General features: G+C 66.9%; 52 protein-coding genes (2 of these 52 cut by a window edge). 45 read left to right on the forward strand and 7 right to left on the reverse strand.

What is annotated here, in order from left to right; translation table 11 throughout:
- Positions 1–1,246: the 5' portion of an AMP-dependent synthetase/ligase gene (locus EJL01_RS00270; protein WP_125105739.1), read on the reverse strand. The gene continues 611 nt to the left of window position 1, outside the view; the window shows 1,246 of its 1,857 coding nt (coding positions 1–1,246); the start codon lies at positions 1,244–1,246; its stop codon lies off the left edge, out of view.
- Between the two features lie 155 nt (positions 1,247–1,401).
- On the opposite strand from EJL01_RS00270, the gene EJL01_RS00275 reads away from it, so the two are divergent.
- Together EJL01_RS00275 and EJL01_RS00280 are read left to right on the forward strand one after the other, a co-directional pair.
- A complete protein-coding gene (locus EJL01_RS00275; RefSeq protein ID WP_125105740.1) occupies positions 1,402–2,097 on the forward strand; it encodes a lysophospholipid acyltransferase family protein in 696 nt (231 codons plus the stop codon).
- Positions 2,098–2,189: 92 nt separating this feature from the next.
- The gene (locus EJL01_RS00280; RefSeq protein WP_125105741.1) at positions 2,190–3,560 is read left to right on the forward strand and encodes a class II 3-deoxy-7-phosphoheptulonate synthase; all 1,371 of its coding nucleotides are present in this window, start codon (positions 2,190–2,192) and stop codon (positions 3,558–3,560) included.
- A gap of 61 nt (positions 3,561–3,621) precedes the next feature.
- Here EJL01_RS00280 and pknB read toward each other — a convergent pair whose 3' ends face one another.
- Positions 3,622–5,586: a Stk1 family PASTA domain-containing Ser/Thr kinase gene (pknB, locus tag EJL01_RS00285; protein ID WP_241209059.1), complete on the reverse strand. Its 1,965-nt coding sequence runs from the start codon at positions 5,584–5,586 to the stop codon at positions 3,622–3,624.
- A 107-nt stretch (positions 5,587–5,693) separates the two neighbouring features.
- On the opposite strand from pknB, the gene EJL01_RS00290 reads away from it, so the two are divergent.
- Positions 5,694–6,053, forward strand: a complete 360-nt coding sequence (locus tag EJL01_RS00290; RefSeq protein WP_125105742.1) for an Rv2175c family DNA-binding protein — start codon at positions 5,694–5,696, stop codon at positions 6,051–6,053.
- A gap of 3 nt (positions 6,054–6,056) precedes the next feature.
- Here EJL01_RS00290 and EJL01_RS00295 read toward each other — a convergent pair whose 3' ends face one another.
- On the reverse strand, positions 6,057–7,145 hold the full coding sequence (locus EJL01_RS00295; protein WP_241209060.1) for a polyprenyl synthetase family protein: 1,089 nt from the start codon (positions 7,143–7,145) through the stop codon (positions 6,057–6,059).
- A gap of 88 nt (positions 7,146–7,233) precedes the next feature.
- Between EJL01_RS00295 and EJL01_RS00300 the strand changes: the two genes are divergently transcribed.
- The 24 genes from EJL01_RS00300 to EJL01_RS00415 all read left to right on the forward strand — a co-directional run bounded on the left by EJL01_RS00300 (position 7,234) and on the right by EJL01_RS00415 (position 34,087).
- Positions 7,234–7,635: an SCO2097 family morphological protein gene (locus EJL01_RS00300; protein ID WP_164509670.1), complete on the forward strand. Its 402-nt coding sequence runs from the start codon at positions 7,234–7,236 to the stop codon at positions 7,633–7,635.
- 306 nt (positions 7,636–7,941) lie between these two features.
- Entirely contained in the window at positions 7,942–8,373 is a 432-nt protein-coding gene (gene mraZ / locus EJL01_RS00305; protein WP_125105745.1) for a division/cell wall cluster transcriptional repressor MraZ, read from the forward strand.
- A gap of 101 nt (positions 8,374–8,474) precedes the next feature.
- Complete coding sequence (gene rsmH, locus EJL01_RS00310; protein ID WP_125105746.1) at positions 8,475–9,437, forward strand: 16S rRNA (cytosine(1402)-N(4))-methyltransferase RsmH; 963 nt, start codon at positions 8,475–8,477, stop codon at positions 9,435–9,437.
- Positions 9,434–9,982 carry a cell division protein FtsL gene (locus tag EJL01_RS00315; protein WP_125105747.1) on the forward strand — a complete coding sequence of 183 codons (549 nt, stop codon included), beginning with the start codon at positions 9,434–9,436 and terminating at the stop codon, positions 9,980–9,982. The genes rsmH and EJL01_RS00315 overlap by 4 nt, the downstream gene beginning before the upstream one ends.
- 48 nt (positions 9,983–10,030) lie before the next feature.
- Complete coding sequence (locus tag EJL01_RS00320) at positions 10,031–11,818, forward strand: peptidoglycan D,D-transpeptidase FtsI family protein (RefSeq protein WP_125105748.1); 1,788 nt, start codon at positions 10,031–10,033, stop codon at positions 11,816–11,818.
- A gap of 13 nt (positions 11,819–11,831) precedes the next feature.
- Positions 11,832–13,295, forward strand: a complete 1,464-nt coding sequence (locus tag EJL01_RS00325; protein ID WP_164509671.1) for a Mur ligase family protein — start codon at positions 11,832–11,834, stop codon at positions 13,293–13,295.
- A gap of 56 nt (positions 13,296–13,351) precedes the next feature.
- Complete coding sequence (locus tag EJL01_RS00330) at positions 13,352–14,770, forward strand: UDP-N-acetylmuramoyl-tripeptide--D-alanyl-D-alanine ligase (RefSeq protein WP_125105750.1); 1,419 nt, start codon at positions 13,352–13,354, stop codon at positions 14,768–14,770.
- Entirely contained in the window at positions 14,767–15,876 is a 1,110-nt protein-coding gene (gene mraY / locus EJL01_RS00335) for a phospho-N-acetylmuramoyl-pentapeptide-transferase (RefSeq protein WP_125105751.1), read from the forward strand. The genes EJL01_RS00330 and mraY overlap by 4 nt, the downstream gene beginning before the upstream one ends.
- Positions 15,876–17,381 carry a UDP-N-acetylmuramoyl-L-alanine--D-glutamate ligase gene (gene murD, locus EJL01_RS00340; protein ID WP_125105752.1) on the forward strand — a complete coding sequence of 502 codons (1,506 nt, stop codon included), beginning with the start codon at positions 15,876–15,878 and terminating at the stop codon, positions 17,379–17,381. The genes mraY and murD overlap by 1 nt, the downstream gene beginning before the upstream one ends.
- Positions 17,353–18,612: a putative lipid II flippase FtsW gene (gene ftsW / locus EJL01_RS00345; protein ID WP_125105753.1), complete on the forward strand. Its 1,260-nt coding sequence runs from the start codon at positions 17,353–17,355 to the stop codon at positions 18,610–18,612. The genes murD and ftsW overlap by 29 nt, the downstream gene beginning before the upstream one ends.
- On the forward strand, positions 18,609–19,715 hold the full coding sequence (locus EJL01_RS00350; RefSeq protein WP_125105754.1) for a UDP-N-acetylglucosamine--N-acetylmuramyl-(pentapeptide) pyrophosphoryl-undecaprenol N-acetylglucosamine transferase: 1,107 nt from the start codon (positions 18,609–18,611) through the stop codon (positions 19,713–19,715). Before ftsW ends, EJL01_RS00350 begins: the two co-directional genes overlap by 4 nt.
- A gap of 71 nt (positions 19,716–19,786) precedes the next feature.
- Positions 19,787–21,208: a UDP-N-acetylmuramate--L-alanine ligase gene (gene murC / locus EJL01_RS00355; protein WP_125105755.1), complete on the forward strand. Its 1,422-nt coding sequence runs from the start codon at positions 19,787–19,789 to the stop codon at positions 21,206–21,208.
- Positions 21,201–22,016 carry a cell division protein FtsQ/DivIB gene (locus EJL01_RS00360; protein ID WP_164509672.1) on the forward strand — a complete coding sequence of 272 codons (816 nt, stop codon included), beginning with the start codon at positions 21,201–21,203 and terminating at the stop codon, positions 22,014–22,016. Before murC ends, EJL01_RS00360 begins: the two co-directional genes overlap by 8 nt.
- Positions 22,017–22,159: 143 nt before the next feature.
- Complete coding sequence (ftsZ, locus tag EJL01_RS00365; RefSeq protein WP_125105757.1) at positions 22,160–23,473, forward strand: cell division protein FtsZ; 1,314 nt, start codon at positions 22,160–22,162, stop codon at positions 23,471–23,473.
- Positions 23,474–23,479: 6 nt separating this feature from the next.
- Positions 23,480–24,193 carry a YggS family pyridoxal phosphate-dependent enzyme gene (locus tag EJL01_RS00370; RefSeq protein WP_125105758.1) on the forward strand — a complete coding sequence of 238 codons (714 nt, stop codon included), beginning with the start codon at positions 23,480–23,482 and terminating at the stop codon, positions 24,191–24,193.
- 31 nt (positions 24,194–24,224) lie between these two features.
- Positions 24,225–24,731: a cell division protein SepF gene (locus EJL01_RS00375; protein WP_125105759.1), complete on the forward strand. Its 507-nt coding sequence runs from the start codon at positions 24,225–24,227 to the stop codon at positions 24,729–24,731.
- Between the two features lie 147 nt (positions 24,732–24,878).
- Positions 24,879–25,169, forward strand: a complete 291-nt coding sequence (locus tag EJL01_RS00380) for a YggT family protein (RefSeq protein ID WP_125105760.1) — start codon at positions 24,879–24,881, stop codon at positions 25,167–25,169.
- 110 nt (positions 25,170–25,279) lie between these two features.
- Positions 25,280–26,101, forward strand: coding sequence for a DivIVA domain-containing protein (locus EJL01_RS00385; RefSeq protein ID WP_125105761.1), 822 nt, complete (start codon positions 25,280–25,282; stop codon positions 26,099–26,101).
- Between the two features lie 6 nt (positions 26,102–26,107).
- Positions 26,108–26,686, forward strand: coding sequence for a signal peptidase II (lspA, locus tag EJL01_RS00390; protein WP_241209061.1), 579 nt, complete (start codon positions 26,108–26,110; stop codon positions 26,684–26,686).
- Between the two features lie 2 nt (positions 26,687–26,688).
- Positions 26,689–27,618: an RluA family pseudouridine synthase gene (locus tag EJL01_RS00395; protein WP_125105762.1), complete on the forward strand. Its 930-nt coding sequence runs from the start codon at positions 26,689–26,691 to the stop codon at positions 27,616–27,618.
- A gap of 33 nt (positions 27,619–27,651) precedes the next feature.
- Positions 27,652–31,158 carry a DNA polymerase III subunit alpha gene (gene dnaE / locus EJL01_RS00400; RefSeq protein WP_125105763.1) on the forward strand — a complete coding sequence of 1,169 codons (3,507 nt, stop codon included), beginning with the start codon at positions 27,652–27,654 and terminating at the stop codon, positions 31,156–31,158.
- A gap of 53 nt (positions 31,159–31,211) precedes the next feature.
- The gene (hisD, locus tag EJL01_RS00405; RefSeq protein ID WP_125105764.1) at positions 31,212–32,525 is read left to right on the forward strand and encodes a histidinol dehydrogenase; all 1,314 of its coding nucleotides are present in this window, start codon (positions 31,212–31,214) and stop codon (positions 32,523–32,525) included.
- Positions 32,526–32,529: 4 nt separating this feature from the next.
- On the forward strand, positions 32,530–33,033 hold the full coding sequence (gene nrdR / locus EJL01_RS00410; RefSeq protein ID WP_125105765.1) for a transcriptional regulator NrdR: 504 nt from the start codon (positions 32,530–32,532) through the stop codon (positions 33,031–33,033).
- Positions 33,034–33,046: 13 nt separating this feature from the next.
- Positions 33,047–34,087, forward strand: coding sequence for a quinone-dependent dihydroorotate dehydrogenase (locus tag EJL01_RS00415; RefSeq protein WP_125105766.1), 1,041 nt, complete (start codon positions 33,047–33,049; stop codon positions 34,085–34,087).
- On the opposite strand, the gene EJL01_RS00420 is transcribed toward EJL01_RS00415, so the two are convergent.
- A complete protein-coding gene (locus EJL01_RS00420) occupies positions 34,084–34,674 on the reverse strand; it encodes a DUF3043 domain-containing protein (RefSeq protein ID WP_125105767.1) in 591 nt (196 codons plus the stop codon). The two genes, EJL01_RS00415 and EJL01_RS00420, sit on opposite strands and share 4 nt — an antisense overlap.
- Positions 34,675–34,960: 286 nt before the next feature.
- Between EJL01_RS00420 and EJL01_RS00425 the strand changes: the two genes are divergently transcribed.
- The 13 genes from EJL01_RS00425 to EJL01_RS00485 all read left to right on the forward strand — a co-directional run bounded on the left by EJL01_RS00425 (position 34,961) and on the right by EJL01_RS00485 (position 50,886).
- A complete protein-coding gene (locus tag EJL01_RS00425; RefSeq protein ID WP_125105768.1) occupies positions 34,961–36,553 on the forward strand; it encodes an ABC transporter substrate-binding protein in 1,593 nt (530 codons plus the stop codon).
- 2 nt (positions 36,554–36,555) lie between these two features.
- Positions 36,556–37,491 carry an ABC transporter permease gene (locus EJL01_RS00430; protein ID WP_125105769.1) on the forward strand — a complete coding sequence of 312 codons (936 nt, stop codon included), beginning with the start codon at positions 36,556–36,558 and terminating at the stop codon, positions 37,489–37,491.
- Positions 37,491–38,339: an ABC transporter permease gene (locus tag EJL01_RS00435; RefSeq protein WP_125105770.1), complete on the forward strand. Its 849-nt coding sequence runs from the start codon at positions 37,491–37,493 to the stop codon at positions 38,337–38,339. Before EJL01_RS00430 ends, EJL01_RS00435 begins: the two co-directional genes overlap by 1 nt.
- Positions 38,339–40,000 carry a dipeptide ABC transporter ATP-binding protein gene (locus EJL01_RS00440; RefSeq protein WP_125105771.1) on the forward strand — a complete coding sequence of 554 codons (1,662 nt, stop codon included), beginning with the start codon at positions 38,339–38,341 and terminating at the stop codon, positions 39,998–40,000. The genes EJL01_RS00435 and EJL01_RS00440 overlap by 1 nt, the downstream gene beginning before the upstream one ends.
- A 227-nt stretch (positions 40,001–40,227) precedes the next feature.
- Complete coding sequence (locus EJL01_RS00445; RefSeq protein ID WP_125105772.1) at positions 40,228–41,208, forward strand: LLM class flavin-dependent oxidoreductase; 981 nt, start codon at positions 40,228–40,230, stop codon at positions 41,206–41,208.
- Positions 41,205–42,527, forward strand: coding sequence for an LLM class flavin-dependent oxidoreductase (locus EJL01_RS00450; protein ID WP_125105773.1), 1,323 nt, complete (start codon positions 41,205–41,207; stop codon positions 42,525–42,527). Before EJL01_RS00445 ends, EJL01_RS00450 begins: the two co-directional genes overlap by 4 nt.
- Entirely contained in the window at positions 42,524–44,563 is a 2,040-nt protein-coding gene (locus EJL01_RS00455; RefSeq protein WP_125105774.1) for an FAD/NAD(P)-binding protein, read from the forward strand. The genes EJL01_RS00450 and EJL01_RS00455 overlap by 4 nt, the downstream gene beginning before the upstream one ends.
- Before the next feature lie 22 nt (positions 44,564–44,585).
- A complete protein-coding gene (locus tag EJL01_RS00460; protein ID WP_125105775.1) occupies positions 44,586–46,016 on the forward strand; it encodes a dipeptidase in 1,431 nt (476 codons plus the stop codon).
- 71 nt (positions 46,017–46,087) lie between these two features.
- Positions 46,088–46,453, forward strand: a complete 366-nt coding sequence (gene erpA / locus EJL01_RS00465; protein ID WP_125105776.1) for an iron-sulfur cluster insertion protein ErpA — start codon at positions 46,088–46,090, stop codon at positions 46,451–46,453.
- Positions 46,454–46,602: 149 nt separating this feature from the next.
- Positions 46,603–47,520: an aa3-type cytochrome oxidase subunit II gene (ctaC, locus tag EJL01_RS00470; protein ID WP_241209062.1), complete on the forward strand. Its 918-nt coding sequence runs from the start codon at positions 46,603–46,605 to the stop codon at positions 47,518–47,520.
- An 18-nt stretch (positions 47,521–47,538) separates the two neighbouring features.
- Positions 47,539–49,263: an aa3-type cytochrome oxidase subunit I gene (gene ctaD / locus EJL01_RS00475; protein ID WP_125105778.1), complete on the forward strand. Its 1,725-nt coding sequence runs from the start codon at positions 47,539–47,541 to the stop codon at positions 49,261–49,263.
- A gap of 6 nt (positions 49,264–49,269) precedes the next feature.
- The gene (gene ctaF, locus EJL01_RS00480) at positions 49,270–49,689 is read left to right on the forward strand and encodes an aa3-type cytochrome oxidase subunit IV (protein WP_125105779.1); all 420 of its coding nucleotides are present in this window, start codon (positions 49,270–49,272) and stop codon (positions 49,687–49,689) included.
- Positions 49,690–49,767: 78 nt separating this feature from the next.
- On the forward strand, positions 49,768–50,886 hold the full coding sequence (locus EJL01_RS00485) for a winged helix DNA-binding domain-containing protein (RefSeq protein ID WP_125105780.1): 1,119 nt from the start codon (positions 49,768–49,770) through the stop codon (positions 50,884–50,886).
- Positions 50,887–50,898: 12 nt separating this feature from the next.
- Here the strand turns inward: EJL01_RS00485 and EJL01_RS00490 are convergent, their stop codons facing one another.
- Genes EJL01_RS00490 through trpD form a run of 3 tightly spaced genes read right to left on the reverse strand, consistent with a single transcriptional unit; the run spans position 50,899 to position 52,822 of the window.
- Positions 50,899–51,435, reverse strand: a complete 537-nt coding sequence (locus EJL01_RS00490) for a hypothetical protein (RefSeq protein WP_125105781.1) — start codon at positions 51,433–51,435, stop codon at positions 50,899–50,901.
- Positions 51,436–51,438: 3 nt separating this feature from the next.
- Positions 51,439–51,699, reverse strand: a complete 261-nt coding sequence (locus EJL01_RS00495; protein ID WP_193127766.1) for an HPr family phosphocarrier protein — start codon at positions 51,697–51,699, stop codon at positions 51,439–51,441.
- A 52-nt stretch (positions 51,700–51,751) separates the two neighbouring features.
- Positions 51,752–52,822 carry an anthranilate phosphoribosyltransferase gene (gene trpD / locus EJL01_RS00500; protein WP_125105782.1) on the reverse strand — a complete coding sequence of 357 codons (1,071 nt, stop codon included), beginning with the start codon at positions 52,820–52,822 and terminating at the stop codon, positions 51,752–51,754.
- Positions 52,823–52,847: 25 nt separating this feature from the next.
- Between trpD and ctaE the strand changes: the two genes are divergently transcribed.
- From ctaE to EJL01_RS00525, 5 genes are all read left to right on the forward strand, one after another.
- Positions 52,848–53,531: an aa3-type cytochrome oxidase subunit III gene (gene ctaE, locus EJL01_RS00505; protein ID WP_125105783.1), complete on the forward strand. Its 684-nt coding sequence runs from the start codon at positions 52,848–52,850 to the stop codon at positions 53,529–53,531.
- A gap of 24 nt (positions 53,532–53,555) precedes the next feature.
- Positions 53,556–54,395 carry a cytochrome bc1 complex diheme cytochrome c subunit gene (gene qcrC / locus EJL01_RS00510; RefSeq protein ID WP_125105784.1) on the forward strand — a complete coding sequence of 280 codons (840 nt, stop codon included), beginning with the start codon at positions 53,556–53,558 and terminating at the stop codon, positions 54,393–54,395.
- 51 nt (positions 54,396–54,446) lie between these two features.
- Positions 54,447–55,526 carry a cytochrome bc1 complex Rieske iron-sulfur subunit gene (gene qcrA / locus EJL01_RS00515; RefSeq protein ID WP_125105785.1) on the forward strand — a complete coding sequence of 360 codons (1,080 nt, stop codon included), beginning with the start codon at positions 54,447–54,449 and terminating at the stop codon, positions 55,524–55,526.
- Positions 55,510–57,117: a cytochrome bc1 complex cytochrome b subunit gene (qcrB, locus tag EJL01_RS00520; RefSeq protein WP_125105786.1), complete on the forward strand. Its 1,608-nt coding sequence runs from the start codon at positions 55,510–55,512 to the stop codon at positions 57,115–57,117. The genes qcrA and qcrB overlap by 17 nt, the downstream gene beginning before the upstream one ends.
- Positions 57,118–57,264: 147 nt before the next feature.
- Positions 57,265–57,671, forward strand: partial view of a thiolase family protein gene (locus EJL01_RS00525; RefSeq protein ID WP_125105787.1) — the 5' portion only. Its footprint extends 808 nt past the window's final position; 407 of the gene's 1,215 nt are visible here — the first part of the coding sequence; its start codon is at positions 57,265–57,267; its stop codon lies off the right edge, out of view.

The following is a 57,671-nucleotide window of genomic DNA, read 5'->3' on the forward strand; positions in this document are numbered from 1 at the left end:
CGACACCCGGCAGGGGCGGGCCGACGGTGCCGACCTTGAACGCACCGGGCAGGTTCACTGACACCGGCGCCGTCGTCTCGGTGAGGCCGTAGCCCTCGAGCACCTGCACGCCGAGCGCGCGGTAGAAGTGGCCGAGGAACAGGCCGAGCGGCGCCGAACCCGAGACGGCGTGCTCGACGCGGCCGCCGAGAGTCTCGCGCAGCTTCTTGAACACGAGTCGGTCATAGAGCTTGAACTGCAGCTTGAGGCCGAGCGGCACCTTCGCCTCGTCGAGGGCGCGCGAGTACGCCACGCCGATCTTCACGGCGCGCTCGAAGATCTTGCGCTTGCCACCCTCGGTCGCCTTCTGCAGGGCCGAGTTGTAGACCTTCTCAAAGACGCGGGGCACCGCGAGCAGGAACGTCGGGCGGAACGAGCCGAGCGCCGGCACGAGCTGCGAGGTGTCGTGCTGGTGGCCCACCTTGACGCCCGTCGAGACGCAGAGAATCGAGATGAGCCGGGCGAACACGTGCGCGAGCGTGATGAACAGCAGGGTGGATGAGCCAGGCTTACGCACGAACGGCGACAGCGGCTCCTCGATGTTGCGCACGAGTTCGACGAAGTTCGCGTGCGTGAGCACGGTGCCCTTCGGGCGGCCGGTCGAGCCAGAGGTGTAGATGATGGTCGCGACGTCATCGGCCTTCGCCTGCGTGCGCGCCTGCTCGAGCTGCGCATCCGTGACCGACGTACCGGCCTCACGCAGTTGGTCGAGCGCGCCTTCGCTCATCGTCCAGCGCCACTGGACCTCGGGCCGGCCCTCGCCGATTTCGTCGTAGCGGCCGGCGAGCTTCTCGTCTTCGGCCAGAATGCCCTTGGCGCCCGAGTCACTGAGCATCCAGGCGAGCTGCGAGGCCGAGCTCGTCTCGTAGACCGGGACCATCACCGCGCCGGCCGTCATGAGCGCGTAGTCGACGAGCGTCCACTCATAGCTCGTGACGCAGAGGAATGCGATGCGGTCGCCGGGCTGAACGCCAGCGGCGATGAAGCCCTTGGCGATCGAGTTCACGTCGTCGACGAACTCGCGGGTGGAGATATCGCGCCAAACGTCACCCTTCGGCACTGAGAACAGTGCGGCTTGGGGTCGCAGATCGAGCTGCTTGTGCAGCAGATCGGTGATGTTGAGTTCTGGGTCAGCGGGCACGACCGGAGGAGTGATGCGTTCTCGCACCCCGCCTCCCTGTGCTCCCGACTTCGGGGTACCGGACATATGGGGTGGCTCCTCGTCGAGTGGTGGATTGATTGCGCGACATCTTTGGCGGTTGCGTCATTGCATCTGCCTCGTTGGGATCCTATGAGGATTCTCCGAGCGGGGCGCCCAGGTGGGTATGATTGCAGTCGCGCAATTGGAGGTTATGGTCCCGCATGATTTATTGGCTGCTCAAGCACATTGTGGCTGGCCCCATCCTTCGGAGTCTTTTTGGACCAGAAGTTGTTGGCGCTGAACACCTCCCGCGGAAAAAGGGGGCAGTCATCTTTGCCTCGAATCACCTCTCGGTGATCGACTCCTTTTTGCTGCCGCTCGTGCTCCGTCGCCGCATCTACTTCCTCGCCAAATCCGAGTACTTCACGGGCAAAGGCATCAAGGGTGCCTTCGTGCGATGGTTCTTTACGTCGACCGGCATGCTCTCGATCGACCGCTCAGGTGGCAAGGCCTCCGAGGCGTCGCTGCGCACGGGCCTTGAGGTGCTCAACCGCGGCGACTGGCTCGGCATTTACCCCGAGGGCACTCGTAGCCCCGACGCCCGCCTGTATCGCGGTCGCACCGGCATCGCGCGCATGATCCTCGAGTGCAAGCGCCCCGTGCAGGTGGTGCCCGTGGTGATGGTGGATGCCGAGAAGATCATGCCCCCTGGTGCGAAGCGCCCGCGGCCCGGCAAGGTCGGTATCCGCTTCGGCAAGCCTATCGAGTTCTCGCGGTATCAGGGCATGGAACCCAACCGGTTCATCCTGCGCTCGATCACCGACGAGGTCATGAGCGAGATCGCCGCGCTGAGCGATCAGGAATACGTCGACGGCTACGCGTCGTCGTATAAGAACCGCGAAATCGCCGCCGCCTAGCTGTCGGGAATTCCGCCCGAACCCCACGCGTTGCCCGAGACAGACGGCACCCCCACACGTCCCCGAGCCCCATTGAAGAAAGACACTTCCGCATGACCAACACGCCCACTCTGCAGCCGACTTCCTCCCCGTTGCCCGGACTTGAGGCGTGGCGAGAGCTGCCGATCAAGCAGCAGCCGACCTGGCCCGACCCTGCCGAGGCGACGCGCGTGTTCGACGACCTGTCGAAGCGTCCGCCGCTCGTGTTTGCGGGCGAGGTTGACCGCCTGCGCACCCGCCTCGCCGATGCCGCGGCCGGCAACGCCTTCGTGCTGCAGGGTGGCGACTGCGCCGAGACCTTCGTCGGCGCGACCGCCGACAAAATCCGTGCGCGCGTCTCGACGATCCTGCAGATGGCGCTCGTGCTCACGTACGGTGCCTCGATGCCGGTCGTGAAGATGGGCCGCATGGCCGGCCAGTTCGCGAAGCCACGCTCGAGCGACACCGAGACGCGCGAGAACGTGACGCTGCCCGCCTACCGCGGCGACATCGTCAACGACTTCGCCTTCACAGAGGCGTCGCGCACGCCGAACCCGCAGCGGATGCTCGAGGGCTACCACGTTTCGTCGTCGACGCTCAATCTCATTCGTGCCTTCACGACCGGTGGCTTTGCCGACATGCGCGAGGTGCACTCGTGGAACCGCGGGTTCGCGCAGAACCCCGCCAACGCGAAGTACGACGCGATGGCGCGCGACATCGACCGCGCCCTGAAGTTCATGGCCGCCACGGGGACCGACTTCGACACGATGAAGGAGGTCGAGTTCTACGTCGGCCACGAGGGCCTGCTGCTCGAGTACGAGCGCGCCCTGACCCGCATCGACTCGCGCACCGGCTTGCCGTACGACACCTCGGCGCATTTCATCTGGATCGGCGAGCGCACACGCGATCTCGACGAGGCCCACATGGACTACTTCTCGCGGGTGCGCAACCCGATCGGTGTGAAGCTCGGCCCGTCGACGACGCCCGAGACGATGCACCGCATCATAGAGAAGCTCGACCCGAACCGCGAGCCCGGCCGCCTCACCTTCATCACTCGGATGGGCGCGGGCAAGATCCGCGACGTGCTGCCAGGCCTCCTCGAGGCGTCGAAGCAGGAGGAGTCGACCCCGCTGTGGATCACCGACCCGATGCACGGCAACGGCTTCACGAGCGAGCGCGGCTTCAAGACCCGCAACTTCGACGACATCGTCGATGAGGTCAAGGGCTTCTTCGAGTCGCACCAGCAGGCCGGCACCCACCCGGGCGGCATCCACGTTGAGCTCACCGGCGACGACGTGACCGAGTGCCTCGGCGGCTCGGAGCACATCGATGAGGACGCCCTGGCGACCCGCTACGAGTCGCTTTGCGACCCGCGTCTCAACCACATGCAGTCGCTCGAGCTCGCGTTCCTTGTGGCCGAGCTGCTGCAGCAGCGCCCGGCCTAACGACCGCAACGAAGAATCCCGCCCACGGAGCGACTCCGCGGGCGGGATTTCTCGTTGGTCGCTAGAACTCGTAGGTGGCGGTGATCTTCACCGTCGAGCCTCGCTCGACTTCCTCGCCGCCGCTTGGGTTCTGCGACGAGACCTTCGCGTCGTCGAGCAGCACCGATGGAATGCTGTGGTCGACGTCAAAGCCCGCGGCCTCGAGCTCGGCAATCGCATCCTTCGCCGGCTTGCCGGTGACGTCGGGCACCTCGACGAGGTCGGGCCCGAGCGACACGACGAGGTTCACCGTCGAGCCGGGCACCATCGGGTCGGACGTGTTCTCTTGCGAGAGCACGACCCCCGCGGGCACCGACGAACTGTACTGCGAGTCGACGACCGCCGGCGTGAGGCCGGCGTCGGTGAGTGCCTGCTCGGCCTCGCCCTGGCTCATGCCGCTGACCTCGGGCACCGAGCCGGCCGAAACGACGAGCCGAATGGTCTGCTGCTCCGCCATCTCCTGCGGCAGGGTCTCGCCGGTCTCGGTCGTGCCGCGGATGACGTGGTCGGCCTCGATCGAACCGCTGAACTCGGTCACGTGCGTCTCGGCGTCGACGACGAAGCCGGCGTCGGTGATCGCCTGCTCGGCGTCGGCGGTCGACAGGCCCTCGAGGGCGGGCACGGTGAGGATGCGCGGCCCGGCAGAGACGACGAGGTCGATCGGGGAGTCGGGTGCGAGCTTCGTGTTGGGGTCAGGGCTCATGCTGATGACGGTGCCCTCCGGCACTTCGAGCGAGTTGTCCTCGGTCACCTCACCCACGGTGAAGCCCGAGGCGACGATGGTCGCTTCGGCGTCGGACTGCGCCTGCGCGACGACATTGGGCGTCGAGCCGTAGGACCCCGGGCCGATGCCCTCGTACCAGCCGAGGCCCGCAGCCAAGAACGCCATGACCAAGACGACAAAGAAGGCGAGCACACCCGCACGACGCTTCTGCCCGTTGAGTCGCTGTAGGCGTCTAGCCGCGGGCGCGCCGCCCTCGACTGCCGGCGCAATCGTGGCCACATCGACCGACTCGACAGGACCCGTCGGCTGCATCACCGAGTTCGGCATGGAGTCGTTGTCGGAGACGGCGAGCAGGTGGGTGTCGTTGTCAGCAAAGTTCTGGATCGCCGTTTCGAGGGGCACAGTTGCCACGCCGCCGTTGGCAATGTCGCGCTCGGCCTGCCGCAGCGCGGCGAGCATGGCGTCGGCGTCAGCCGGGCGGTCCTCGGCGTCGCGCTCGGTCGCCCAGACGACCAGGTCGTCGAGCACTCCGGGCACGCTCGGCTGGGCCTCGCTCGGCGGCGGCACCGAGTCGTTCGCGTGCCGGTAGGCGATGTTGACCGGCTCATCGCCGCGGTAGGGCTGCTCGCCGACGAGCATCTCGTACATCATGATGCCGGCCGAGTAGATGTCGCTGCGCACATCCGCGAGGCCCTTGGTGACGAGCTCGGGCGCGAGGTAGGCAATCGTGCCAAGCAGCACCGAACCGGACGCGGTGTTGTTGGTCACCGCACGGGCGAGGCCGAAGTCCGAGAGCTTGATGCGGCCATCGTCGGCGAGTAGCACGTTCTCGGGCTTGATGTCGCGGTGGATGATGCCCTGGCGGTGCGCCACCTGCAGGCCTGCCAGCACCGCATCCATGATGTCGATGGTCTGCTCGACCGTGAGCCGGTGGTGGTCGTGCAGCAGGTCGCGCAGGGTGATACCCGGCACGTACTCCATGACGATGTAGGCGAGCCCCTCGTCGTCGCCCTGGTCATAGACATTGACGAGGTTCGGATGCGCGAGTCGTGCGGCTGACCGGGCTTCGCGAATGAAGCGGTCGCGGAACGATTCGTCGGCCGCGAGATGCGCGTGCATGATCTTGATCGCGACCCGGCGGTCGAGCCGGAGGTCGGTCGCGACGTACACCGTGGCCATGCCGCCTCGCGCGATGAGCGACCGAACCTGGTAGCGGCCGTCGACGAGACGGCCGATCACGGTGTCGGGATTCACAGGGCTCACGCTGGCAGGGTAGTCGGCCGCGACAAATCAGCGCGTGTGAAACTCCGCGGGCGATGCATTTTGCCGCGCGGTGGCAGGCGAGACGGAAAATCTGCAACCATGGAGGTGTGACCGATGTCAACACCGAATCCGTATACGCCGACCACGAGTGGATCTCGCTCAAAGACGCCGCCGGGCAGCTCGGAGTCTCCTCCGGCCGCCTCCACCGCCTGCTCCAGGAGCGCTACCTGCTCTCCGTCAAGTACGACGGCGAGAAGCAACTGCCGCAGGCCTTTATCCAGAATGGTGAACCGCTCGCCGGTCTGCGTGGCACGCTCACGCTGCTCGCCGACCAGGGCATCGATGGCGACGAGGCCATGGCCTGGCTGCTCAGTGAGGACGACAGTCTCGGCATGACGCCGGTGGCGGCGCTCACCGAAGGGCGCAAGTCCTCGGTGCGTCGCTCCGTGCAGCTGTTCGCCGTCTAAGGGCTACGAGTTGCGCTTCGCTGTCTGCTCGGCGAGCGCGGTCAACGACGACTGGGTCTCGGAGCTGAGCGGCGTCGCATCGATTGCCGCGACGGCCTCGTCGAGCCAGGCTTGGATGCGCGCCTCGACGGCCTCGAGCGCGCCGCTGTCGGTCAACGCCGCCTGCATCCGGCCGATTTCGTCGAGTGAGAGGTCGGGCCGCCCGAGGCGGGTGGCGAAGAACTCGCGCGTCGCCGCGTCGCCGCGGGCCGCCACCTCGGCGACGAGCAGCGTGCGCTTGCCCTCGCGCAGGTCGTCGCCCGCCGGCTTGCCGGTGACCTCGGGGTCGCCGAAGACGCCGAGCACGTCATCGCGGAGCTGGAAGGCGAGGCCGAGGGGTAGGCCGATGGCGCTGGCCGAGTTGAGCTCGGCCATGGATGCGCCGGCGAAGCTCGCGCCGAGGCGCAGCGGCGACTCGACCGAGTAGCGCGCTGACTTGGACGTCGCGATGGCGATGGCTCGGTCGGCCCAGCGCTCGACCGGAACGACCGGCCACGCGAGTTCCTCGACGACGTCAAGGTATTGGCCGGCCGTGACCTCGGTGCGCATGCGGCGGAACTCGGACGCCGCGGTCTTGGCGCGATCGCGACCGACGAGCCCGCGGGCCAGGTCGAGGGCGTCGTTGCTCCACATGAGCAGGAGGTCGCCCGCGAGGATGGCGGCTGAGGCGCCGAAGTGTTCGCGGTCGCCGGTCCAGCCGCGCTCGCGGTGGAGCGTCTCAAAGACCCGGTGGGTCGACGGGCGGCCGCGGCGGGTGTCGGAACGGTCGAGCAGGTCGTCGTGCACGAGGGCGGCGGCGTGAAAGAGCTCGACGGCGACACCGGCGTGTACGAGCGCCTCGTCAGTGCCAGATTCAGCGGAGGCCGCGGTGAGGCCCCCGCCGGCCGCGACGAACTGGGCCCGCGTGCGCTTGCCGCCACTCGAAAAGGCGATGAGCTGCTCGAGTAGGGGAGCGAGGTCGTCGCTCAGCGCAACAAGGTCTGGGCGGTGCTGGTCGAAAACCGTGGCAAGCGCCTGGTTGACGCGGTCCACGAAGAGCAAGCTTTCAGTCACTGTCTCATTCTATTCAGGGGACGGCAGCGTAGAATCAAAGTTCAATCCGCCAGCAGGTGGGCGCCTGCCCAGGGACAGCGAGGGAATCATGGCACTCTCAGAGCAAGAACAACGGTTGCTTGACGAGATGGAGCGCAGCCTCTATCAGCACGATGCCGATGTTGTGTCGACCGGTCGTCCCGCTGGTGCTGCCCTCACCGCACGCTCGATCACCATCTCGGTGCTCGCACTCGCGGTCGGGCTTGCCGTCATCGTCGGCGCGATGGCAATCCAGCAGCCTTGGGCCGGCCTCATCGGCTTCGCAATCATGATCGGCGGCGTCTATTGGGCGTTCGCTTCGTCGGGTTCTTCGTCCACGGGCGAGTCGACGAAGCTTCCCGGTACGCCGGGTCGACCGACCACCGACGATGGCGTGAAGTCGCCCGACGGCCGCGGCTTCATGGATCGCATGGAGGACCGCTGGGACCGCCGGCAGGATAACCAAGGCTAACCACCTCCCACCACCCCACTTCGCTCCCCGCGGGAGCAAAACGGGGCCAACCCACTCGGGTTGGCCCCGTTTTTGTTTCCTGCGCTCCCCACTGCCCCCAAAACGGCGGCAAAGCCGGCTTTCTCCCTCCACTGCGCTCCACCTGGCGACTGCCCAGTAGTTTCCACGGTTCTCTCAGGAATAAACCCCGCAAATCGCCCCACTTACCGTGAATCGTGGGGTGATGTGGAGTAAAGTGGTGCGAGATGGCATGAGGTGGTCTGAAGGTGGTGAACACCACCGCGAGCAGGAGGGGAGGGCGCACCGATGTTTCTCGGCACGTACTCACCGAAGCTCGACGAGAAGGGCCGTCTGATCTTGCCCGCGAAGTTTCGCGACCAGCTCACTGAGGGGGTCGTGCTCACCCGCGGGCAGGAACGCTGCATCTACGTGTTCTCGAATGCCGAGTTCGAGGGCTTTCACGACCGCATCCGCCAGGCACCTGTGACGAGCAAGCAGGCGCGCGACTACCTACGACTGCTGCTCTCCGGCGCCCACGCCGAAACCCCCGACAAGCAGGGGCGCATCACGATCCCGCAGCAGCTGCGGCAGTACGCAGGACTAGACCGCGAACTCGCCGTTATCGGCGCGGGCAGTCGCGCCGAAATCTGGGGCGCTGAGTCGTGGAACACCTACGTCGCCGCGAACGAAGCGGCATTCTCTGAGACCGCCGAGGAGGTGATCCCGGGCTTGTTCTAGCCCTGCCGCGTGGCCCCAGGTCGGTCACCCTGACGCACCTTCCCCGGCGCCAGGTTGAGTGACTCGGGACCACGAGGCAGGGAGGAACCCTCCGGAACGATATGGACCGTGACCTCAGCTCCATCCACATCCCCGTCATGCGTGAACGGGTCGTCGAGATGGTCTCGCCCTCGCTCACCAAACCCGGCCCGATCTACGTCGACTGCACCCTCGGCATGGGCGGCCACGCCGAGGCGGTGCTGCGGGCGAACCCGAATGCGCGCCTCGTTGGCATCGACCGTGACACGGCGGCGCTCGACGTGGCGCGGGCCCGTCTCGCCGACTTCGGCGACCGCACGCACTTCGCGCACGCCGTCTACGACGAGTTCGATGAGGTGCTCGATGACGCCGGCATCGACGAGGTTGACGCAGTGTTCTTCGACCTCGGCGTCTCGTCGCTGCAGCTTGACGAGGCCGAGCGAGGCTTCTCGTACATGCAAGACGCCGCGCTCGACATGCGCATGGACCAAACCCGCGGCGTCACCGCGGCCGACCTCATCGCCGAGCTCAGCGAGGCCGAGCTGCGCGAACTCTTCTACCGCTACGGCGACGAAAAGCTCGCGCCCCGCTATGCCGGGGCGATCGTTCGTGCCCGCGCCGAGTCGCCGATCACGACGACGGGTCAACTCGTCGGCCTCCTCCAGCAGGCAACCCCGGCCGCGCGCAAGAACGCCGGGCACCCCGCCAAGCGCGTCTTTCAGGCGCTTCGGGTCGAGGTGAACGGCGAGCTCGACGCCCTTGAGTCGGCGCTGCCGCAGGCGCTTGGGCGTGTACGGGTCGGCGGCCGAGTCGCCGTCGAGTCCTACCAGTCGCTCGAGGACCGCCTCGTGAAGCGGCTGTTTCAGCTGCGCAGCACTTCAGATGCGCCGCGCGGCCTGCCCATGACTCCCGAACAGATGCAGCCGGAGTTTCGACTGCTCACCAGGGGCGCCGAACAAGTTCACGACGAAGAAGCCCGCGAGAACCCGAGAGCCAAGCCTGTGCGCCTGCGCGCCGTCGAGCGAATTCGGAGCCACACCGCATGACCGCAGCAACGTCACCCAGCAAGCAGCCGCAGTCGACCCCGCGGCCGGCGCTCCGCCTGATTCCGGGACTGCGCCGCCGCCCCAACATTTCGGGCCGCATGATTGTCATCGCGGTAGTCGTGCTGCTCGGCGCCTTCGCGATTCAGCTCGCGCTGTCGATGGCGATCATCCAGGACGCCTACCGGGCCGACGACCTCGAAAGCCAGCAGCTCGAGCTCGAGCGCGAACACACGGCCGCGCTCGAGGCGTCCGACGCCGCATCCTCGCCCCAGCAGCTCGCGCAGCAGGCGACCGACCTCGGCATGGTGCCGAGCACGGGCAACTCCTACCTTGACCTCGCGACGAGCCAGATCGTTGACTCCGGCAACGGTGCGCCCGCGCAGGCGAGCCCAATTGACCCCTCGCTCGTGCCGAACCAGGTACTCGAACCCGAGGAGTCCGCGAAGGATGCTGAGAACGCCGACGGCTCCGGAGCGTCAAACACGAAGGCCGACGAACCTGCCGTACCGTCGGAGTTCGAACTCAGCTCGCCCTCGACGCACTAGCCAGTGCGGCCTCGGGCCGCTGGCCCACCGCATGGAAGGAGCGTACGGATGGCCAAGACGCGTCGGCGTCGAACGGGCAGTCGTGCGACTCCCATTCTCGTGGTGATCGCGCTCGTCGTGATCGTGTTTGCGGGGCGACTCGTGAGCCTGCAGGTCATCGACGCGAACGCGATCAGCGCTGAGGCTGACGGCCGACGCGGGCAAACCTCCACGCTCTACGGCACCCGCGGTTCGATCACTGCCGCAAACGGCACCATGCTCGCCTCGAGCGTCGACCGCTTCGACATCACCCTCGCCCCGGTGAACATGCGCGACTTCAAGCGGCTCGACCCCGAGACGAACAAGTATGTCGACGTGACGGTCAAGGAGTCGCTCGAGAAGATTGCCGAGCTGACTAACCAGGACGCCTCCGACCTCGCCTCGTCGGTGGATGCGGTGCTGGCGGCGAACCCGGACGCCGCGTTCGGCTACCTCGCGCAGGGCGTCACGCTCGAGCAGTACCAGGCCGTGCGCGACCTCGGCATTCCGTGGGTCTACTTCGAGCGGCACCCCGAGCGCACTTACCCGAATGGCGCCGTGGCCGGTAACCTCACGGGCTTCGTGGGCTCGGACGGCACCCCGCTGTCCGGTCTCGAGCTGCAGTACGACCAGTGCCTCGCCGGGCATAACGGCAAGGAGAGCTTCGAGCGTTCGGCCGACGGCGTCTCGATTCCCGGTTCGGTCGTCACGCTGAGCGAACCGGTGCAGGGTGGCACGCTCGAACTCAGTATCGACAGCGACACCCAATGGCGTACGCAGCAGATCATCGCCGAGCAGGTCGAGAAAACCAACGCGCTCTACGGCACCATCACGGTCGTTAACGTGAAGACCGGCGAGCTCGTGGCGGCGGCCGAGTACCCGACCGTCGACCCGAACGAGCCGGGCGAGAGCGACACCGATGACCGCGGTGCCAGAACCTTCACGGCGCCATACGAGCCGGGTTCGATCATGAAGCCGCTGACGGCGTCGATGCTTTACGACCAGGGCCTCGTTGACCCCGACGAGACCATCACGGTGCCCGACACCTGGGACCAAAAAGGTGCGAAGTTCGGTGACGATGCACCGCACGATCCCGTCGAAATGAATACGAACGGCGTGCTGACCGAGTCGTCAAATGTCGGCACGGCCACGTTCGCCGACCGGCTCTCGCCCGAGGCGCGACACGACTACCTGCTGAGCTACGGCCTCAATGAGCAGACCGGCGTCAACTTCCTCGGTGAGGAGTCTGGCATCGTCCGCCCCGCCGACGAATGGGATCCACAGACGAACTACGCGACGACCTTTGGCCACGGCCTCACCGCTACCGTCGCGCAGATGGCGAGCGCCTACCAGGCCCTCGCGAACGGCGGTTCGCACATTCCGCTGCAGCTCGTGCTCGGCTGCACGCAGGAGGATGGCACAGTTACCGACCAGCCCGACACCACACCGACGCAGGTGGTGTCGTCAGAGGCGGCGGAGCTCGCGCTCGAGGGCATGGAATCGGTTGCCCGCGAGGGCTGGCTCGCCGACCAGGTCGAGGTCCCCGGCTACCGCGTCGGCATCAAGACGGGTACCTCCGAGCGCGTCGATGCCGACACCGGCACGTACATCGTGGGCTCGAACAACGTGTCGATGGCCGGGGTAGCCCCAATGGATGATCCACAGTACGTGGTGCTGGTCACGCTGGCCGACCCGACTACCATCACTACCAGCGCTGCCACTGCGCCCGCATGGCAGTCGACCATGTCGTACGTGCTGTCGTCGAACAATGTGTCGCCATCGCCACAGCCGTACCCCGATATCAATATCGTCCACTAGCAGCAGGAAGACCTTGCCCACAGACAGTATTCGCCCCCACCATGCCGCGGCGCGCATCCTCTCCGAGATGTGCGCCGAGTTCGGGCTGAATGAACCCGAAGGATCCGATCTCGAGGCCATCGAGGTGACCGGCGTCAGCAGTGATCACCGCAGTGTTGAGGCGGGCGACGTCTTCGTCGCGATTCCCGGCGTGCGTACCCACGGCGCCGAATTTCTCGACGAGGTCGTCGAGGCAGGTGTCGTCGCCGTGTTGACCGACCCCGCGGGTGCTGAACGCGCGACCCACCTCGAGGTGCCCGTCATCGTCATCGACGAGCCGCGGCTGGCCCTCGGTCATGTCGCGAAGTGGGTCTACCGCACCGACCCCGAGCAGCCGCGGCTCTTCGGCGTCGCCGGCACGATCGGCAAGACGAGCGTGAGCTACCTCATCGCCGACCTGTTCGGCCGCATCGGTGTCGCGAGCGGCCTGTCGACCTCGATCGCCCGTCGCGTCGACGAGCAGCACGTCATCGCCACCCTGACGACGCCGGAGGCCGACGACCTGCACGCCCTCGTCGCGCGGATGCGTGAGGTCGCCGACCGCGTCGCCGCCATCGAGATCTCGGGTCACGCGCTCAGCGGCCAGCGCCTTGCGGGCCTCGAGTTCGCCGTGGTGGGCCCCTTCACCTTCAGTGCCAGTGATGACGCGGCGGCCGACTTCTTTGCGCTGCACCGCCTGCTGCTCGACCCAGAGGTCGCCTCGGCGGCGGTCATCAACATTGACAGCCAAGTTGGGCGCGACCTCGTCGAGGCAGCCCGCATTCCGGTCGCCACACTCAGCGCCGACCCCGAATCCGGCGCCGACTGGCTGGTCCAGTGGAACAGCATCGACGGCGGCACCGAGTTCACCGTGCGCGGCCACGACGACCGCGTTGTCGCGAGCCACATCACCAAGCCCGGTCGCCTCGCAGCGTTGAACGCAGCTGCGGCCATCGTCATGATCGCCGAGGGCGGCTGGGCCACCGAGCAGATTCAGGACGCGCTCGATCGCACGGGAGGCTTCGACGTACCGATTCCCGGCCGCCTTGAGCGCATCCGCGCCACTGGCGACGGGCCCGAGGTGTTCGTCGACGGGGATGAGCGCACCGACGCGATTCGCGGCTCACTTGAGGCCCTCCGCGGGGAGGGCGCCGACGCGCCGCACCTCGTGGTGCATCCGAGCGATGCCGCCGCCATCGAGGAGTTCGCTCAGCTGCGTGACCTGACAGCCAAGAAACCAATCGTGATTACCCAGGCCTCGGCCGACTCCGTGCCCGGGCTCCTGCTCGAGACGGATGCGGCGGCAGCCCTCCAGCGCGCGTCGCGTGACGCTGGCCGCGGCGGGCGCATCCTGTTCGTCGAACCCCGCGCCGACGCGCTGCGCGTCATCGACGAGGGCAAGGTCGTCGACCCGACCGTCGAACTCGTGCGCGACGCGCTCGCCGACGCCGGCTGGTAGCCGCGCTTCACCCATCCGCGCGCACCCGTGCGCATCCGACTACAAAGGCCCAAACCATGATTGCAATGACCCTCGCGGAAATCGCGTCCGCGACCGCGGGCACGCTGGTGCTGCGCGGCGACGCGACCGAGGCGACGACCGTGCGCGGCCTCAGCGACACCGACTCGCGCAAGATCACCCCAGGCGACATCTTCTTCGCGAAGCCGGGCGAGGTCACCGACGGCCACCTGTTTGCGCCCGCCGCGGTCGAGAACGGCGCGGCCCTGCTCATCGTCGAACACGAACTCGACCTTGACGTGCCGCAGGTTGTCGTCGCCGATACGGTGCTCGCGCTCGGTGCCCTCGCCACCGAGGTGGTCGCGCGGGTGCGGGCCCTCGGCCGCCTGCGCGTCGTCGCGGTGACCGGCTCGAACGGCAAAACCACGACGAAGAACCTGCTGCGCGAGACGTTCGCGCGCCGGGGCAACGTCGTTGCGCCGATCGGCTCGTTCAACAACGAGGTCGGGGCACCCACCACCTTCCTCGAGGTGACGGAAGAGACCGACTGGCTCGTCGCCGAGATGGGCGCGAGCGGCCTCGGCCACATCGAACGGCTCGCGAAGATGGCGCGACCCGACGTGGGCATCGTGCTCATGGTGGGCCTAGCCCACGCCGGCGAGTTTGGCGGCATCGACAACGTCGAGCGGGCGAAGTCGGAAATGGTCGAGGCGCTCGGCGCCGACGGTGTCGCGGTTCTCAACGCCGATGACCCCCGCGTTGCGCGGATGGCCGCGAAGGCACCGGGCCGCGTCGTCTGGTTCGGCCGGGGCGCGAACGCTGAGGTGCGCGCTGATGACGTGAGCGTTTCCGGCGACGGCACCCGCTTCACGCTGCGCGTGCCGGGGGAAGAGCCTGAGCAGATTCACTTCCCGGTCATCGGCGAACACCACGTCATGAACGCGCTCGCCGCCGCAGCGGCCGCGCACGTCGAAGGCGTGTCGGCGGCCGAGGTCGCCGCGGTGCTTCGCGAGGTGACGCGCGCGGAGCGGGGACGCATGGAGGTGCTCACGCGTGAGCCGCTCACGGTCATCAACGACGCCTATAACGCGAACCCGAACTCGATGTCGGCGGCCCTGCGCACGCTCGCGCAGATTGCGGCCGAGGGGCAGCGCACGGTCGCCGTGCTTGGACCGATGTCGGAGCTCGGCGAGTATGCCGTGACTGAGCACGACAAGCTCGGCGAACTCGCGGTTCGACTCAACATTGACCGAATCGTTGTAGTTGGGCGTGACGCCAGGCCGCTCTACCTCGCCGCGATCGCGCAGGGGAGCTGGAATAATGAGGCGTCATTCACCGAAGATGCCGATGCCGCATACGAGCTGCTTACGAGTGAGCTGCGCGACGGCGACCTCGTGCTGGTGAAGTCATCGAACTCCGCGGGGCTCATGAAGCTCGCTGACCGACTCGGAGAATATGTGAAGGGACGTATCTCGTGATTGCAATCCTCATCGCCGGCGCGGTCGGGATGCTGTTTACGCTGACGCTCACGCCGGTGTTTATCCGGCTATTTAACAAGCTTCGGTGGGGTCAGTACGTTCGCGAGGATGGTCCGAAGGAGCATTACGCGAAGCGCGGTACCCCGACCATGGGTGGCATCGTCTTCGTGCTCGCCACCCTGGTGGCCTACTTCTTCGCGGTGCTCGTCACACAGACGCAGCCGACCGCCGCGGGCCTGCTCGTGCTGTTCATGATGGTCGGCCACGGGCTCGTCGGTTTCATCGACGACTTCCTCAAGGTGCGCAAGCATCAATCGCTCGGCCTCGGCGGTTGGCAGAAGATCGCCGGTCAGGTCATCGTCGCGGCGCTGTTCGCCCTCATCGGCCTGCAGGTGACGAACGAGCTCGGCGTCCCCCTCATCTCGAGCGAGGTGTCGGTGATCCGCGACACCGGCATCGACTTCATGGCGCTCGGCGTCGTTGCGGGCACGATCCTCGTCGTCATCTGGATTGTCGCCATCACCACGTCGGCCTCGAACGCGGTCAACGTCACCGACGGCCTCGACGGGCTCGCGACCGGCGCGTCGATCTGCGCGATCGGCACCTACGGCATCATCGGCTACTGGCAGTTCAACCAGCTGTGCGGCAGCGACCGCCTCTCGAATCAGGTCGCGGGCGCGTGCTACGAGGTCTACGCGCCGCTCGACATGACCATCGTCGCGGCCGCCATTGTCGGTGCCCTCATCGGGTTCCTCTGGTGGAACACCTCGCCGGCGAAGCTCTTCATGGGCGACACCGGTTCGCTGGCTCTCGGCGGCGCGCTCGCCGCGTTCGCGATCATTACCCGCACCGAGCTCCTGCTCGTCATCATCGGCGGCCTCTTCGTCATCGACACCGGCTCGGTCATCGTGCAGCGTCTCTACTTCAAGGCCACGGGCGGCAAGCGCATTTTCTTGATGAGCCCGATCCACCACCACTACGAGCTCAAGGGCTGGGCAGAGCAGACCGTCGTCGTGCGGTTCTGGATCGTCGCCGGGCTCTTCGCCGTTGCGGGCCTCGCGATCTTCTACGCCGAGTGGTCGCTCGCGAGCGGGATGGTCGAATAATGAGCGCGCGCACCGACGCACTGACCAGCTGGCATCACGACTGGAGCGGCCTCAAGGTTGCTGTGTTTGGCCTCGGGATGACCGGGTTCGCCGTGGCCGACACGCTCGCCGAACTCGGCGCCGACGTGCTCGTCATCGCAGGCAAGCCCGACGACGATCGCGAGCGCATCCTTCAGGTGCTGAACGTTCCGCTCGTGCTCGCTCCGCAGCAGGATGCGGTGCCGAGCGAACTCGTCGACTTCGCCCCCGAGCTGGTGGTCACCTCGCCCGGCTACGCGCCGCACCACGCGCTGCTGCGCTGGGCTGAAGCGCAGGGACTGCCGGTGTGGGGCGACATTGAGCTCGCCTGGCGCCTGCGCGACAAGACCGGTACGCCCTCGCAGTGGCTGCTCGTCACCGGTACGAACGGGAAGACCACGACAACGCAACTCACCGCACACATGGTGGCTCGCGGCGGTGTGCGCGTCGCGCCGGCCGGCAACATCGGCATCCCTGTGCTCGACGCGGTGCGCGACCCCGAGGGCTTCGAGGTCCTCGTCGTCGAAATCTCGAGCTACCAACTGCACTACACCCACACCGTTTCGCCATGGTCGAGCGTTGTGCTCAACATCGCCGAAGACCACCTCGATTGGCACGGCAGCTTCGACGCGTATCGGGCGGCGAAGGGTCGGGCCTACGACCGCACGCAGCAGGCGTGTGTGTACAACCTCGGCGACCCAGAGACCGAGCGGCTCGTCGAGCAGGCCGACGTGATCGACGGGGCTCGCGCCATCGGCTTTGGCGTCGACGTACCAGCGCCGAGCAACTTCGGTGTGGTTGACGGGCTCCTCGTCGACCGGGCTTTCCTCGACGACCGCCGCAACTCGGCGCTCGAGCTCGCAACCCTCGACGACCTCCGGGCCCGCAACCTCGGCGCGCGTCACCTCGTCGAGGACGTGCTCGCGGCGGCCGCGCTCGCGCGCTCCTACGGCATCGAGCCGGCGGCGATTCGCGAGGCGATCATCACGTTCACGCCCGACCAGCACCGCAACGAGCTCGTGCTCCACGAGGCCGGCGTCATGTGGGTCGACGACTCGAAGGCGACGAACACGCACGCGGCTGAGGCCTCACTGTCGGCCTATCGCTCGGTGATCTGGGTGGTCGGCGGCCTGCTCAAGGGCGTCGACATCTCGCCGCTCGTGGCCGCGCACGCGCCCCGCCTGCGTGCCGCGGTCATTATCGGCGTCGATCGGCATGCTGTGCGCGAGGCGTTCGAGCAACACGCGCCCGCCGTGCCGCTCATTGAGATCGACGTGCGCGAAACTAGTGAGGTCATGCCGGAGGTCGTTCGTCGCGCCGCCGAAGTGGCACAGGACGGCGACACCGTGCTACTCGCACCGGCGGCGGCATCCATGGATCAGTTCGACAGTTATGGCGACCGCGGCGACAAGTTCCGCGCGGCAGTAGAGCGCATCGCGCAGGGGGGAGCAGGCCAGGATGCCGCAACCCCAGGCGACGAAGCGTAACGCGACGGGGGCCGCGACGAGCGGCTCGGCCTACCGCATCAAGCTCTTCTCGAGCGAGCACCCCGCGAACCTCAACGCGACGCTGCTGCTCGGCATCATCCTTGTGCTCGTGGCCTTCGGCCTCATCATGGTGTTGTCGAGCTCGGCAGTCGAGGAGTTCGCAGCGGGGAACACGTTCTCGACGAAGTTCCTCAAGCAGCTCATCTTCGCCGCAATTGGCCTGCCGCTCATGTGGATCGCGTCGCGCGTGCCGCTGCAGTTTTGGACCGGCTCGTTCGCCTGGCTCGCGCTCGGTGTTGCCGTGGTCATGCAGGCCCTCGTGTTCACCCCGCTCGGCACCGAGATCAACGGCAACCGCTCGTGGCTCGACCTCGGACCCACGACGGTGCAGCCCGCCGAGTTCGCGAAGGTCGCGCTCGTCATGTGGCTCGGCATGATCATCGCTCGCAAGGGTGACAAGCTGACGCAGCTGAAAGAGGTGATCGTACCGATCGGGCTGCCGGTCGGCGTTGTGATCCTGCTCGCGCTGCTCGGCAAGGACCTCGGCACCGTCATGGTGATCGGAGCCCTCGTGCTTGGCGCGCTTTGGTTCGGTGGCCTGCGCGCCCGCTACATCATCGGTGCGACGCTGTTCGCCGTTGTCGGCGCCGTGACGATGGCGGTTGTCTCACCCAACCGAGTCGCCCGCATCACGAGCTTCTTCGACGGCTCGTGCGACTACGAGGGCCTCTGCTGGCAAACCTCGCACGGCTTCTTCGCCCTCGCGAGCGGCGGCATCTTCGGTGTCGGGCTCGGCAACTCGACGGCGAAATGGTCGTGGCTCCCCGAGGCTGACAACGACTTCATCTTCGCGATCATCGGCGAGGAATTCGGCCTCATTGGCGCCCTCGCGGTGATTCTGCTCTTTGCGGCACTGGCGGTCGTGCTGCTGCGCATCTGGCGCGAGACCGACAACGTGGCGGGCCGCACGCTCGTCGGCGGCGTGCTCGTCTGGTTCATCTTCCAGGCGTTCGTCAACATCGCCGTCGTGCTCGGACTCCTGCCGGTACTTGGCGTGCCATTGCCGCTGTTGAGCTCCGGCGGCTCGGCCCTCATCACTTCGCTGTTCTCGGTCGGCCTCGTGCTCTCGGTCGCGAAGGACAACGCGAAGCGGCAGGCCGCAGCGAACCCCAAACCATCCTCCGGCTCCGCGAGCTCGCGGCCGTCGTCACGAAAGGCACCAAGGGCATGACCACATACCTGCTCGCGGGCGGAGGCACCGCCGGCCATGTCAACCCGCTGCTCGCCACGGCCGACAGTATCCGCGCAGCGCATCCCGACGCGACGGTGCTCGTGCTGGGCACCAAGGAGGGCCTCGAGACGCGGCTCGTGCCCGAACGCGGCTACGAGCTACTCACGATCGACAAGGTGCCGTTCCCTCGCCGGCTCAACGGGGCCGCGGTGAAGTTCCCCGTGCGATTCCAGCGCGCCGTACGGCAGGTGCGCGAAATTATCCGCGACCGCGGGGTGGATGTTGTGGTCGGCTTCGGCGGCTTCGCCTCCACTCCCGCGTATGTCGCGGCCCGCAAGCGCGTTCCCGTGATCGTGCACGAGGCGAACGCCATCCCTGGGCTGGCGAACCGCCTCGGAGCTAAGTGGGCCGCGGGCGTCGCCGTGGTGTTTCCGAACACGCCCCTCGCCGGGGCGAAAGCCCTCGGTATGCCGCTGCGGCGCGAGATCGCCGAGCTCGACCGCGAGGCGAGCCGTGCCGAGGCGATCGACTACTTCGGGCTCGACGCCGAGCGACGCACCCTTGTCGTGACGGGCGGCTCGCAGGGCGCGAAGCGCATCAACGAGACCATACGCGAGCTCGGCCCGAAGCTCGTTGGCGGGGCGCACGGCGACGACGCCTGGCAGGTCGTGCACATCGTCGGCCGGCTCTCGCCATTCGACGACCCACAGCTGCCGCACTACCACGTCGTCGAATACTGCGACCGCATGGACCTCGCGTTCGCGGCTGCCGACTTCATCGTCACTCGAGCCGGCTCCTCGACGGTCTCCGAGCTGTCGGCCGTTGGCTTGCCCGCGCTCTATGTGCCATATGCCGTCGGCAACGGCGAGCAGGCGAAGAACATCGCGACCCTGCTCGAGGCGAACGCCGCCATGACCATTGCCGACGGCGAGTTCCTCCCGGCGCGCGTCGAGGGCGAGCTCCTGCCCGTGTTGGCCGATGCCGCGCGGCGCACCGAGTTCGGTCGCCGAGCGGGCCAACTCGGTGCCAGGGATGCGGCCGAGCAGCTGCTCGCCATGATCGACGCGGCCGTCGCGGATGCGGCGCGTGGCGCCCGAGCCTAATTTGGCCGAGCCGACTATCCTGAAACGCTGGCGGCGGCGCGATTCGAGCGTCGCCTTGAAGGAGAAGCACCGTGATTAGCCCCGACGCGAACGCACAGATTCCTGAGGTGATTCGTCACGCCCACTTCATCGGCATCGGCGGCTCTGGCATGAGCGGCATCGCCACGATGTTCCTGCAGCGCGGCGTCACCGTCTCGGGCTCCGATCGCTCGGGCAACGACTACACCGAGAAGCTCGCGCAGGCTGGCGCGACGGTCTCGATCGGGCACGACGCCGCGAACCTCGACGAGTCGGTTGACACCGTCGTCGTCACCTCGGCGCTTTGGCCTGACAACCCGGAGCTCGTGCTCGCGCGCGAACGCGGCCTGAACATCCTGCACCGCTCGCAGGCGCTGGTCTGGTTGACTCGCGCCGCGCGCGTGGTCGCCGTCGCCGGGGCGCACGGCAAGACCACGTCGACGGGCATGATCGCAAGCTCCCTGCTCGAACTCGGGGCCGACCCGAGCTTCGTCAACGGTGGCGTCATTAGCTCGCTCGGCACGAATGAGCACCTCGGGGCCGACCGCGAGTTCATCGTGGAGGCCGACGAGTCCGACGGCTCGTTCCTCTTCTACGACACCTCGATCGCGCTCATCACCAACGTCGACAACGACCATCTCGACCACTACGGCACCGAGGAGGCCTTCGAAGCGGCGTTCGTGCAGTTCGCGAACCGGGCGAACGAGGCCGTCATCGTCTCGGGCGACGATCGACTCGCGGTTGAAATCACCGCGAAGCTCGAGCACCCCCACGTGGTGCGCTTTGGTGAAGGCGAGCACAACGATGTTCGCGTCACGAACATCACCACGGCCGACGGCGGGGTCGCGTTTGACCTCACCGCCAACGGCATGACAGTGCCCGCGCAGCTTGCGGTGCCCGGCCGCCACAACGCCCTCAACGCCGCAGGTGCCCTTGCCGTGCTGCTTCACCTCGGCTTCACGCTCGAGGCTGCCGCAGCATCCCTGCGCGCCTTCGGCGGCACAAAGCGGCGCTTTGACCTCCAGGGCGAGGTCGACGGCGTTCGCGTCTACGACGACTACGCCCACCACCCGGCTGAGGTCGAGGCGGCGCTCTCAGCGGCGCGCACCGTCGTGGGTGAGGGCCGCATCATCGCAGTGCACCAGCCGCACCTGTTCTCGCGCACGCAGGCCATGAGCGATGTGTTCGCCGAAGTCTACGAGCGCCTGGCCGACCACACGATCGTGCTCGATGTCGACGGCGCCCGCGAAGACCCGGTGCCGGGCGTCACGGGCGCGCTCGTGTCGGAGGCATTCAGCGACGCAAGCCTCGTCGAATACCAGCCCGACTGGAGTGACGCGGCGCAGGCCGTTGCCCGCGTCGCCGAACCCGGCGACTACGTCATCACCCTCGGCTGCGGCAATGTGTACCGCATCGTGCCGCAGCTGCTCGACGCGCTGCGTGAGCGCGACGCAGATGGAAGCGGGCGTGACTAGCGGCACTCCAGAGGACCAGGGCGGCGCGCGTCGTCGCGGTGGCATCGGCGCCGTCTGGCGCGCGAGCCTCGCTCGGCGTCGCCATGATCGCGCCGAGGTGCGTCGATTTACCCGCCGGCGCGTCGCTCGACGCCGCGGCTGGCTCATCGGGCTGAGCTCGTTCGCCCTGCTTATCGCGTTTGTCCTCGTCGCGGTGTTTACACCGCTCATGAGCGTGCGCACGATCGAGGTCGAGGGCACCTCACGACTCGACCCCGCGGCTGTGCAGGAGGCGCTTGCGCCGCTCGAGGGGAAACCGCTCGCGCAGGTGTCGAACGCCGACGTTGAGGCGCTGCTCGAGGAGTTCGTGCTCGTGCAGAGCTACACCGTGCAGCGCACACCACCCTCGACGCTCGTCGTGCAGCTCGTCGAACGCGAGCCCATCGGCCGGTATGAGCACGATGCGGGCGAGGCCGTTGTTGACGCGGCCGGCGTCGTACTCTGGCAGGTCGGCGGCGAGGGCGCGCCCGACGAGGAGCTCACGCTGCCGGTGATGGATGCGGGCTCGCTCGGCTCCGAGGCTTTCCTGGCTGCGGGGCGCGTGTCGCTCGCGCTACCGAGCGACTTCCGTGCGCAGGTCGCAAAGATCACCGCATCCTCGTCCGAAAGTGTCGTGCTGCACCTCACGAGCGGCGCGACCGTGACGTGGGGTAGCGCTGAGGACTCGCAGCGCAAGGCGCAGGTGCTCACCTCGTTGATCACTGCGACACAGGACGTCGGCATCTCGTCGTACGACGTTTCGAGTCCCGACACGCCGGTCACCCACTAGGCGGAAAGCTTCAACCCGGGGTTGAAGCGATTTGGGCCACCTGGGCAACACGCCCGGCATGCCTGGGGTGCGGGCGCAATTCCCGCTTCTAGGGTTGCTCTCGAAATCCCGCCCAACACGACCACGACAAAGGGGCCGCTCACGTGTCGAACACCAGTGCAGCAACGAACAACTACCTCGCCGTAATCAAGGTCGTCGGCGTTGGTGGCGGTGGCGTGAATGCCGTGAACCGAATGATCGACATCGGTCTGCGCGGCGTTGAGTTCATCGCGATCAACACTGACGCGCAGGCGCTGCTGATGTCGGACGCCGACGTCAAGCTCGACGTCGGCCGCGAACTTACCCGTGGCCTCGGCGCCGGCGCCGACCCGGAGATTGGCCGTCGCGCCGCCGAAGACCACGTTGAGGAGATCGAGGAGGCGCTCACCGGTGCCGACATGGTCTTCGTCACCGCCGGTGAGGGTGGCGGCACCGGTACGGGTGGCGCGCCCGTCGTCGCGCGCATCGCGAAGTCGCTCGGCGCTCTCACCATCGGTGTCGTCACGAAGCCGTTCTCGTTCGAGGGTCGTCGCCGCGCCGACCAGGCCGAACACGGCGTCGCCGCGCTCAAGGAGCAGGTCGACGCGCTCATCGTCGTGCCGAACGACCGCCTGCTCGCGATCAGCGACCGCGGCATCTCCATGCTCGAGGCGTTCGCCACAGCCGACCAGGTGCTCCTCGCCGGTGTGCAGGGCATCACCGATCTCATCACCAATCCGGGCGTGATCAACGTCGACTTCGCCGACGTGAAGTCGGTCATGCAGGGTGCCGGTTCGGCCCTCATGGGTATTGGTACCTCGCGCGGCGCTGACCGCTCGGTGAAGGCCGCCGAACTCGCGGTCGCGTCGCCGCTGCTTGAAGCCTCGATCGAGGGCGCGCACGGCGTGCTCCTGTCGGTGCAGGGTGGCTCGAACCTCGGCATGTTCGAGGTCGCCGAGGCCGCGCAGCTCGTACGCGACGCCGTGCACGAGGGCGCGAACATTATTCTCGGTACCGCGGTTGACGACACTCTCGGCGACGAGGTGCGCGTGACGGTCATCGCCGCCGGCTTCGACGGTGGCCAGCCCCGTCCGCTCGACGAGGCAGAGATCCCGAAGTCGGCGCCGAGCCCGCTGCCCTCGCTCGAAGAGGCCACCGCGCGCAACCAGTCGGCGAAGCAGGAGGAGCCGCAGGCACCGGCCTACGCCTCGACCAACACCTCGACCAACGCCTCGAACTCGGCCAACGCGGCAGGCTCGACCGAGCAGCCGGCCGAGCGCAAGCCCGCCGAAGAGGCGGCCCCGCGTCTCGGCGAGAGCCCCGCGTGGTCGACCGCCGAGGCGCCGACCATCTCGCCGCGCCAGACCGAGTCGCCCTATGCCGACGCCTCGTACGGTGAGGACGAGAACGACCTCGACATCCCCGACTTTCTGCGCTAGATCGTCGTGACCACTACGCCCGTTTCGCCCTCGTGGGGGAGTGACGCAGAGCTCGCGCACCGTCTCGAGACGGTGCGCGAGCGCATTTCTGCTGCCGCGGACGCAGCCGGCCGCTCTGCGGAACAGATCACGCTCGTCGCTGTCACGAAGTTCCACGACCCCGAAATCGTGCGCGCCCTTGCTGAGCTCGGCGTGCGTGACTTCGGTGAGAACCGCCACCCAGAATCGCGGCTCAAGGCCGAGGTTGCCCACGAGGTGGCGGACGCCCAGCTGCACTTCATCGGACAGCTCCAACGCAACAAGGCCCGGCAGGTCGCGCGCTACGCCGACGTCATCGAGTCCATCGACCGCGAGGACCTCGTCGAGGCCCTCGGGAAGCTCGAGGACGTGACGGTCGATGTGACGATTCAGCTCTCGATCGATGGCGACACGAGCCGCGGAGGCGTGCCGCTGACCGAGGCTGAGTCGCTCGCCGAGCGCATCCTCGCAACTCACACGCTGCGGCTTCGCGGCGTGATGACCGTCGCCCCGATCGACATGGAGCCCGAGGCCGCGTTCGCGCAGGCGCGCGAAACTTCGGAGCGCATCCGCACCCTCGCGCCCGACGCAGATTGGCTGTCGATGGGCATGTCTCACGACTTCCATTCAGCAATTTCACAGGGAGCAACACACCTGCGAATCGGCGAGGCAATCACCGGAAAACGGTCCGGCCAGCAATAACGTGGAGTAACACCAATCACAGGAGGCAACAATGGCTAACCCCCTTCGCAATGCCATGGTCTACCTCGGCCTCGCCGAGGAGCAGGAAGAGACCACTGCGACGACCGCATCCGCACGCCCGGCACCGGCGCCGGGGGCCGTGCAGACCGACCGCGTCGAGGCGGTGCAGGAGGAAGAGTTCTCGGCCCCCGTGACGCCGATCAAGCCGACGATGACCCCCGCGCCAGCTCCGAAGCCCTCGACCACAGCAGTTGGAGAGATGAACGAAATCCTCACCGTCCACCCGAAGGCCTACGACAAGGACGCCCAGCTCATCGCCGAGAGCTTCCGCGACGGCGTGCCCGTCATCATGAACCTCTCGCAGATGACCGACGCCGACGCGCGCCGCATCATCGACTTCGCGTCGGGCCTCACCCAGGGTCTCAACGGTCGTATCGAGCGCGTCACGAACCGCGTGTTCCTGCTCACGCCCGAGCACGTCAACGTGCACGGTGACGAGCAGCACGTTCGCAACGACGACCCGACCTTCTTCGCCTAGGCGGTAGGGCCTCGGGCCTCCAGGTGTGATCACCTCGGCGGTGCACCGAATACGGTGCGCCGCCGATGGCTGTTTTCCCAGAGCCTGGCAGAATAACTAGGTGGTCGCTCGCCCGACCGCTTGAACCTCACAGAAAGCGCGCCCCCTTTGGCTCTCATTGGCACGATCCTGCTGATCGCCCTGCAGCTCTACAACTTCGTCATGTGGGCGCGGCTCATCCTCGATTGGGTGGTTGTGCTCGTGCCGAGCTTCCGGCCGCGCGGCTTCGTGCTGTTGCTGGCCGAATTCGTCTACACGCTGACCGATCCACCGCTGAAGTTCGTGCGCCGCTGGATCAAGCCGGTGCGGGTTGGTCCTGTCGCGCTCGACCTCGCCTGGATCGTCGTGATCATCGCGCTGAGCGTGCTCTCGATCGTCGTGCGGAGCATCTTCTTCTAAGACTTGCCCGCTATCGTGGACGGGTTCACCGCTAGGGAATGTGACGAACGTGGCACAAGTACCGTAGTGTGATCGGTACCAAACTTCTTGTCGAAACGAAAGGGTCGGAAATGGCACTGACTCCGGAAGACGTGGTCAATAAGCGTTTTCAGCAGACGAAGTTCCGGGAGGGATACGACCAGGACGAAGTAGACGACTTCCTTGATGAAGTTGTTGTTGAACTGCGTCGCCTGATCGCCGAGAACGACGAACTGCGCACTGAAAACGAGCGACTGCAGTCGGAGGGTGCGTCCGCACCCGCGGCGGCAGCGCAGGCCCAACCCGAAGCACCTGCCGAGTCCGAGGCCGAAGCGCCCGAGGCACCGGCCAAGCAGGAGGCCCCCGCGGCTCCGGCTCCCGCAGCTCAGGCCGCTGCACCTGCCGCCGCGCTCGGCGCTGGCGAAGACGAGGCAGCGTCGAGCTCTTCGCTCCTTGCCCTTGCCCGTCGGCTCCATGACGAGCACATCGCCGAAGGTACTCGCACCCGCGATCAGCTCATCAAGGAAGCCGAGACGAAGGCGTCGAAGCTCGTTGCTGATGCCGAGGCCGAGGCGAAGAAGCGCAAGGCCGACGCCGAAGCGGTCGCGACCAAGCTTGTTCAGGAGGCCGAGGCCGCCGCGACTAAGCGCACTCAGGACTCGCAGACCAACGCGAACCGCCTGGTGAGCGAGGCTGAAAACAAGGCGAAGACGCTGATCACGAATGCGGAGACCCGCGAGCGCGAGATCACGACGAGCCTTGAGAACACGAAGAGCCGACTCGAGGAGCGCATCGAAGAGTTGCGCGGCTTCGAGGCGAGCTACCGCACGCAGCTGCGCAGCTACATCGAGGGTCAGCTCGAAGAATTCACTGCTTCAAGCAACGAGCTCGACGGTGGCGAGGCGAAGAACTAGCACCGCGTGAGCGATGAATTCCCCAAACGGCGAGTCCGGCCAGGAGTCCTTACACTCCTGGCCGGAATCGCTGTTGTTTGGTTTTCCCTCGACCAATTCACCAAGCACCTCGTCGAAACCAACCTGACGGAAGGCGAGGTCGTGCCGGTGCTCGGCAGCGCCCTGCAGTGGTATTTCGTGCGCAACCCTGGTGCGGCCTTCTCGATGATCGCCGACATGACATGGATCCTCACGGTCGTGGCCACCGCGGTCGTCGTCGTCATCGTCGTGCTCGCCCGGCGCATCCAGTCGAAGTGGTGGGCGCTCGTGTTCGGCCTCGTGCTCGGCGGTGCGCTCGGCAACCTCGTGGATCGACTGTTTCGGCCGCCGTCGTTCGGTGAGGGACACGTCGTCGACTTCATCTCGACGCCGTGGATGATGCCGGCGATCTACAACGTCGCCGACATCGGCGTGGTCGTGGGGATGTGCCTGTTCGTGCTGCTCACGATTCTCGACGTCGGCCTTGACGGTCGTCGTCGCAGGCGCAGCGACGACGAGCCGGCGGATGACGTCGAGTCGACGCCCGACGGAAGCACACGAGCCTAGGCATGGAATCACGCATGCTTCCGGTGCCCGATGGCCTCGACGGCGAGCGGGTGGATGCCGGGGTCTCGAAGCTCCTCGGGCTCAGCCGTTCGCGCGTTGCAGCGATCGCAGATCGGGGCACGGTGCGCCTGGACGGCCGGGTCGTCGGCAAATCGGACCGCCTGCGGGCCGGCGCGATGCTCGACGTCGAGTGGGAACCCGAGCGGCCCCTCCAGGTTGAGCCGATCGAGGTGCCCGAGCTCGAGATTGTCCACGACGAGACGAGCTTCGTCGTGGTGATGAAGCCGGTCGGCGTCGCCGCGCATCCCTCGGTGGGTTGGACTGGCCCGACTGTGCTCGGCGCGCTCGCTGCGGCGGGCTTCCGCATCTCGACCTCTGGGCAGCCGGAGCGCCAGGGCATCGTGCACCGCCTCGACGTCGGTACGAGCGGCCTGATGGTCGTGGCGAAGACCGAGCGCGCCTACTCGGTGCTCAAGCAGGCGTTCCGCGACCGCACCGTCGACAAGACGTATCACGCGGTCGTGCAGGGGCTGCTCGATCCGCTCTCGGGCACGATCGACGCGCCGATCGGCCGGCATCCCGGCTCGAGCTGGAAGTTCGCGGTGGTCGCTGGCGGCAAGCCGTCAATTACCCACTATGAGACGCTTGAGGCGTTCCGCCGCGGCTCGCTCATCGAAGTGCACCTCGAGACGGGCCGCACACACCAGATCCGCGTGCACACGTCGGCTCAGCACCACCCGTGCATGGGCGACCCACTGTACGGCGGCGACCCGAAGCTCGCGGCCGCGCTGGGCCTCGAGCGGCAGTGGCTGCACGCCGTGAAACTCGGTTTCGAGCATCCCGAGCGTGGCGGCTACGTCGAGTTCAGCTCGGAGTATCCGGCCGATCTGCAACATGCCCTCGAACTCCTCCGGGCAGGTCAGCCCGAGTAGACTCGAGGCTTCGCAAGAGCTTGGAGGAACACCGTGGCGGCATCAGACTCGTTCGTTCACCTGCACAACCACACCGAGTATTCGATGCTCGACGGCGCGGCGAAGATTGAGGACATGATCAAACGCGCGGCCGAACTCGGTATGCCGGCGATCGCCACAACCGACCACGGCAACATGTTCTCGGCGTACGAGTTCTTCCGCACAGCGAAGCGCTACGACATTAAGCCGATCATCGGCACCGAGGCGTACCTCACGCCGGGCACACACCGTTCAGACCGCTCGCGCGTGCGTTGGGGCAACGGCGGCGGTGACGACGTCTCGGGTGGTGGCGCTTACACCCACATGACGATGCTTTCCGAGACCACCGAGGGCATGCACAACCTATTCCGACTTTCGTCGTACGCGTCGATTGAGGGGCAGTACTTTAAGCCGCGCATGGACCGTGAGCTGCTGCAGCGCTACGCCAAGGGCGTCATCGCGACGACGGGTTGCCCCTCGGGCGAGGTGCAGACGCGTCTGCGGCTAGGGCAGTGGGATGCGGCGGTCGAGGCCGCGGGGGAGTTCCGCGATATCTTCGGCAAGGACAACTTCTTCCTCGAGTTCATGGACCACGGGGTCGGCGTCGAGCGCCGCGTGCGCGATGACCTGCTCAAGCTGCGCGACCACATGGACCTGCCGATGGTCATCACGAACGACCTCCACTACACGCACAAGGAAGACGCAGTCGCACACTCGGCGCTGCTCTGCGTGCAGTCGGGTTCGACCCTCGACGACCCGAATCGCTTCAAGTTCGACGGCGAGGGGTACTACCTCAAGACCGCCGAGGAGATGCGGCACCAGTTCCGCGAGTTCCCTGAGGGCTGCGACAACACCCTCCTGATCGCCGAGCGCTGCTCGGCCGCCTTCGACGAAGAGGCAAACTACATGCCCGCGTTCCCGGTACCCGAGGGCGAGACCGAGGCGACGTGGTTCGTGAAAGAGGTCGACCGCGGCCTGCACTACCGCTACGGCGACACGATCCCCGATGACGTGCGCAAGCAGGCCGACTACGAGATCGGCATCATCACCCAGATGGGCTTCCCGGGTTACTTCCTCGTTGTTGCCGACTACATCCAGTGGGCGAAGCAGAACGGCGTGCGCGTCGGCCCGGGCCGCGGCTCGGGCGCCGGCTCGATGTGCGCCTACGCGATGCGCATTACCGACCTCGACCCGCTCGAGCACGGCCTGATCTTCGAGCGCTTCCTCAACCCCGACCGCGTCTCGATGCCCGACTTCGATATCGACTTTGACGACCGTCGCCGCTCCGAGGTGATCCACTACGTCACCGAAAAGTACGGCGACGAGTACGTCGCGCAGATCGTTACGTACGGCACGATCAAGTCGAAGCAGGCGCTAAAGGATGCCTCGCGCGTGCTCGGCTACCCCTTCTCGGTCGGCGACCAACTCACGAAGGCGATGCCCGAGGCGATTATGGGCAAGGACATCCCGCTCGCCGGTGTCTACGACACGACGCACCCGCGCTACAAGGAAGCGGGGGAGATGCGTGCCGTCATCGAGTCGAACCCCGACTTCCAGAAGGCGTTCGAGACCGCGAAGGGCATCGAGGGCCTGAAGCGCCAGTGGGGTGTGCACGCGGCCGGCGTGATCATGTCATCGCAGCCGATCATCGACGTGATCCCGCTCATGAAGCGTGAGCAGGACGGCCAGATCGTCACGCAGTTCGACTACCCCTCGTGCGAGTCGCTCGGCCTGATCAAGATGGACTTCCTCGGGCTGCGCAACCTCACGATCATCTCGGATGCGCTCGAGAACATCACGCAGAACCGCGGCGAGACGATCGACCTCGAGACCCTCGAACTCAACGACAAGGCGACGTACGAACTCCTGAGCCGCGGCGACACGCTCGGCGTGTTCCAGCTCGATGGCAACGGCCTGCGCTCGTTGCTGCGCCTCATGCGCCCCGACAACTTCGACGACGTTTCGGCGACCATCGCGCTGTACCGCCCCGGTCCCATGGGCGCGAACTCGCACACGAACTACGCGATGCGCAAGAACGGCCAGCAGCCGATCACGCCGATCCATCCCGAGCTCGAAGAGCCGCTCGCCGACATCCTCTCGGAGTCGTACGGCCTCATCATCTACCAGGAGCAGGTGATGGCGATCGCGCAGAAGGTCGCTGGCTACACGCTCGGCCAGGCCGACCTACTGCGTCGCGCGATGGGTAAAAAGAAGAAGTCCGAGCTCGACAAGCAGTTCGCGATCTTCTCGGAGGGCATGAATCAGAACGGCTTCTCGGATGCGGCCGTGAAGGCGCTCTGGGACATCCTGCTGCCGTTCTCGGACTACGCGTTCAACAAGGCGCACTCGGCCGCGTACGGCGTGATCTCGTACTGGACCGCGTTCCTCAAGACGCACTACGCGCCCGAGTACATGGCCGGCCTGCTCACCTCGGTGGGTGACTCGCGCGACAAGCTCGCCGAGTACCTCAACGAGTGCCGCCGCATGCGCATCCAGGTGCTGCAGCCCGACGTGAACGAGTCGACCCTGCGCTTCCGCGCTGTCGGCCACGACATCCGCTTCGGCCTCGGCGCCGTGCGGAACGTGGGCGAGCAGGTCGTCGCCGAGATCATCAAGGCGCGCGAGGACCAGGGTGACTTCACCTCGTTCCACGACTTCCTCAAGAAGGTGCCGATCTCGGTCGCGAACAAGCGCACCGTCGAATCGCTCATCAAAGCAGGTGCCTTCGACACGATGGGCCCGACGCGCCGCGCGCTGCTCGAGATTCACGAGGACGCGATCGACGCGGCCGTAAGCCGCAAGCGCAACGAGGCCCATGGCCAGGTCGACCTCTTCGCGGGGCTCATGGAGTTCGAGGAAGAAGAGCAGGTGGTGCCGGAGCGCCCAGAGTTCACGCGCAAGGACAAGCTCGCCTTCGAGCGGGACATGCTCGGCCTCTACGTATCTGACCATCCGCTCAAGGGGCTTGAGGTCGAGCTGTCGAAGCTCTCGGCCACGCCGATCCTCGACCTCGTCGGCGACACCGAGGTACGCGATGGCGAGCAGGTGCAGATCGCCGGGCTCATTACGACGGTGCAGCACCGCGTGGCGCGCAACTCGGGCAACCCGTACGGCCTCGTCTCGCTCGAGGACTTCGGCGGCGAGATCACCGTCATGTTCCTCGGCAAGACCTACCTCGAATACCGCGATCAGCTCGAGAGCGACACGATCGCCGTGATTCGTGGCCGGGCGCAGCACCGCGACGACGGCATCAACATCACGGCGCAGGGAATCACGGTGCCGCACCTGTCGGTCGGCGACAACCCGCCGCTCACCCTGACGCTGCCCGATGTGCGGGCGACCGAGACGGTCGTGACCGAACTAGATGAACTCCTGCGCCGCAACATAGGCGAGTCGGAGGTGCGCCTGCACCTCGAGACGCAGCAATCGGTGCGCGTGTTCGAGCTGCCGCACCGGGTGTCGCTCGGGTCGGCGATCTACTCGGAGCTCGCTGCACTGCTCGGCCCCGGCTCGGTCAGCTAGCGACGGGTTCGGGGTGCGGGGCACCGCGCGCTCGTCATTAGAATGGGGTCACTATGATCCAGCTCATTGACCTGCGCGGCCGCGACCTTTCGGCCGCGCAGCTGCGCGACGCCCTGCCCCGCCCCGAGGTCGACGTGAGCCGTGCGCTCGCCGGCGCGACCCAGCTCATCCAAGACGTGCGCGAGCATGGGGCGGATGCGCTGCGCGAGCAGGCCGAGAAGTTCGATGGGGTGCGCCCTGAGCACCTCCGGGTGCCGCAGCAGGCCATTGATGACGCCGTCGCGGGGCTCGATGCGCAGGTGCGTGCCGGGCTCGACGAAATGATTCGCCGCGTGCGGCTCGGATCGGCGGCCCAGGTGCCGCCGCCCGCGCGCACCGAACTCGGGAACGGCGCCATCATCGAGCAGCGGTGGCAGCCGGTCGACCGCGTCGGGCTCTACGTACCCGGCGGTAAGGCCGTGTACCCCTCGAGCGTTGTCATGAACGTGGTACCCGCCCAGGCGGCCGGCGTGCGGTCGATCGCCCTCGCTTCGCCCGCGCAGGCCGAGTTCGGCGGGCTGCCGCACCCGACCATCCTTGCCGCCGCGGGCATCCTCGGCGTCACCGAGGTGTATGCGATGGGTGGCGCGGGCGCGATTGGCGCGCTCGCCTACGGTGTCGCCGAGCTCGACCTTGCGCCGGTCAACGTCATCACCGGCCCGGGGAATGTCTGGGTCGCGGCGGCGAAGCGGGCCGTCAGTGCCCAGGTCGGCATCGACGCCGAGGCCGGCCCCACCGAGATCCTCATCATCGCCGATGAGACCGCGCAGCCGCGGCTCATCGCCGCCGACCTGCTCAGCCAGGCCGAGCACGACGAGCTGGCCGCGGCCGTGCTCGTCACCGACAGCCAGACTCTCGCCGACGCGGTGGCGACCGAACTCGCGGCCATCGCCGCCGCGACCAAGCACGCCGAGCGCGTCAACGTCTCACTCTCGGGCCAGCAGTCGGCGATCGTGCTCGTCGACGACCTTCCCGCGGCCTGCGCCGTGTCGAACGTCTACGGCCCCGAGCACCTCGAACTTCACACCGCCGACGACGACGCGACGCTGCACAACATCACGAACGCGGGCGCGATCTTCCTCGGCCCGAACTCGCCCGTGCCGCTCGGCGACTACATCGCCGGATCGAACCACGTGCTGCCCACAGGCGGCCAGTCGGCGCACTCGGCCGGCCTCGGCGCCTACACGTTCCTGCGCGCCCAACAGATCATTCGCTACGACGCCGCGGCGCTCGCCGACGTCGCCGATCGCCTCAGCGCGGTGGCGCTCGCGGAAGACCTGCCGGCCCACGCCGCGGCGGTCGCCGCCCGCGCGACGACGGGGGAGTAGCGCCGTGCACTGCCCCTTCTGTCGCCACCCCGATTCGCGCGTCATCGACTCGCGCACCACCGATGACGGCTACGCGATTCGTCGTCGTCGCCAGTGCCCGAACTGCAATCGCCGCTTCTCGACGCTGGAGACCGCGAGCCTCAGCGTGATCAAGCGCTCAGGCGTCGCCGAGTCGTTCTCGCGTGACAAGGTGATGTCGGGCGTGCGCAAGGCGTGCCAGGGCCGCCCGGTCACCGATGCCGACCTCGCGCAGCTCGCGCAGAAGGTCGAAGAGACGATCCGGCAGTCTGGCGCTTCGCAGGTCGAGGCGAACGAGATCGGCCTCGCGATCCTGCCGTTCCTGCGCGAGCTCGACGACATCGCGTACCTCCGCTTCGCGAGTGTGTATCAGGGCTTTGCCTCGCTGAACGACTTCGAGCAGGCGATCCAACACCTCAAGCACGACGACATCGTGCCGAAGTACTCCGACGAGACCGTCGACGGCGAGCCGCTCGACCAGTCCGAATAGCGAAGGAATCCCAGTGCTACTGCAACTCGCTCGAGCCGGTTACCGCGTTGTCTTCAACTGCGTCTTTCGACGCATGGATGCCGAGAAGGCCCACCACTTCGGTGCCACGGTAATCCGCTGGATCGGGTCGCTGCGACCGCTCGCGGCGGTGCTCGGTCGCTTCACCAAGCCGGATGCGCGGCTGCGCACGAGCGCGCTCGGACTCGAGTTCCCCTCGCCCTTCGGCCTCGCGGCCGGCTTCGACAAGAATGCCGACATGGTTGACGGCCTCGCGGCGCTCGGCTTCGGCCACGTCGAGGTGGGCACCGTGACGCCGCTCGCGCAGCCGGGCAATCCGAAGCCGAGGATGTACCGTCTGCCCCGCGACCGTGGCCTGATCAACCGCATGGGCTTCAACAACGACGGCGCCGAGGGGGCCGCGGCGTCGCTGCGCGCGCGCCGCAACCGCGGTGCCATCGTCGGTGTCAACATCGGCAAGAACAAGCTGACACGTGATGAGGATGCGGTCGCCGACTACGTTGCCGCGGCGAAGGCCGTGCGCGACGAGGCCGACTACCTGGTCATCAACGTGTCGTCGCCGAATACTCCGGGCCTTCGCGGTCTGCAGGAGCTTGACGCGCTCGAGCCGATCCTGCGCGAGACCCTCGATGCGGCCGACGGTGTGCCCCTGCTCGTCAAGATCGCGCCCGACCTTGAGAACGACGCGATCCAGCGCATCGGCGAGCTCGTGCGACGTGTCGGGCTCGCGGGCGTCGTCGCGACGAACACGACGATCTCGCGTGCTGGCCTGCGCGCCCCCGCCCGCGTCGTCGAGGCGTACGGCGCCGGCGGCCTTTCGGGGGCGCCGCTCGCGAACCGCTCGTTCGAAGTGCTGCGCCTCGTGCGGGCCGCGCTCGGCGACGACCTCTGCGTCATCTCGGTCGGCGGCGTCACTGGCGCCGGCGATGTGCGCGCGAGGCTCGACGCCGGGGCGACGCTCGTGCAGGGCTACACGGCGTTCCTCTATGAGGGACCGATGTGGGCCGCGGCGATCAACCGCGAGCTGGCGCGCTAGCGGCCGGTGAACTCGACCTTGTCGAAGCGCTTCACCTGCGGCTTCGGCATGCGCAGCATGCGGATCTGCATGCTGCGGCCCATGGCTTGGAAGAGGAAGCCCTTTTCGGCCTTGTCGTCGCCGACGACCTCGCGCACCTTGCGGCGAATCATTACGCCGTAGAGCAGACCCTCGGCGACGCAGAGCGCGAGGTAGACCCAGATGAACATCATCGCCCAGACTGCGGCGTTCGTCTGCGGAATGAATGTGGCGAAGATCACGAGGAACATGAGGGGGAGGAGCCACTCACCGAGCGTGATGCGCGCGTCGATGAAGTCGCGCAGGTAGCGCTTCTGCGGACCGCGCTCGTTCGGGCGCAGGTAGCGGTCGTCGCCCCGGGCCATGCCCTCGCGCGCCTTCTGCTGCTCGACCTGCATCTTGGCCCTCGACTGGCGTTTGGCCTCCTTGCGGTCCTCGGGCACGAGCGGGCGGAAGTTCGCCGCCTCGGCGTCCCTACGGCGCGGCGTTGGTCCCTTCTTGGCCGGGGCCTGAGCGGCCTCGTCGCTCGACTCGGGGACGTTCTGCTCGCTCGCCGAATTCTTCGCCATGGTGTCCTTCTACGTTGACTGCGGTATCCGCCAATTCTAAGCGACGCGGATGCGTCGGGCGCAGGTCCCGCAAGAATCGGCCGCGACGTTCGCAATTAGCAAATCTGTCGACGTCGGCACAACGGCGAATCGCGACTGTGACGGGGAATGACGACACGTGACGAATCGTGACGACGTGGATCGTGGCGCTGCGAGACATCGGCTCACTGTTCACTAAGTTCGTGGGGGCTTTGGTGCACGTGCATATGTTTCCGAGGCAACCGATCCAACCCGCTCAAGGAGCTCTATGGCCTCGCGCATCCGCATCGTTCCGATGCTCGCCGCAGCTGTGCTCGCGCTTACCGGCTGCGCGGCCAGCACCACGACGACGAGCAGCGGCGATGCCACCACACCGCAGATGGGTGGCACGCTCGTGTACGGACTGCCCGACGACCTCGGCTGCATCGACCCGCAACAGGTCTCGTCGAACGACGCGATCGTCATGAGTAAGCCGCTCGTGGCGTCGCTGACGTGGCAGAACCCCGACACGGGCGAGATTGAGCCGTGGCTGGCAAGCTCGTGGGAGATCAATGACGAGTCGACCGAGTTCACTTTCCACCTCGCCGACGGCGCGAGCTACTCCGACGGCACACCGGTCGATGCGGCCTCGGTCAAGGCGAATTTCGACAGCATCCTCGAAATGGGTGCCGTCGCGGTGCTTGGCGCGCGGTACACCACCGGCCTCGAATCGGTCGAGACGCCCGACGATATGACGGTGCAGCTCACCTTTGCGTCGCCCCGCGGCGACTTCCTGCAGGCCTCCGCGTCGCAGGCACTCGGGATGATCTCAACCGAGTCGACGAAGAAGTCGCAGGCCGACCGCTGCGCCGGCGACTTCGCGGGCTCTGGCCCGTTCGCCCTCGATCGCTACGAGCCAGACACGATCGCCGTGCTGAAGGGTCGGAAGGACTACGCCTGGGCGCCGCCGAGCGTCGAGAACCAGGGTGCGCCCTACCTCGAGGAGCTTCGCTTCGCCGTCATTCCTGAGTCGTCGACCCTGACGGGCACGCTGCTGAGCAACCAGATTCAGGCGTCGAACAACATCTCGGCGCTCGACCAGGAGATCTTCTCGGAGCGCGGCTTCGAGCTCAACAACCGGGCGAACCCGGGCCAGGTCTACGGCTTCCTCGTCAACTTCGACAGCACGGTGGGCAAAGACCCGGCCGTGCGCCAGGCGCTCATGCACGCGATCGATCGCGACGCCGTCAACTCGCTACTCACGCCGAACGACCGCCCGGCCACCTCGGTGCTCAGCGACACGACGCCGCTCTACAACGACGTCTCCGACGAGTTTGCGTATGACGTCGACCTCGCGAACCAGCTGCTCGACGAGGCCGGTTGGGAGCTCGGCGCCGACGGTGTGCGCGAGAAGGACGGCGAGCGACTGAGCTTCACCCTCGACTACTGGCAGCCGACGGGCGACGCGCTCCAGCTGATTCAGCAGCAATTCAAGGACATCGGCGTCGATATGCAGCTCAAGCAGACCACCGTCGCGCAGCAGACCGGCACCATCGGGGACGGCTCGCGTGCCCTGTGGTGGGTGAACTCGACCCGGGCCGACCCGAGCGCGATGAGCAGCCTGATCGGTCCGAACGCGCTCTTCAACGAAAACCGCCCCGACACGAGCATCGACGAGGCGCTCCAGCGCATCGACGAGATCTCCGACCCCGAGCAGCGGCAGGAGGCGGTCGACGAGGCCGTCGCGCTCATCCTCGAGCAGGGCGCCGTGATTCCGGTCATGCAGCTCTCGACCACGATCGTGTCGTCGCCGACCACGCACGGCATCACGTTTGATGCCTCGAGCCGCGTCGACTTCGCTAGCGCCTGGACGGAGCAGTAACGATGGCGACCTACCTTCTGCGCCGCATCGGCTTCGGCGTCCTCATCATCTGGGCCGCGTTCACCGCGGCCTGGCTCATCCTCTTCTTCCTCCCCGGCGACGCGGTCGCGGCAGCGGGCGTGGATGCGTCCGACCCGGCGGCGCTCGAAGCCCGCCGAGAGGCGCTCGGCCTGAACCGACCCTGGTACGTGCAGTATGTTGCGGCCCTGTTCGGTGCCGTGCGCGGTGACTTCGGCGTCACCGTCGGCACCGGTGAGCCCGTCTCACAGATCATCGCTCGCTCGCTGCCGAACACCCTCGAACTTGTTGGCGTCGCGCTCGTGTTCGCGCTCATCATCGGCCTCGTCGTCGGCATCGCCTCGGTGTACCCCCGCGCCGCCTGGCTGCGCGGGCTGCTCTCGGCGCTGCCGCCCATCGCGATCTCGCTGCCGTCGTTCTGGCTCGGCCTCTTGCTGCTGCAGGCGTTCTCGTTCGGCCTCGGCTGGTTCCCCGCCTACAACACCGGCACGTTCGCCTCGATCGTGCTTCCTGCGCTCTCGCTCGCGATCACGACCGGCGCGTACCTCGCCCAGGTGCTCGCCTCGAGCCTGCGCATCGAAATGGCGAGCGCCTACGCCGAGCAGGTGCGGGCGAAGGGTGCCACGCGCCCCCGCATCGTGTTCGGCCACGCACTGCGCGGCGCGGCGTTGCCCTCCCTCAACATGGTCGGCATCCTCGTCGCCGGCATGCTCGGTGGCACCGTCGTGACCGAGACGGTGTTCTCGCGCAACGGCCTCGGCCGCGAGCTGATCGGCGCGGTCGAGAGCAGCGAGATTTCGGTCGTACTCGCGATCGTCACGATCGCGGCGCTCGTGTTCGTCGTGATCAACCTCCTCGTCGACTTCGTGACCCCGCTCATCGACCGCCGAATCGCGCTGACCGGAAAGGTGGCGGCATAGTGACCTCGCTCACCCAAGTCACCAGCAACGCTGGCGCTCGCTGCAAGGTCGGCCTCGCCGGCAACATTGGCCTCGGCGTCGCCGTGCTGATCGTGCTCGTCGTCGTCGCGTGGGCCATCTGGCCCGGCCTGTTCACCGCGACCGACCCGGCTGCGGTCGACACCGCCGACCGGCTTCAGGCGCCCTCGGGCGCGCATCCCTTCGGCACAAACCAACTCGGGCAAGATGTTTACGCCCGCACCGTCTACGCCGCCTCGGTGACGCTCTCGGCGGCTGCACTCGCGGTCGGGCTCGGCTTCGTGGTCGGCTCGGTGCTCGGCCTGCTCGCGGGCTACCTGCGCGGCTGGGTCGACGAGGTGGTCATGCGCATCGTCGACGTGTTTCTTTCGATCCCCGCCATCCTCCTCTCGATCGCCATTGTCGCCTCGCTCGGCTTCGGCATCGTCGAGATCGGCGTGGCCGTCGGAATCACGTCGATGGCGACCTTCGCCCGCGTCATGCGCTCGTCGGTGCTGCAGAACGCGCAGGCCGTTTACGTGGAGGCCGCGCTCATGAGCGGCGCCCGCTGGTATACCGTGCTCTGGCGCCACATCCTGCCGAACTCAATCACGCCGGTGATCTCGCTCATCGCGCTCGAATTCGGCGTCGCGCTGCTCGCCATCTCGTCGCTGAGCTTCCTCGGCTTCGGTGCGCCGCCAGACGTGCCCGAGTGGGGCGCGCTGATCTCGGCCGGCCGGGACTACATGGCGACCGCTTGGTGGCTGACGGTGCTGCCGGGACTCGTGATCGCAATCGTCGTGCTCGCCGCCTCCTACATTTCGAACCGAATCGCACGGGCAGGTAAGTGATGACGACTGCAACAACCACGCCGCTGCTGCGGGTACGCCAGCTCCACGTCGATTACCAGACCGACGGCGGCGATGTCGCCGGTGTCGCGGGCATCGACCTCGAGGTCAACCGCGGCGAGATCGTCGCGATCGTCGGTGAGTCCGGCTCGGGCAAGTCGACGCTCGCCCGAGCCGTCCTGCACCTGCTTGCGAGCAACGCCACGTCGCGCGCCGAGGAACTCGCGTTCAATGGCCTCGACCTCACCGGGTTGAGCCGCAGCGAGTGGCATCGCGTGCGCGGCGCGCAGCTCGCGCTCGTGCCGCAGGACCCGACGCTCTCGCTCGATCCGCTGCTGCCGGTTGGTCGACAGGTCGCCGAGACCCTGCGCATCCACGGCCTTGCCTCGCGGTCGGCCGCGCCGAAGCGCGCGATCGAGCTGCTTGCCGAGGCCGGGGTCGACCAGCCCGAGGTGCGTGCGCAGCAGCTGCCTTCGCAGCTCAGCGGCGGCCTGCGCCAGCGCGCGCTCATCGCCGCCGCCCTCGCGGGTGACCCCGAGCTGCTTGTCGCCGACGAGCCGACCTCGGCCCTCGACGTGACGGTGCAGCGGCAGATTCTCGACCGGCTCGAGCAACTGCGCAGCGAGCGCGGCCTCGCGGTACTCCTCATTACCCACGACCTCGGCGTCGCGGCCGACCGCGCCGACCGCATCGTCGTGATGCAGCACGGCAAGGTCGTCGAGACCGGCAGGGCCGCGGACGTGCTGCGGGCACCGAAGCACGAGTACACGAAATCGCTGGTCGCGGCGGCTCCGGGCCTCGGCCGCACCGTCGTGCGCGAGCGGCACTTCGTCGACGCGAGCGACGCGCCACTGCTCGAGCTCGAGGACGTGCACAAGACGTACCGCATTCGCCGAGGCGAGACCCTCGACGCCGTGGGCGGCGTGAGCCTGCACATCCACAAGGGCGAAACCTATGCGCTCGTCGGCGAATCGGGCTCGGGCAAGACGACGACGGCGCGCGTCGCGCTGCAGCTTGAACCGGCCACGTCGGGTCGCGTCAGGTTCGGGGGAGAGGACGTGACGGGCGCCCGCGGCGAGGCCGCTCGCGAGCTGCACCGCCGGTTCCAGCTTGTGCACCAGAGCCCGTTCGCCTCGCTCAACCCACTGCGCACCATCGGCCAGACCATCGCCGAGCCGCTTCGCGAGTTCTCGGTCGTCGCACCGAAGCAGCGGGATGCGCGGGTCGCCGAGTTGCTCGATTCCGTCGCGCTGCCGCCGGAGTTTGCCTCGCGCCGACCCGAGCAGCTCTCGGGCGGCCAGCGCCAGCGCGTCGCGATCGCCCGCGCGCTTGCTTCCGAGCCCGAGTGCATCGTGCTTGACGAGGCCGTCTCGGCCCTCGATGTCTCGGTACAGGCGCAGGTGCTCGACCTGCTCGCGCGCCTCCAGCGCGAGACCGGGGTCGCGTACCTGTTTATTACGCACGATTTAGGCGTCGTGCGCGAACTCGCCGACCGAGTGGGAGTATTGCGACAGGGCCAGATGGTCGAAACCGGGTACACCACCGAGGTGCTCGACCACCCAACCGAGGCATACACGCGGGCACTCGTGCAGGCGATTCCGGGCACCAATCTCAACGTTGCCGGGGCCTCGCAGCCCACCGGCGCGAACGAATCGAACGACTAGGAGCATGACAGTGACGAGCAAGTTCTCGATCGGACTCGCGGCCAAGGGAGCCGGCTGGCATGCCGGCGCGGATGCGGTGGGCGGCTTCGCGCCGCAGGACCCGGCCGCGTGGGCCAAGCTCGCGCAGCGCGCCGACGAGGCCGGCATCGACGTGCTCACCATCGAAGACTCGCTGGCGCCGCTCGGCACCTCGGCGAGTTTCGACTCGTTCATACTGACGAACTGGCTTGCGCCGCAGACGACGCGCATCGGCCTCGTGCCGGCCGCGACGACTTCGCTGCTCGAGCCGTTCCACACCGCGACCGCCGTGGCAACGCTCGACTACACGTCGGGGGGGGCGCGCCGCCGTGCGGCTGCGCACCGGTGGCTTCGCGGACGAGAGCGCCGCGGTCGGTCGAGAGGACACACTCGGCAACATCCGCGAGGCCCGCGCGCTGCCTGCTCAGGAATTCGAGCGACTCATCGCCGATCGCTTCAACGAGGGCGTCGAGTTCGCCGAGGTCGTGCGTCTGCTCTGGGACTCGTGGGAGGACGACGCGGAGATCCGCGACCTCGCGACGAGCCGCTTCATCGACCGCGAGCGCATCCACAACCCCGAGTTCACGGGCGAGCACTTCTCGGTGTTCGGCGCGTCGATTACGCCGCGCCCGCCGCAGGGGCAGCCGCCGGTGTTCTCGCTCGCGCACACGCACACGCCGTACCGCTTCGCCGCGGTGACCGCCGACGTCGTGCTCATCACGCCCGAGACCGAGGGCACGCTCGAGGAGATTCTCGCGTCGCTCGCCGAGGGCGCGAGCGCCGTCGACCGGCAGGGCAGCCCGCTCAAGGTCTGGGTCGACTACAAGATCCTCATCGCCGATGACGCGGCGGCTCGCCTCGCCGAGCTTGAGGCCGCGGGCGGTGAGCTCGCCAGCGACGCCGCGCTGATTGCCGGCACCGCCGATGAGGTGGCCGCACGCATCCTCGAACTGCGCGACGCCGGCATCGACGGCATCCGCGTGCGCCCCCTCGTGACTGACCGCGACACCGAGGCGTTCATCTCGGAGGTACTGCCGAAGCTGCGCGACGCCGGGGTCGAGCCCGCCGAGGGCGCCACCCTGCGCGAGCGGCTCGGACTCGCGCCCGCCGCCAACCGTTTCGTGACAACCCCGCCGTTCACCGCGAACGCGGCCGCCGTCACTGCCAGCACCCAGGAGGTCTCCGCATGAGCGAGCAGCACCGTCAGATTCACTTCGCCGCACACTTCCCGGGCGTCAACCAGCAGACCATCTGGAGCGACCCGAATGCGGGCAGCCAGATCGAGTTCGAGTCGTTCCGTCGCTTCGCGGAAATCGCCGAGCGCGGCGTCATGGACTACATCTTCCTCGCCGAGGGTTTGCGTCTGCGCGAGCGCAACGGCGAGATCCTCGACCTCGACGTGCTCGGCCGCCCGAACACGGTTTCGATCCTCGCGGCGCTCGCCGCTGTGACGAAGCACATCGGCCTCGTCGGCACGCTGACCACCACGTACAACGAACCCGTCGACCTCGCGCGCCAGCTGCGCAGCCTCGACGTGCTGTCGAACGGCCGCGCGGGCTGGAACGTCGTCACGACGACCAACGCCTTCACCGGAGCGAACTTCCGCAAGGGCGATCACCTGCCATACCCCGAGCGCTATCTGCGCGCGCAGGAAATGATTAGCGCGCTCGAGCAGCTCTGGGAGACCGAGCTCGGCGAGACCACGACGCTCGACAGCCGGTACTTCCAGGCCACCGCGACGCAGACGCTCCCCGCGAGCCCGCAGGGCCGACCGCTGTTGGTGCAGGCGGGCGCCTCGGGCGAGGGGCGCGACATCGCGGCCCGCAACGTTGACGTCGTGTTCTCGATGTTCGGTGAATTCGCCGAGGGCCAGAAGTTCCGCACCGACCTCGACGAGCGACTCGAGCACTTCGGCCGGGGCGCCGAAGACCTCAAGATTCTGCCGGCGATCACGCTCGCGATCGGCGACACCGAGGCCGAGGCACAGCAGCACGCGCAGGCGATTCGGCACGCGCAGGTGAGCGGCCCGAACGCGATCTACTTCATGGAACAGATCTGGGGGCGTGAGCTGAGCGGCGTCGACCCCGACGGTCCGCTGCCCGACTTCGACCCCGTGCCGCCGACGCACGCGACCGGCCGTGTGCCGCACTACGGCGACGTCGAGGAGCGCACCGCGCTCGTGAACCGCTGGCGCGCCGAGTCGGAGGCCGAGGGCCTCAGCCTGCGCGACCTCGCGGTGCGCGGATACGGTCGCCCGAGCCTCATCGGCACGCCCGAGCAGATCGCCGACGAGATCATTCGCCGGGTCGACGAGCGCGCCTGCGACGGCTTCACCCTCGTCGGCGACATCGTGCCCGACGGCCTCGCTGAGTTCGTCGACCGAGTCGTGCCGATCCTGCAGGAGCGCGGCGCCTACCGTACCGAATACCCTGAGAACCCCACCCTGCGAGAGCTGCTCGGCAGCGCGGCCGCACCTTCTGTACCGTTGGAGACCCCGGAACGAGTATGAGCCGACACAATCGCGCGATCCGTCTCGTCGACCGCGACGCCCATCAGCCGACCCGCTGCATCACCTTCGTTGGTGCCGGGCCGGCTGCTGCGGGCGTCGTCGAGCGAATCGCCGCGAACCAGGCCGAGATCGATGACCGGCCGCTGATCATCCACCTCGTCGACCCCTACCCACCCGGCGCGGGGCGGATCTGGCGCGACCAGCAGTCGGGGCTGCTCAAGCTCAACTCGATGGCCGGCGATGTGACGATGTTCACCGACGACTCAAGCACGATCGACGGAGCGATCGAGCCGGGTCCCGACCTGGCGGCCTGGGCCGAGTTCGTGCGAACCCGCCGCATCACCGACGTCGACATTGACGTTGACCGTGACCCGGAGCTCGCGGCAGAGCTCGACGGACTGCGGCCCGAGAGCTTCCCAACGCGTCGCCTGCACGAGCGCTACATGACCTGGTGCCTCGAGCGCAGCGCCGACCGCCTGCAGCCCGGCTCGAAGGTGATGTGGCACCGAGCGGCCGTGGTCAGCGTGAGCGACACCGAGACCGGCGCGCAGGTCGTCGAACTCGACTCGGGCGACGAACTCACGACCGATCTCGTCATCTACACCTTCGGCCACCTTGGCTCGCACGTGAGCGGTGAGGCGAAGTTTTTCACCGACTTCGCGCAGGCGAAGCAGGCGCGGTACTACGCGCCGGCGTTCACCGCCGACCTCGACTACGGCGACATTGCGCCCGGCGACGAGGTGCTCGTGCGCGGACTCGGCCTCGCTGCCATCGATCTCGTCGTCATGCTCACCCTTGGCCGTGGCGGCGAGTTCGTGCGCGACCGCGGCGAGCTGCAGTATGTTCCAAGCGGTCGCGAGCCGAAACTGCTGCTGAGCTCGCGTCGCGGCGTGCCCTATCGCTCGAAGGTCGCCGCCCCGCTGCGCGGCAGCCACTACGAGCCGCGCTTCTTCACGCCCGAGATCGCGCAGCAACTCGCCGACTCGGTCGCCGAACTGCAGTTCTACCGTGACCTCTGGCCGCACATCGAACGTGAGCTCCACCACGGGTACTACCTCGAACTGTTCACGGGCTCGCCCCGCCGCGTCTCGCTGCCGTGGTCGGAGTTCCTCGAGGGGCTCGAGACACTCGACCTCCACGGCGAGGACTACCGGGCGCTCGTCGAGCGCGCGGTGCCGGATGCTGCCGACCGGCTCGACGTGGATGCGCTCGACCGGCCACTCGCTGGCGAACGCTTCGAGAGCGCCGACGAGCTGCAGGCGCGCGTGCGCGAGCACATGCGCAACGACCTGCTGCGCCGCACCGACCACCGCTACTCGGAAAACACCGGCCTGTTCGTGGCACTCTTCCGGATCTACCTCGCCGTGGCCGAGCTCGCGACGGCGCGCAACTGGCAGCCCGAGTCGTACCTCAACGACTTCCAGCGCCGCTGGTACAAGTTCTTTAGCTACATCGCCTCGGGCCCTCCCGGCGAGCGCATCGAGCAGCTCATCGCGCTGAGCGAGGCGGGCGTGATCGAATTCGCCGGTGCCGACGTGCACGTGCGCGCCGACGGTGAGACGGGGCAGTTCGTGGCCACGAGCCCGAGCCTGCCCGGCGAACGCCGCAGCGACACGCTCATCGACGCGTGGCTGCCCGACCCGAGCATCCGCACTACCGATTCCGCGGTGCTGCGCGATCTCATCGACTCCGGTGCGGGCCGCGAGCAGGTCGTCGGCTCGACGCCAAGTGGCTACGTCGACGTGCGACTCAGCGACGGCCGGCTGATCCGCGCCGGCGGTGGCGTGCATCCCCGCCGCTACGCAGTGGGGCCCGGCACGAGCACGCCGCAGGGCGGCGCGTTCGCGCGACCGCACACGAACGCGCTCTCGTTCCGTATCTGGGATCGGGTCGCGCGGGCGATTCTTGGCGAGCTCGTCGAGATTCGCGGCGCGGGTGACCACTCGACCGTGCACACGGGCGCCTCCGACACCGAGCTTGAGCAGATCTTCGACGGGGCCGCGTACTTCCAGCCCGACACCGAGTCGACGCGCTAGCGCACGGCCTAGGCTGGTCGGCATGAGCAAATTCGATCCAGCCGAACTTGCCGAGCAGCTGCGCGACCGCGTGCAGCTCGGTATGCCGAACACCATTGACCGCCTCGCTCGCCTTGTGCGCATCCCCTCGGTTTCGTGGGATGCGTTCGACCGCGAGCACGTGAGCGCGAGCGCCGAACGCGTGCGCGAGCTGTTCGCGGGTACCGGCATGTTCGACGAGGTGGGCATCCACCAGTACGACATCGACGACGAGACGCCTGGGCAGCCGGGCGTGATCGCTCGCCGCGAAGCGAGCGAGGGCTGGCCGACCGTGCTGCTCTACGCCCACCACGACGTGCAGCCGCCCGGACGCGACGAGCTCTGGGACACCCCGGCCTACGAGCCGACGCTTGTGGGGGAGCGGCTCTACGGCCGCGGCGCCAGCGACGACAAGGCCGGCGTGCTGCTGCACGTTGCCGCGCTCGAGACATTGCACGACCTCTGGGAGGCCGACGGCGAGCGCTTCCCGCTCGGCGTTTCGATCTTCGTCGAGGGCGAAGAGGAAAACGGCTCGGGCAGCTTCACGAAGTTCCTCGATGCCCATCGCGAGGCGCTCGGCGCCGATTACATCATCGTCGCCGACAGCGATAACGCGGCAATCGACGTGCCATCGCTCACCGTCGCGCTGCGCGGCAATGTCACCTTCAACCTCACGGTGCGCACGCTGCGTCACGCCTCGCACTCAGGCATGTTCGGCGGCGCGGCACCGGATGCGATGCTCGCGGCAGTGCGTTTGCTCGACACCCTCTGGAACGCCGACGGCTCGGTCGCGGTCGAAGGTCTCGATAGCCACGACGCGCAGGTGCCAGAGATGCCGGCGTCGCAGCTCGTTGAGGAGGCGGGCGTCATCGGCGGTGAGTTGCTCGGCAGCGGCCCCGTGCTCGCGCGCACCTGGTACCAGCCGTCGGTCACCGTCACCGGCATCGACGCGCCCGACGTCGCGAACGCCTCGAACACGCTCATCCCCGAGGTGCGCGTGCGTATCTCGGCTCGCATCGCTCCGGGCACGGACGCCGAGGCCGCGGCCGAGGCGCTGCAGTCACACCTGCGGGCGAATGCGCCGTTCGGTGCCGAGCTCGAGTTCGATTCGCTGAATACCGGCCGGCCGTTCCTCGTCGACGTCGACGGCGATGGCGTCGAGCGGATGCGCGCGGCGATGGCCGAATGCTGGGGCGCGGACGCGCAGCTCTCGGGCATCGGTGGGTCGATCCCGTTCATCGCCGACCTGGTCGACCGCTTCCCGGCGTCGCAGATCCTCGTGACGGGTGTCGAGGACCCAGCAACCCGGGCGCACTCGCCCAACGAGTCGCAGCATCTCGGCGTGCTGCACCGCGCGATCCTCACCGAGGCGTGGTTCCTTGCCGACCTCGCCGAGAATCCGCCGCTTCGTGACGGATCGGCCGAACGGGAATAGAATTTTTCGAAGCGACGTTCTGAACGTCAGAGCGCTGGCGCTGTGACGGCGCGGCGAGGGCAGGAGAAGACATGACACAGGTACTCGATGGCATCACCATCACCGAAAACACGCACGGCGTGACGCTCACGCAGGCGGCCGCCGACAAGGTGAAGTCGCTGCTCACGCAGGAGGGTCGTGATGACCTGCGTCTGCGCGTTGCGGTGCAGCCGGGCGGATGCTCGGGGCTGATTTACCAGCTTTACTTTGACGAGCGCGAGATGGCGAACGATGCGTCGGTCGACTTCGACGGCGTCGAACTCATCGTCGACGAAATGAGCGCGCCCTACCTCGATGGCGCGTCGATCGACTTCGCCGACACGATCGAAAAGCAGGGGTTCGCGATCGACAACCCGAACGCGGGCGGCAGCTGCGCCTGTGGTGACTCGTTCCACTGAGTCTCTTGAGAACCGCGCACGGCGGGTCCGTACTGATACCGGTGCGGGCCCGCCGTTCGTTTCCGTGGCGGACCCGTGTCTGGCCGCCCGCCCGTTGCGAAGGGTCTACACTGAGAGTTGTCTGTATGCATCTTCTCGAAAGGTCCAACGTGCGGAAGAACCACCGGAAAATCGCGGCATCACTGGCGCTTGCTGCCCTCGCCTCGGTGACGCTGGCCGGATGTACTGCCCAGGAGCTCAATGGCTTCATGCCCGGCGAAGTTGGCACAAGCGACTTGGGCGACATGGTCTCGACGTTCTGGGTGAACTCGTGGATCGTGCTGCTTGTCCTCGGTGTGTTTGTCTGGGGACTCATCATCTGGGCGACCGTCGTCTACCGCCGCCGCAAGAACGACACAGGCATGCCGCGACAGATCCGCTATCACATGCCGATCGAGATGCTCTTCACGATCGTGCCGGTGATCTTGGTTGCCGGCTTCTTCGCATTCACCGCGCGTGACCAGGCCATCGCCGAAGAGGTCTACACCGAGGGTGAGATGGACGTACACATTGAGGTGTACGGCAAGCAGTGGGCGTGGGACTTCAACTACCTGCCCGTTGATGGTTCGGAGTACGACGGCAACGTCTACTACCAGGGCGTTCAGGCCGAAGAGGTACGCGACGAGAATGGCGACACGACCGGCGAGATCAACGAGGACGAGCTTCCCACGCTCTACCTGCCGGTTGGCGCGCAGGTGACGATTGACCTCAAGTCCCGAGACGTTGCGCACTCCTTCTGGGTGCCGGAGTTCCACTACAAGGAAGACACGATCCCGGGCAAGACCAACCACTTCTCGATGGTTGCGGAGCGCGAAGGCACGTACATCGGTAAGTGTGCCGAGCTGTGCGGTGAGTACCACTCGATGATGCTCTTCAAGGTGGAGGTCGTCTCTCAGGCCGAGTACAACGAGTACATCCAGTCGCTGCGCGACGAAGGCAACACCGGTGCCGTCGGCGACGAGGCCAACCGCAACAACCAGAACCCTGGCACCAAGGTTCCGGTCATCGAGCACGACGAAGCTGAATAATCTCTAGGGCAGGGTGAAATGACTACTACGCAGAACAGACCCGCGGCAGCGCAGTCGCCGCAGGCCGCAGAGCCCGATCTGACGCCGAGCAAGGTGGGCAACAAGGGCAATTTGATCATCGATCTCCTCACCACCACCGACCACAAAAAGATCGGGTACATGTACCTGGTCTCATCGGTCGTGTGGTTCTGCATTGGTGGCGTGATGGCGCTCCTCATCCGCGGGCAGCTCTTTGCCCCCGGCATGGAGATGATCGCGACGAAGGATCAGTACAACCAGCTCTTCACGATGCACGGCACGATCATGCTGCTGATGTTCGCGACCCCGCTGTTCTCGGGATTCGCCAACGTGCTGCTGCCGCTGCAGATCGGAACGGCCGACGTTGCCTTCCCTCGCCTGAACGCCTTCGCGTACTGGCTCTACTCCTTCGGCGCGATCACTGCCGTGATGGGCTTCCTCACCCCGGGTGGTGCGGCCGCCTTCGGTTGGACCGCCTACACGCCCCTTTCGCTGACGACGTTCTCGCCGAGCGTCGGTGGCAGCCTCTGGCTCGCAGGCCTAGCCCTGACGGGGTACGGCACCATCTTTGGTGCCGTGAACTTCATCACGACGATCGTCACGATGCGCGCGCCGGGTATGACCATGTGGCGCATGCCGATCTTCACTTGGAACACCCTCATCACCTCGATCCTCATCCTGTTCGCCTTCCCGGTGCTCACCGTTGCCTGGTTCGGCGTGCTGATGGACCGCGTATTTGGTACCCATATCTACGACGTGGATGCGGGCGGTGCGATCCTCTACCAGCACCTGTTCTGGTTCTTCGGCCACCCAGAGGTGTACGTCATTGCGCTGCCGTTCTTCGGTATCGTCTCCGAAATCTTCCCGGTGTTCAGCCGCAAGCCGATCTTCGGTTACAAGACGCTCGTGCTCGCTACCATTTCGATCGCCGCGCTGTCGGCTTCGGTGTGGGCGCACCACATGTACGTCACTGGTTCGGTACTCCTGCCGTTCTTCTCGCTGATGACCATGCTCATTGCTGTGCCAACGGGTGTGAAGATCTTCAACTGGCTCGGCACCATGTGGCGCGGTTCGATCACGTTCGAGACACCGATGCTCTGGTCGCTCGGCTTTCTCGTCACCTTCCTCTTTGGTGGTCTCACCGGCGTTATCCTGGCGTCGCCAATGCTCGACTTCCCGATCTCCGATACCTACTTCGTGGTCGCGCACTTCCACTACGTCATCTTCGGTACCGTCGTGTTCGCGATGTTCGCGGGCTTCTACTTCTGGTGGCCGAAGTGGACGGGTAAGATGCTCAACGAGGGCCTCGGCAAGGTTCACTTCTGGCTGCTGTTCGTCGGCTTCCACCTCACATTCCTCGTGCAGCACTGGCTCGGCGTCCTCGGCATGCCCCGTCGCTACTACACCTACCAGGCCGAGGACAACTTCACGTGGGCCAACCAGGTCTCGACCATCGGCGCCATCGTGCTCGCGATCTCGATGATCCCGTTCTTCCTCAACGTGTACCTGACGCACCGCAACGGCAAGAAGGTCACGGTCAACGACCCGTGGGGCTACGGCGGCTCGCTCGAGTGGGCGACCAGCTGCCCGCCGCCGCGCCACAACTTCACGGAGATCCCGCGCATCCGTTCGGAGCGTCCGGCGTTCGACCTCAACCACCCCGAGTACGCGGCGCCGGGTGCCCACCTGGAGTCCGACACCGTTGCGAGCGGAAAGGCGCACTAGTCCAAGATGAAAACCACACGCAATATTCTGTGGGGCCTCACCGCCTTCTACTTCGCAGTGTTCGTCGGTTACACCGTGTGGACCGCGGTTATCGAGAAGGAAGCTGAGTGGGTCGGTATCGTCGCCTTCGCACTCATGAGCCTCTTCTCCGCGTTCATCGCGTGGTACATGGGTCTCGAGAACAAGCCATTCGCTCGTAACCTCCTGCCGGAGGACCGCGAGGAGGCCGAAATCAGCGAGGCTGACCCCGAGCTGGGCGTGTTCGCCCCCCACTCCATGTGGCCCGTGATCCTTGCCGCGGCCATCGCTGCCGTGTTCGCGTCGATCTGCTTCGGCTGGTGGCCGGTCTTCTGGTTTGCCCCGATCGGGGTCGTCGGTCTGCTCGGCTGGATGTTCGAGTTCTACCGCGGCAAGTACGCGCACTAGCGATTCGCTGAACGGAGCCCTGCAATCTCACGGTTGCAGGGCTTCGTTCGGTTCAGGCGGATGCTCGATAATTGGGTGATGGTCACCGCGAACGAACTCGTCGAGCTGCGCATGATTGCCCAAGGGTTCGTCACGGCTCCCTTCGCGACTCCGGCCGCCGCCGCGGCACACCTCTCGGCGTCCCAGGGCCAGCACCTCGGCGGTGTCATTGCTTCCCTGGCACTCCGCACGACGAGCGGGGCGCGCGCCGACGTTGTGTCGGCCTTCGCTCGCGGCGAGATCGTGCGCGGCTATCCGATGCGCGGAACTGTGTTTGCCGTCGCCGCCGACGACCTCGCCTGGCAGCTCGCACTCACCGGGCCCCGCCAGCTCGCCTCCGCCAGGCGACGGCGGATCGAGCACGGGCTCGATGAGTTGGTGCCGCAGGCGGCCGAGCTCGCCCGGGCGGCGATCGCGGCGTCGCCCGACCGAGCCATCACCAGGGCAGCCCTCGGCGAGGCGTGGGAGGCCAACGACATCCCGACCGATTCCGGCCGGCTCTACCACCTCGTGTTCACACTCATGGCCCGGGGCGACGTCGCGTACGGGCCGCTGCGGGGCAGCGACCACCTGCTCGTCGACGCGCACGAGTGGCTGCCGGGCAGTTCGTCCCTCGAGGCGCGTTTCAACAGCGACGAGCGTGCCGCGCTCGGGCACTGGCTTCGGGCGTACCTCACCGGGCATGGTCCGGCGACGCTGCGCGACTTCGCGTGGTGGACGAAGCTGCCGCTTGGGCGCATCCGGGCCGCCGAGGCCGAGGCCACCTCCGAGCTCGAAGCGTACGGCGAGCTCGAGGGCGAGACCCGGTGGGGTCGCGCCGGCCTGCGCGAGGAGCGCGAGCGAATCGGCGCCGAGACGCTCGCCGTTGGCCGCCTGCTGCCCCCGTTCGACGAATTGGTACTCGGGTATCCCGACCGCCACTACATCGTGCCAGCGGAGCACCACGCCCGACTCGTGCCGGGCAACAACGGCGTCTTTCGCCCCTCGGCGGTCCGCCGCGGCGCGATTCTCGGCACCTGGAGCGCGAAGCAGCGGGCGGCGGGCCGCGAGTTCTTGCTCGAATCGTTCGCCGAGTCGGTGTCGGAGGCGGCGCGGGCCGAGTTCGCGCGCGCGTTCGCGAGCTATCCGCATCCAGAGCCGGATGCGGCGGGGGAGTAGCGCTCAGCCGCGCTAGTCGCCGTAGTGGTCGCGCACGATCTCGCCCGCGGTCACGGCGTCGCGGAAGCGCCGGACGTTGCCGGGGTGGATCGCGACGAAGCTGAAGAGGATGCCGACGATGGCAGTCCAGGCGAGCAGCGTCAGCACGTCGCCGGTCAGAGTCATGGGGATGAACCCGACGACGTACCCGCCGGCCATCGCGGCGGCGGCGTCGCCAGCCGAGAGGCGGGCCACGCGCGCCTCGGTGAAGTCCTTCGTGCCGGGCACGAACGAACGCATCACGACATAGCCGAGCGCGTAGCCGACCGACACGAGCGCGCTGACGATGAGCCAGCTGCCGAAGAGCGCCGGGAAACCGCTGGCGGCGAGATTCTGTCGGCCGGTCTCGGTGGCGTAATGAAAGAGGAAAAACGAAACACCCCAGGCGAGGAAGGTGGTGACACCGATTGCAACCGCCGTCGGGCGCACCGGGCCACGAATCGCCGAGGCGAACACGCGAACATCGTCGTCGTGCGCTGCGGCGCCCCCCGCCGGGGTGTTTCGCGGCATCGACTATTCGCCGAAGTTCGACTCAACGAGCGCGACGAGACCATTCACGGCGGCCTCGGCCTCGGGGCCCTCGGCGACGAGGGCGAGCTCGGTGCCCTTGGTGGCGCCCATGGCCATGATGCCGAGGAGGCTCTTCGCGTCAACGCCGTTGACGGTGACCTTCGCGTCGTACTTCGAGGCCTCCTTGACGAATTCCGAGGCGGGGCGGGCGTGCAGCCCGGTTTCGTTGTTCAGGGTGACGCTGCGGCTGATCTGATCGGACATAGTTACTCCTCGCGGTGATGCACTGGCGTGCTGCGGACGGCTTCTACCGTACTCAAACTTCGGTGTTGAACTTCTGGGATGCGGCCACGAATTGGTCAAGCTGTTCGATGGCCTTGCCGCTGTCGATCGCCGCTGCCGCGACCTCGATCTTTTCGGCGAGGCGATCCCGAATCGGGCGCTCGATCGACTCGGGCGACTTGGCGAGGTCGAACGCGACGAGACCACCAGCCGAGTTGAGCAGCACGATGTCGCGCACGGCGCCAGCGCGGTCGCCGCGCAGCGTCTCGCGGGCGATCTCGGCGTTCAACTCGGGCGTGCCACCGAGCAGCTCCTCGAGGTCGTAGGTGCCGAGGCCCACATCGCGGGGGTGCAGGTCATGCTCGGCGACGTCGCCGCCCGAGACCTCCCAGATGTGCGAGTAGCCGGTCACGGTGAGCTCGTCGAGGCCGTCGTCGCCACGGAACACGAGCGCGGCGGCGCCACGCGTGCGAAACACGCCGACGATCACGGGGATCGATTCGCGGCGGGCGACGCCGACGGCGGATGCCTCGGCTCGCGTCGGGTTCGAGAGCGGGCCGAGCGAGTTGAACACGGTCGGAACACCGAGCTCCTTGCGCACCTTGCCCGCGTAGCCGAAGCCCGGGTGGAACAGTGAGGCGTAGAGAAATGCCTGGCCCGTCTCGGCGAAGATCTGCTCGAGGGCCTCGGCGTCGGTGCTGTGCACGGCGCCGAGCGCAGTGAGCACGTCAGAGGCGCCTGACTTCGCCGAGGCGGCGCGGCCGCCATGCTTGAGCACAGGGGTGCCGGTGGCAGCGATCACGAACGACGACATCGTCGAGACGTTGACGGTGCCGATCATGTCGCCGCCGGTGCCGACAATGTCGACGCCCCAGGCGGGGAGCTTGGTGGGCACGGCCTTCGCGAGAATGGCATCCCGGAAGCCAATGACCTCTTCGACGGTCTCGCCCTTGGCCCGCAGCGCGATGAGCCATGCGGCAAGTCGAGCGTCGGTGACGTTGCCAGCCATGACTTCTTCCATGGCCCAGGTTGCCTGGCGAACTGAGAGGTCCTCGCCGCGAAGCAGGGAATCAAGCATTTCGGGCCATGTTTGCAGCGAAGTCATAACAAAAAGAGTAGCGGGCGAAGAAATGCCGCCCCGCCTGTCAACTTTGCGAACCTGGGAAATCGGTCATAATGGTCATGTGACTTCTGCATCTCCCACTCCGACTGCACCGCGGGTCCATCGCCCCAATACTGTGGCGATTGGCACGATCGTCTGGCTTGGCTCCGAAGTAATGTTCTTCGCTGGCCTGTTCGCCATCTTCTTCACGCTTCAGGCCATGGCCCCGGCGCAGTTCGATGCCGGGCACGCCATGCTGAACATCCCCTTCGCCGTTGGCAACACGATCGTCCTCATCTCGAGCTCGTTCACGTGCCAGATCGGCGTTTCGCACGCTGAGGCTGGCCGTCGCAGCCGCAAGGACAACGGCGGTCGCTGGGCCACCATTGAGTGGTTCTACCTCAGCGCGATCCTCGGTTCGATATTCATCGCGGGTCAGGTCTTCGAGTACGCCACGCTGGTCAGCGAGGGCTACGTGCTCAACCTGAACTCGTACACGAGTGCCTTCTTCATGGCCACGGGCTTCCACGGTCTGCACGTGACGGGCGGCATTCTTGCCTTCCTCATCGTGATCGTGCGCCTCTACGCCGTCCGCAAGATGGGCAAGCGCGAGATGCAGAGCGCCATGGCGATCTCCTACTACTGGCACTTCGTTGATGTCGTCTGGGTGGGCCTGTTCTTCGTCATCTACATCCTGCCGTTCATTCAGTAGCCGAGCCGAGGAGAAAGTTCGCTCATGTCTCTCACCACAACGAACCGCTCGGCCGCGAAGCGGAAGTCACGAGGGCGCGCACGTCGCAGCCCGCTCGCGACCGCGGCCCTGCTGGGAATCGGCCTGCTGCTGACGGGTGGCGCCTACGGTGCCATTGACACCGTCGTGGCCAACGCTGCCGAGGGTGGCAGCGAGGTCGACATGAACAGCGCGCAGACCATCGAGGCCGGCGAGACGCTGTTCAACTCGAACTGCGCCACCTGCCACGGTATGAACGCGGTTGGCACCACCGAAGGCCCGAGCTTGATCGGTGTCGGCGCCGCCGCCGTCGACTTCCAGGTCGGCACCGGCCGCATGCCGATGCAGAACAACGCGCCGCAGGCGCCCGCCAAGCCCGTGCAGTTCACCGACGAAGCGACTGCGCAGCTCGCGGCCTACGTCGCATCGCTCGCCCCCGGCCCCGCGATTCCGGACGACGAGTACCTGCAGGGTGACGGCGACGCCGCCCGCGGTGCAGAACTCTTCCGCATCAACTGCGCCATGTGCCACAACGTCGCCGCTGCCGGCGGTGCGCTCACCGAGGGCAAGTTCGCTCCCGAGCTGCAGACGGTCGCGCCCGAGCACATCTACGAGGCCATGGTCACAGGCCCGCAGAACATGCCGGTCTTCAGCGACACGAACCTCACGCCGCAGGACAAGGCCGACATCATCACCTCGATTCAGTGGATGACGCAGAACACCTCGATGGTCGGCGGCTACAACCTCGGGTCGATCGGCCCCGTCGCGGAGGGTCTGTTCATCTGGATCTTCGGCCTCGGTGCTGCCACCGGCTTTGCCATCTGGATCACTTCGCGGCCTAACTAGCCGTTCGATTCGTCACGTTTTTACTCCTCCACACTCCAGAAAGGCATCACCATGGCTGAAGACGAACACGGCGGCGAGCTTCGCACCGCCAATTCGTCGGACCGTGAGGTCAGCTCTGGCACGCTCGTAGAGCCCGCCGAGCCGCTCGAGAATCCGGGTCTGCCGGCGCATCACCACAAGGTGACCGACACGGATTCCGCTAAGGAAAAGAACACGGCGCGCGTCATCACGCTGCTGTTCTGGATCTCTCTCGCGTCCACGATTTTTGCGGTGCTCGCCTACTTCATCTGGCCGATCGACCGTGAAGACATCACGAGCGTTCGCTGGAACAACATGTTCGTCGGCCTCGGCATTGCCTTCGGCATGCTCTCGATCGGCTTCGGCGCGGTCGCGTGGTCGAAGTACCTGATGAAGGACGAGGAGATGGTCGAGGCCCGTCACAAGACGGGGGGCTCGCCGGCGACCAAGAAGCGCGTTGCCGAGATCTTCAAGCAAGCCGATGAGGAGTCGGGCTTCAGTCGTCGCAAGCTGCTACGCAACTCGCTCATCACCTCGGTGCTCGCGCTGCCGCTGCCCGGCATCGTGATGCTGCGCGACTTCTACAACGCGAACAACCCGAAGCCCGTTGAACTCATGCACGAAACGCTCTGGGACACCGGCGTGCGCCTCGTACGCGACCCCACCGGCACGCCCATCAAGGCGTCCGAGGTCACCATCGGGTCCGCGTTCCACGTGATCCCCGACGGCCTGCTCGAGGTCGAGCACGGCATGCTCAACGAGAAGGCAAAGGCCGTCGTGTTGCTCATGCGTCTGCCCGAGGAAAGCCTCAACGAGGCCGAGGACCGCAAGGACTGGTCGTACCACGGCATCGTCGCGTACTCGAAGGTCTGTACTCACGTCGGTTGCCCGGTCGCGCTCTACGAGCAGCAGACCCACCACCTGCTGTGCCCCTGCCACCAGTCGCAGTTCGATGTGACTGACCACTGCCGCGTCATCTTCGGCCCGGCGGGCCGTCCGTTGCCGCAGCTGCCCATCACCGTTGACAGCGAGGGTTACCTGGTCGCTCAGAGTGACTTCCACGAGCCTGTCGGCCCGACCTTCTGGGAGCGTCGCCATGACTACAACGTTTAAGGCACCTGCCGCCGAGACCGGCGCGGTCGCGAAGGCGGCCGTCTGGTTCGACGAGCGCACGAGCGTCTCGGGCGCCGTGAAGGAGCTCGGCCGCAAGATCTTCCCCGACCACTGGTCGTTCATGCTCGGTGAGGTCGCGCTCTACAGCTTTATCGCGATCCTCCTCTCGGGCACGTTTCTCACCTTCTTCTTCGACCCGTCGATGGCGCACGTCGAGTACGAAGGCTCGTACGTGCCGCTGCAGGGCATGGGTATGTCGGCAGCCATGGCGTCGACGCTCGACATCTCGTTTGATGTCCGCGGTGGTCTGCTCATGCGCCAGGTGCACCACTGGGCGGCGCTGCTGTTCGTGGCGTCGATCATGCTGCACATGGCCCGCATCTACTTCACCGGTGCGTTCCGCAAGCCGCGTGAACTCAACTGGGTCATCGGCCTCGTGCTCTGGGTCATCGCGATGCTCGAGGGCTTCTCGGGCTACTCGCTGCCTGACGACCTGCTCTCGGGTAACGGTCTTCGCATCGTCGACGGCATGATTAAGGGCGTTCCAGTGCTCGGCACCTGGATCTCCTTCTGGCTGTTCGGCGGCGAGTTCCCTGGTGACGCGATCGTCGGCCGCCTCTACTCACTGCACATCATGCTGCTGCCGGCCTTGCTCATCGTGTTCCTCGTGCTGCACCTGCTGCTCATGGTCGTGAACAAGCACACGCAGTGGCCTGGCCCCGGTAAGACCGAGGGCAACGTCGTCGGCAACCCGGTACTCCCGGTGTTCGCGGGCAAGGCCGTTGGCTTCATGTTCCTCGTGCTCGGCCTCATCTTCTTCATCGCGTCGACGTTCCAGATCAACCCGATTTGGAACTATGGCCCGTACGACCCGTCGCCGGTTTCGGCAGGTACGCAGCCTGACTGGTACATCGGCTTCGGTGACGGCATGCTGCGACTGATCCCGCCGGGCCTCGAGGTTCCGATCGGCACGAGCTACACGATCACGTTCGCGATCCTCATCCCGTTCGCGTTCATGGGTCTGTTCGTCATCGGCCTGTTCGTGTACCCGTTCATCGAGTCGTGGATCACGGGTGACAAGCGCGAGCACCACCTGCTCGACCGACCGCGCAACGTGCCGTTCCGCACCGCGCTCGGCGCCGCGTGGATCAGCTTCTACGCCACAATGTGGGCGGCCGCGTCGTCCGACCTCATCGCCACGCACTTCCACATGGCGATGGAGCACGTCATCCACTTCCTACAGTTCTGGTTGATCATCGGAACGTTCATCGTCTACTTCGTCGTGCACCGCGCGTGTATCGCGCTGCAGAAGGCCGACCGCAACCTCGCGCTGCACGGCCACGAGTCGGGCCGCGTCGTGCGCCTGCCGCACGGTGAGTTCCAGGAAGTCCACGTGCCCCTCACTGACGACGAGCAGTTCGAGCTGCAGTACGACAACTTCGTGCCGGTGCAGCCCTACACGGATGCAAATGGCAAGAAGCAGGGCAAGCTGCGTGCGCGCCTGTCGCGCTGGTTCTTCGCCGACCGCATCGAGCCGGTCACGAAGGCTGAGATCGAGGCAAGCAAACACCACCACGGTGAACTGCACTAACGCCGCAGAACGAGGGCGGGCCCGAAGCAATTGCTTCGGGCCCGCCCTCGTTTTCGCGTGAGTTTCGCCGCTCTCGAAATACTGCAGGGCGTATACAGTAAAGTGAACCGCGAAGTCCGCACGTGTGTGAACAAAGGAGTTGGCCAAGTGGCTGAGGCATACATCATCGATGGCGTCCGCACCCCCGTGGGGCGCTACGGCGGGGCACTCGCTTCGGTCCGTTCCGACGACCTGGCCGCACTCGTGATCGGCGAGGTCGTGCGCCGCAGTGGCATCGATGCCGCCGCGGTCGACGAGGTCGTGTTCGGCAATGCGAACGGTGCTGGCGAGGAGAACCGCAACGTCGCCCGCATGGCGTGGCTGCTGGCGGGGCTGCCACAGGAGGTGCCGGGGTTCACGATCAACCGGCTCTGCGCATCCGGCATGACTTCGATTGTTACGGCGTCACAGATGGTGCGCTCGGGCGACGCTGACCTCGTCGTCGTGGGCGGCGTTGAGTCGATGACGCGCGCGCCATGGGTGGTCGAAAAGCCGGGGAGCGCCTGGGCGAAGCC

The organism is Gulosibacter massiliensis (assembly GCF_900626105.1).
GTDB classification, from domain to species: Bacteria; Actinomycetota; Actinomycetes; order Actinomycetales; family Microbacteriaceae; genus Gulosibacter; species Gulosibacter sediminis.

Coding starts and splice junctions, on each gene's coding strand:
- EJL01_RS00275 (WP_125105740.1), top strand. CDS start 1,402: ATGATTTATTGGCTGCTCAAGCACATTGTGGCTGGCCCCATCCTTCGG.
- EJL01_RS00280 (WP_125105741.1), top strand. CDS start 2,190: ATGACCAACACGCCCACTCTGCAGCCGACTTCCTCCCCGTTGCCCGGA.
- EJL01_RS00300 (WP_164509670.1), top strand. CDS start 7,234: ATGGCACTCTCAGAGCAAGAACAACGGTTGCTTGACGAGATGGAGCGC.
- mraZ (WP_125105745.1), top strand. CDS start 7,942: ATGTTTCTCGGCACGTACTCACCGAAGCTCGACGAGAAGGGCCGTCTG.
- rsmH (WP_125105746.1), top strand. CDS start 8,475: ATGGACCGTGACCTCAGCTCCATCCACATCCCCGTCATGCGTGAACGG.
- EJL01_RS00315 (WP_125105747.1), top strand. CDS start 9,434: ATGACCGCAGCAACGTCACCCAGCAAGCAGCCGCAGTCGACCCCGCGG.
- EJL01_RS00320 (WP_125105748.1), top strand. CDS start 10,031: ATGGCCAAGACGCGTCGGCGTCGAACGGGCAGTCGTGCGACTCCCATT.
- EJL01_RS00330 (WP_125105750.1), top strand. CDS start 13,352: ATGATTGCAATGACCCTCGCGGAAATCGCGTCCGCGACCGCGGGCACG.
- murD (WP_125105752.1), top strand. CDS start 15,876: ATGAGCGCGCGCACCGACGCACTGACCAGCTGGCATCACGACTGGAGC.
- ftsW (WP_125105753.1), top strand. CDS start 17,353: ATGCCGCAACCCCAGGCGACGAAGCGTAACGCGACGGGGGCCGCGACG.
- EJL01_RS00350 (WP_125105754.1), top strand. CDS start 18,609: ATGACCACATACCTGCTCGCGGGCGGAGGCACCGCCGGCCATGTCAAC.
- EJL01_RS00375 (WP_125105759.1), top strand. CDS start 24,225: ATGGCTAACCCCCTTCGCAATGCCATGGTCTACCTCGGCCTCGCCGAG.
- EJL01_RS00385 (WP_125105761.1), top strand. CDS start 25,280: ATGGCACTGACTCCGGAAGACGTGGTCAATAAGCGTTTTCAGCAGACG.
- EJL01_RS00395 (WP_125105762.1), top strand. CDS start 26,689: ATGGAATCACGCATGCTTCCGGTGCCCGATGGCCTCGACGGCGAGCGG.
- hisD (WP_125105764.1), top strand. CDS start 31,212: ATGATCCAGCTCATTGACCTGCGCGGCCGCGACCTTTCGGCCGCGCAG.
- EJL01_RS00420 (WP_125105767.1), bottom strand. CDS start 34,674: ATGGCGAAGAATTCGGCGAGCGAGCAGAACGTCCCCGAGTCGAGCGAC.
- EJL01_RS00425 (WP_125105768.1), top strand. CDS start 34,961: ATGGCCTCGCGCATCCGCATCGTTCCGATGCTCGCCGCAGCTGTGCTC.
- EJL01_RS00430 (WP_125105769.1), top strand. CDS start 36,556: ATGGCGACCTACCTTCTGCGCCGCATCGGCTTCGGCGTCCTCATCATC.
- EJL01_RS00440 (WP_125105771.1), top strand. CDS start 38,339: ATGACGACTGCAACAACCACGCCGCTGCTGCGGGTACGCCAGCTCCAC.
- EJL01_RS00450 (WP_125105773.1), top strand. CDS start 41,205: ATGAGCGAGCAGCACCGTCAGATTCACTTCGCCGCACACTTCCCGGGC.
- EJL01_RS00455 (WP_125105774.1), top strand. CDS start 42,524: ATGAGCCGACACAATCGCGCGATCCGTCTCGTCGACCGCGACGCCCAT.
- EJL01_RS00460 (WP_125105775.1), top strand. CDS start 44,586: ATGAGCAAATTCGATCCAGCCGAACTTGCCGAGCAGCTGCGCGACCGC.
- erpA (WP_125105776.1), top strand. CDS start 46,088: ATGACACAGGTACTCGATGGCATCACCATCACCGAAAACACGCACGGC.
- ctaD (WP_125105778.1), top strand. CDS start 47,539: ATGACTACTACGCAGAACAGACCCGCGGCAGCGCAGTCGCCGCAGGCC.
- ctaF (WP_125105779.1), top strand. CDS start 49,270: ATGAAAACCACACGCAATATTCTGTGGGGCCTCACCGCCTTCTACTTC.
- EJL01_RS00485 (WP_125105780.1), top strand. CDS start 49,768: ATGGTCACCGCGAACGAACTCGTCGAGCTGCGCATGATTGCCCAAGGG.
- EJL01_RS00490 (WP_125105781.1), bottom strand. CDS start 51,435: ATGCCGCGAAACACCCCGGCGGGGGGCGCCGCAGCGCACGACGACGAT.
- EJL01_RS00495 (WP_193127766.1), bottom strand. CDS start 51,699: ATGTCCGATCAGATCAGCCGCAGCGTCACCCTGAACAACGAAACCGGG.
- trpD (WP_125105782.1), bottom strand. CDS start 52,822: ATGACTTCGCTGCAAACATGGCCCGAAATGCTTGATTCCCTGCTTCGC.
- ctaE (WP_125105783.1), top strand. CDS start 52,848: ATGCCGCCCCGCCTGTCAACTTTGCGAACCTGGGAAATCGGTCATAAT.
- qcrC (WP_125105784.1), top strand. CDS start 53,556: ATGTCTCTCACCACAACGAACCGCTCGGCCGCGAAGCGGAAGTCACGA.
- qcrA (WP_125105785.1), top strand. CDS start 54,447: ATGGCTGAAGACGAACACGGCGGCGAGCTTCGCACCGCCAATTCGTCG.
- qcrB (WP_125105786.1), top strand. CDS start 55,510: ATGACTACAACGTTTAAGGCACCTGCCGCCGAGACCGGCGCGGTCGCG.